This window comes from Sphingobium sp. FG125 (genome assembly GCF_057809795.1).
In genome coordinates this window covers 1-47,269 of the sequence record NZ_JBMDKQ010000027.1, presented here as the reverse complement: position 1 = coordinate 47,269, position 47,269 = coordinate 1, and the positions used below count along the sequence as shown (strand labels likewise).

General features: G+C 62.0%; 32 protein-coding genes, 1 tRNA gene and 3 pseudogenes. 15 read left to right on the top strand and 21 right to left on the bottom strand.

Annotated elements, in window-relative coordinates; all coding sequences use genetic code 11:
• On the bottom strand, window positions 1-1,411 hold a 1,411-nt coding region (locus tag ACODSR_RS19060; RefSeq protein WP_489078178.1), incomplete at its 3' end, for an AAA family ATPase.
• A 104-nt stretch (window positions 1,412-1,515) separates the two neighbouring features.
• Between ACODSR_RS19060 and ACODSR_RS19055 the strand changes: the two genes are divergently transcribed.
• The 6 genes from ACODSR_RS19055 to ACODSR_RS19030 are packed head-to-tail and all read left to right on the top strand — an operon-like array spanning window position 1,516 to window position 14,033.
• The gene (locus ACODSR_RS19055; protein WP_489078177.1) at window positions 1,516-2,508 is read left to right on the top strand and encodes a helix-turn-helix transcriptional regulator; all 993 of its coding nucleotides are present in this window, start codon (window positions 1,516-1,518) and stop codon (window positions 2,506-2,508) included.
• Window positions 2,509-2,565: 57 nt separating this feature from the next.
• Window positions 2,566-5,280: a PD-(D/E)XK nuclease family protein gene (locus ACODSR_RS19050; RefSeq protein ID WP_489078176.1), complete on the top strand. Its 2,715-nt coding sequence runs from the start codon at window positions 2,566-2,568 to the stop codon at window positions 5,278-5,280.
• Complete coding sequence (locus ACODSR_RS19045) at window positions 5,273-8,485, top strand: UvrD-helicase domain-containing protein (RefSeq protein ID WP_489078175.1); 3,213 nt, start codon at window positions 5,273-5,275, stop codon at window positions 8,483-8,485. Before ACODSR_RS19050 ends, ACODSR_RS19045 begins: the two co-directional genes overlap by 8 nt.
• Window positions 8,482-9,654 carry a hypothetical protein gene (locus tag ACODSR_RS19040; RefSeq protein WP_489078174.1) on the top strand — a complete coding sequence of 391 codons (1,173 nt, stop codon included), beginning with the start codon at window positions 8,482-8,484 and terminating at the stop codon, window positions 9,652-9,654. The genes ACODSR_RS19045 and ACODSR_RS19040 overlap by 4 nt, the downstream gene beginning before the upstream one ends.
• Window positions 9,655-11,478 carry a hypothetical protein gene (locus ACODSR_RS19035; protein ID WP_489078173.1) on the top strand — a complete coding sequence of 608 codons (1,824 nt, stop codon included), beginning with the start codon at window positions 9,655-9,657 and terminating at the stop codon, window positions 11,476-11,478. It begins immediately after the preceding gene.
• The gene (locus ACODSR_RS19030; RefSeq protein ID WP_489078172.1) at window positions 11,475-14,033 is read left to right on the top strand and encodes a DEAD/DEAH box helicase family protein; all 2,559 of its coding nucleotides are present in this window, start codon (window positions 11,475-11,477) and stop codon (window positions 14,031-14,033) included. Before ACODSR_RS19035 ends, ACODSR_RS19030 begins: the two co-directional genes overlap by 4 nt.
• Before the next feature lie 71 nt (window positions 14,034-14,104).
• On the opposite strand, the pseudogene ACODSR_RS19025 reads toward ACODSR_RS19030, so the two are convergent.
• A pseudogene (locus ACODSR_RS19025) lies at window positions 14,105-14,461 on the bottom strand (integrase core domain-containing protein); the annotation flags it as partial.
• A 153-nt stretch (window positions 14,462-14,614) separates the two neighbouring features.
• On the opposite strand from ACODSR_RS19025, the pseudogene ACODSR_RS19020 reads away from it, so the two are divergent.
• A pseudogene (locus tag ACODSR_RS19020) lies at window positions 14,615-15,911 on the top strand (IS110 family RNA-guided transposase).
• A gap of 209 nt (window positions 15,912-16,120) precedes the next feature.
• Here the strand turns inward: ACODSR_RS19020 and ACODSR_RS19015 are convergent.
• Together ACODSR_RS19015 and ACODSR_RS19010 are read right to left on the bottom strand one after the other, a co-directional pair.
• Window positions 16,121-16,929, bottom strand: a pseudogene (locus ACODSR_RS19015) (IS3 family transposase); the annotation flags it as partial.
• Between the two features lie 375 nt (window positions 16,930-17,304).
• Entirely contained in the window at window positions 17,305-17,589 is a 285-nt protein-coding gene (locus ACODSR_RS19010; protein WP_489078171.1) for a hypothetical protein, read from the bottom strand.
• A gap of 187 nt (window positions 17,590-17,776) precedes the next feature.
• Here ACODSR_RS19010 and ACODSR_RS19005 point away from each other — a divergent pair, with 187 nt between their 5' ends.
• Both ACODSR_RS19005 and ACODSR_RS19000 read left to right on the top strand, forming a co-directional pair.
• Complete coding sequence (locus ACODSR_RS19005; protein WP_489078170.1) at window positions 17,777-18,553, top strand: NYN domain-containing protein; 777 nt, start codon at window positions 17,777-17,779, stop codon at window positions 18,551-18,553.
• 93 nt (window positions 18,554-18,646) lie between these two features.
• Window positions 18,647-20,110: an ADP-ribosylglycohydrolase family protein gene (locus tag ACODSR_RS19000; RefSeq protein WP_489078169.1), complete on the top strand. Its 1,464-nt coding sequence runs from the start codon at window positions 18,647-18,649 to the stop codon at window positions 20,108-20,110.
• A 193-nt stretch (window positions 20,111-20,303) separates the two neighbouring features.
• Here ACODSR_RS19000 and ACODSR_RS18995 read toward each other — a convergent pair whose 3' ends face one another.
• On the bottom strand, window positions 20,304-21,416 hold the full coding sequence (locus ACODSR_RS18995; protein ID WP_489078168.1) for an IS110 family RNA-guided transposase: 1,113 nt from the start codon (window positions 21,414-21,416) through the stop codon (window positions 20,304-20,306).
• 120 nt (window positions 21,417-21,536) lie between these two features.
• Here ACODSR_RS18995 and ACODSR_RS18990 point away from each other — a divergent pair, with 120 nt between their 5' ends.
• A complete protein-coding gene (locus tag ACODSR_RS18990) occupies window positions 21,537-22,148 on the top strand; it encodes a S24 family peptidase (protein ID WP_489078167.1) in 612 nt (203 codons plus the stop codon).
• Between the two features lie 296 nt (window positions 22,149-22,444).
• Here ACODSR_RS18990 and ACODSR_RS18985 read toward each other — a convergent pair.
• The 6 genes from ACODSR_RS18985 to ACODSR_RS18960 form a co-directional block, all read right to left on the bottom strand.
• Window positions 22,445-22,520: transfer RNA gene (locus tag ACODSR_RS18985), tRNA-Lys, on the bottom strand.
• A 123-nt stretch (window positions 22,521-22,643) separates the two neighbouring features.
• Window positions 22,644-23,756: a rod shape-determining protein RodA gene (rodA, locus tag ACODSR_RS18980; protein ID WP_489078166.1), complete on the bottom strand. Its 1,113-nt coding sequence runs from the start codon at window positions 23,754-23,756 to the stop codon at window positions 22,644-22,646.
• On the bottom strand, window positions 23,753-25,831 hold the full coding sequence (gene mrdA / locus ACODSR_RS18975) for a penicillin-binding protein 2 (RefSeq protein ID WP_489078165.1): 2,079 nt from the start codon (window positions 25,829-25,831) through the stop codon (window positions 23,753-23,755). The genes rodA and mrdA overlap by 4 nt, the downstream gene beginning before the upstream one ends.
• Window positions 25,828-26,355 (bottom strand): rod shape-determining protein MreD, encoded by a 528-nt coding sequence (mreD, locus tag ACODSR_RS18970; RefSeq protein WP_489078164.1) that lies wholly within the window; start codon window positions 26,353-26,355, stop codon window positions 25,828-25,830. Before mreD ends, mrdA begins: the two co-directional genes overlap by 4 nt.
• The gene (mreC, locus tag ACODSR_RS18965; protein ID WP_489078163.1) at window positions 26,352-27,266 is read right to left on the bottom strand and encodes a rod shape-determining protein MreC; all 915 of its coding nucleotides are present in this window, start codon (window positions 27,264-27,266) and stop codon (window positions 26,352-26,354) included. The genes mreD and mreC overlap by 4 nt, the downstream gene beginning before the upstream one ends.
• Before the next feature lie 30 nt (window positions 27,267-27,296).
• The gene (locus tag ACODSR_RS18960; protein WP_006957952.1) at window positions 27,297-28,343 is read right to left on the bottom strand and encodes a rod shape-determining protein; all 1,047 of its coding nucleotides are present in this window, start codon (window positions 28,341-28,343) and stop codon (window positions 27,297-27,299) included.
• 173 nt (window positions 28,344-28,516) lie between these two features.
• Between ACODSR_RS18960 and mutL the strand changes: the two genes are divergently transcribed.
• Together mutL and ACODSR_RS18950 are read left to right on the top strand one after the other, a co-directional pair.
• Window positions 28,517-30,298, top strand: a complete 1,782-nt coding sequence (gene mutL / locus ACODSR_RS18955) for a DNA mismatch repair endonuclease MutL (protein ID WP_489078162.1) — start codon at window positions 28,517-28,519, stop codon at window positions 30,296-30,298.
• Window positions 30,299-30,302: 4 nt separating this feature from the next.
• On the top strand, window positions 30,303-30,791 hold the full coding sequence (locus ACODSR_RS18950; RefSeq protein ID WP_489078161.1) for a hypothetical protein: 489 nt from the start codon (window positions 30,303-30,305) through the stop codon (window positions 30,789-30,791).
• Window positions 30,792-30,847: 56 nt separating this feature from the next.
• Here the strand turns inward: ACODSR_RS18950 and ACODSR_RS18945 are convergent, their stop codons facing one another.
• The 9 genes from ACODSR_RS18945 to ACODSR_RS18905 all read right to left on the bottom strand — a co-directional run bounded on the left by ACODSR_RS18945 (window position 30,848) and on the right by ACODSR_RS18905 (window position 39,963).
• Window positions 30,848-31,315, bottom strand: a complete 468-nt coding sequence (locus tag ACODSR_RS18945) for a MaoC family dehydratase (protein WP_489078160.1) — start codon at window positions 31,313-31,315, stop codon at window positions 30,848-30,850.
• A 50-nt stretch (window positions 31,316-31,365) separates the two neighbouring features.
• Complete coding sequence (locus ACODSR_RS18940) at window positions 31,366-32,916, bottom strand: alkaline phosphatase D family protein (RefSeq protein ID WP_489078159.1); 1,551 nt, start codon at window positions 32,914-32,916, stop codon at window positions 31,366-31,368.
• Window positions 32,917-33,001: 85 nt separating this feature from the next.
• On the bottom strand, window positions 33,002-33,517 hold the full coding sequence (locus ACODSR_RS18935; RefSeq protein ID WP_489078158.1) for a DNA-deoxyinosine glycosylase: 516 nt from the start codon (window positions 33,515-33,517) through the stop codon (window positions 33,002-33,004).
• Between the two features lie 78 nt (window positions 33,518-33,595).
• On the bottom strand, window positions 33,596-34,696 hold the full coding sequence (gene ychF / locus ACODSR_RS18930; protein ID WP_489078157.1) for a redox-regulated ATPase YchF: 1,101 nt from the start codon (window positions 34,694-34,696) through the stop codon (window positions 33,596-33,598).
• A gap of 71 nt (window positions 34,697-34,767) precedes the next feature.
• The gene (locus ACODSR_RS18925; protein ID WP_489078156.1) at window positions 34,768-36,396 is read right to left on the bottom strand and encodes an alpha-D-glucose phosphate-specific phosphoglucomutase; all 1,629 of its coding nucleotides are present in this window, start codon (window positions 36,394-36,396) and stop codon (window positions 34,768-34,770) included.
• Between the two features lie 220 nt (window positions 36,397-36,616).
• The gene (gene pth, locus ACODSR_RS18920; protein ID WP_489078155.1) at window positions 36,617-37,186 is read right to left on the bottom strand and encodes an aminoacyl-tRNA hydrolase; all 570 of its coding nucleotides are present in this window, start codon (window positions 37,184-37,186) and stop codon (window positions 36,617-36,619) included.
• Between the two features lie 150 nt (window positions 37,187-37,336).
• The gene (locus ACODSR_RS18915) at window positions 37,337-37,951 is read right to left on the bottom strand and encodes a 50S ribosomal protein L25/general stress protein Ctc (RefSeq protein ID WP_489078154.1); all 615 of its coding nucleotides are present in this window, start codon (window positions 37,949-37,951) and stop codon (window positions 37,337-37,339) included.
• A 227-nt stretch (window positions 37,952-38,178) separates the two neighbouring features.
• On the bottom strand, window positions 38,179-39,063 hold the full coding sequence (locus tag ACODSR_RS18910) for a TraB/GumN family protein (RefSeq protein WP_489078153.1): 885 nt from the start codon (window positions 39,061-39,063) through the stop codon (window positions 38,179-38,181).
• Window positions 39,064-39,069: 6 nt separating this feature from the next.
• The gene (locus tag ACODSR_RS18905; RefSeq protein WP_489078152.1) at window positions 39,070-39,963 is read right to left on the bottom strand and encodes a TraB/GumN family protein; all 894 of its coding nucleotides are present in this window, start codon (window positions 39,961-39,963) and stop codon (window positions 39,070-39,072) included.
• Window positions 39,964-40,097: 134 nt separating this feature from the next.
• Between ACODSR_RS18905 and ACODSR_RS18900 the strand changes: the two genes are divergently transcribed.
• The 3 genes from ACODSR_RS18900 (at window position 40,098) to ppdK (ending at window position 46,385) form a co-directional block, all read left to right on the top strand.
• Entirely contained in the window at window positions 40,098-40,970 is an 873-nt protein-coding gene (locus ACODSR_RS18900) for a glycine--tRNA ligase subunit alpha (protein ID WP_489078151.1), read from the top strand.
• Between the two features lie 129 nt (window positions 40,971-41,099).
• On the top strand, window positions 41,100-43,544 hold the full coding sequence (gene glyS, locus ACODSR_RS18895) for a glycine--tRNA ligase subunit beta (protein ID WP_489078150.1): 2,445 nt from the start codon (window positions 41,100-41,102) through the stop codon (window positions 43,542-43,544).
• A 162-nt stretch (window positions 43,545-43,706) separates the two neighbouring features.
• Window positions 43,707-46,385 (top strand): pyruvate, phosphate dikinase, encoded by a 2,679-nt coding sequence (gene ppdK / locus ACODSR_RS18890; protein ID WP_489078149.1) that lies wholly within the window; start codon window positions 43,707-43,709, stop codon window positions 46,383-46,385.
• Window positions 46,386-46,585: 200 nt separating this feature from the next.
• Here ppdK and ACODSR_RS18885 read toward each other — a convergent pair whose 3' ends face one another.
• Window positions 46,586-47,065, bottom strand: a complete 480-nt coding sequence (locus ACODSR_RS18885; RefSeq protein ID WP_489078148.1) for a hypothetical protein — start codon at window positions 47,063-47,065, stop codon at window positions 46,586-46,588.
• Window positions 47,066-47,269: the final 204 nt, after the last annotated feature.

Here is a 47,269-nt window from a genome sequence, read left to right as displayed (position 1 = left end):
TAAAGCACTCGATTCCCCCAAGGAATCCCCCAAGCGTAATTGCGCAACAAAGCCGCTTCGGATCATAAATCGAACTGCCTGGTGCATCGGGGGCGCAGGACTGGCCGAGAGCACGCATCACGCTGTGGATGGCGGTCTTCGCAACGTCGGCCCCGCCGCTAGCGAGATGGGCGGCCTTCAGGCCAGCCGCAACGACTGCAGGCGGCGCCTTCAGACTCGCGATCTCACGCAGTTCAGCCGTGCTGAGGGAAACCGATGCTGTCTGAGCGGACCTTTGGGCAACCCGCTCTCGCACTACAAAGCGCGGCCTATCGAAGCCAATCGCGAGGGTCATGCGCCGCAAGACGGCAGGGTCCAGTCGCGAACGCTGATTGACGATCCAGATCGTGGAAACCTGGGGAGCCTCAACGAGGCGGTTGATCCACTGCTTGGAACTGCCCTTGCGCTCGCTCATCATCAGGACATCGTCGGCTTCGTCGACGACGATAACCCTGTCCCGGTGATGGCGGCACATGGCGCGCAGGATCATGAGATGATCGAGGCGCTCGGAGCGATCAGGCTCGTTGCCGAAGTCGTCGCTCAAGCCGGCAAAGATCGCGCCGCTTCCTGCCTCGCTGGCGAGCGAGCGGGCGAACTCGGTTTTTCCCGTGCCGGGCTCGCCGAACAACAGAATGCTGACGGGTTCCTTGCTCACAAAGACCTTGAGTGCGACGCTCCGCAAAGGATCGAGGTGCTCGAAATCATCCCAAAGCAGTCCCCCTTGCTCCGGTTCAGGCATGAGCCAGCGCAGCATGTCCTCCCGGGTTTCCGCATGAACCCGAATGAGGCGCCTGAGCAGCGGGCTCAGGCTGTATTCTCCGTCACGGTCGTCATGAAGGAGACGGGACGCGAAGAGCGGGGCGCCGGGCATCAATTTCTGCTCGACGGTATTGTTGGCAAGGCCAGATAGCTGAGCAACGGCACTGGGGGTGAGGTTGCTGCATGACATGGGGGCACGGCGCACGAGCTCCCGCCAGCACTCAAATTTCCCCCAGCGAGCGAAAATAGTGAGGATCGTGATTTCAGCGGGATCCAGACCGAACAGTTCACCAACCCATGCAAAGACATTGTCCAACTGGGCTTGCTTGGCACGCTTCGCTGCCAATTGCCGAGCTACCGCCCGCATTTCGACCAAGGAGGGCTTTTCCCTATTGGCGAGCTTTTGCAGCGCCGCAACCGGCACCTCCCGGTCAATGAGATCAATCAGATCCTCACCGCACCGCTTCACCTGGTTGACGCTCAACCCCTGCAATACGCGCGCAGCAGCATGCGCGAAATGCGCTGTTTCGCCCTGCTCGTTCTGGCCGAACTCCGCTTGTGCTGCCCTTTGACGTGCCATGTTGTGCGCAATCTCCCTGAGCTCCAGTTCCATGAGGAGCCTTCAAACATACGAGTGCGACAATAATGGTCGTATAATGTGGGGATTACGCGTGATCCGACTTGCGCTTGAAGAGCAGGCAGTTAGCAGTAGCTGGAATGACAAAGCGCCTCAGTAATCTCGATCGCACACTAAAACTGGTGCATGCGTTGACGCAAAGCATCGAAGGCTTGTCGCTCGATGAGATGGCTGCATTGCTCGAGGTGAACCGTAGAACTGTTGAGCGTCTGCGCAACGTCATACTCATTCATTTCGACTTGGAAGAAACGGTTGATGGCCGCATCAAACGGTTCAGGATCAAGGATAGCCCGGGTCGGGCTTATGCGAGGCCAAACGCTGCCGAAGTCGCCGCCCTCCAGGCCGTGGTTGAAGCCGGACGCATTGAAGGCACCGCCAACACCGAAGCACTTGAGAAGCTGCTGTCGAAGATCAAGATCGCCTTCGACAGCGCCGAGCGGCGCCGCCTGGACAATGATCTCGATCTGCTCACCCGGCTGCAGCGATCGCGAGTTGCCGCAGGGCCTGCGGTCATCGCTTCGCCCGAGGATCTGACAACGATCCAGTCAGCGATCCTTGCCGCCCACTGTGTCGATTTCGACTATCAGCCCGATTGGGCGGCTGAGCCTTCTTGGCGGCGCGTCATCCCGTATGGATTGATCCACGGCCCGATCACCTATCTGCTGGGCAAGATGCCGGATCGGGATGATCCGCCATTCACCTTTCGGCTCGACCGTATGAGCAACGTTCGAGACAGCGGGATCGTCGGCTGCCCACCGGATGATTGGGATCTCGACGCCTGGATGGCCCGCAGTTTCGGCATCTGGCAAGAAGAAGACCATGACATTGTGCTGAGGGTCCTCCCGCATGCGGTGGAGCGTGCGCGCGCATGGCGATTCCACCCGCATCAGCAGTTCGAAGATGATGGCGAGGAACTGCTGGTGCGGTTTCGTTCCGGCGGCCTGTTCGAACTCGCCAATCATCTGTTCGGATGGGCGGGCGACTTGGTCATCGAAGGGCCCGCTGCATTGAAGGAAACGATCGAGAAGCGTCTCTCCGCTGCTCAGGAAATGCTACGACCGAATATGTCGTAATGGTTTAGCAGGGATAGGGCAGGGCATATTGCGACGATTGTCGGGGGGATCGTTTGAATGTTTGAGAATTGCCATCTTCGGATCGGCGACGCGCCATTTGCGAGCTGCATGCCGCTCAGCTCCCAACGCCTGGCGAGCCTCTATGCCTTGCCTCACTCTACCGAGGAGCCCCTGCGCGAGGTCCTGGAAACGCTGGGCGACAATGTGCCCTGGGCGGAAAGCTTCGCGGTCGCGCCCGAACAGACTGCCTCGGCCATCGCGACCATGCTGCGCCATCTGATGATGGCCACGCGAGACCTGGAGCCAGGAGCCATAGCGACCGATGCTTTGCCGTCGGATGGGCGGGCGCGCATCCACATCGATGCGCTACGGGATCTTTGGCTGGGTAATCCAGCCATTGTGCCGGCCGACCTGGCAACGTTGAAGGCATTCCTGGCCTGTGAAGCGGCTGAGTCCTTGCAGTCGTTCCAAGTTATTTGGGATCGGAACTGCACCCAGCTGACATCTCTCGAGCGCGCTGTGCTCGAGCACCTTGAAAGCCACCACGGCAAGCTCGACGAGGACGACATTGACCATGTGCGGTTGATCTCGGATCGCAAGATTTTCCGCGCGCCTGCCTCGGTCCTCGCCGGTCATGTTCAACGGCATCTTCTGGACCCGTCAGCGCCTACCGCGCCCATGGACGACAGCCTCGCGGTTCTCTCTGTCCGGGACGCATTGACTGAATGCGAAGCAGCCGCAGCCATCGTCCAGCGCTGGCTGGCCGAAGATCAAACTCTGGCCGCCAGTGAGATCTGCATCATCTTGCCGTCCGGTCCGGAATACACTCATTACCTGTCCGAAGCTTTCGGGCAGGCCGGCCTTACGACATCGTCCTTGCCTGGTGTTCCGGACCGCAGAAATGTTGGGGGTGAGACGCTCCTGCATTTCCTGCAATGCCGGCGGCGCCCAGCGCCCGCCATGGCGCTCGCCTCGCTCTACTGCTCCCCGATCCTTTGCTGGCCCCCGGACGTGGGAACGGCCCTGGCCAGTGCAGTCATGGCCGGCGATTTTCAGCCGATGCTGGTGCAGAGCTTTAGCGGGAAACAGGCAGCGCTCTTCTCGCTCATTCGGTCAGCATCACCTGCTACGAACGGTCAGCTCAAGGAGCAGATACGCTCCTTCCAAAGGCTGCTCAGTGATGACGAACTCTTCGCGCCAGATGTAGCCGAGGCGAAGCAGCTGGCATCGCGCCTCCTGGCTGCTCTCGGCAATGCCAATGATGCCGCCGAAGCAGAACTGGAAAAGGCCATTCAAATGGCTGCTGCTTATCAGGCGCCGCCTTGCCCACGGGGGAACTACTTCCTTGGCGGCATCTCGGTGATGCTGGCCCATGAAGCGCCCAAGCGGCAGTTCCGCAAGCTTCTCGTCCTGGGCTTCAACGATGGTGCCTATCCGCCATCTCCGTCGGGCAATCCGTTCTTCCTCGATAGCGAGGTTGTGGCGATTGCCGGGGCAACTGGCTTGCAGCTACCGTCGCAGGCTAAGCAGCTCGATGCAGCGCTCGAGCTGTTCGCGCGTCAGATTGGAGCTGCCAGTGAACAGGTGATCTTCCTCCTGTCAGAACGCGATCGTGGCGGCAGCTTTCTTACCGTCTCGTCGAGCTTGCCTCTCATCGCGCGTCTCGTCGCAGGCTTGGAAGACCCAGAATCACTGGTCGTGCCGCTGACGCATAGCGAAGGGACTATCTGGGACAGGCTGGTGGCCTGGAAGCCACGTCCCGTGATGGAACCGCTCCAGCCGCTTGAGGTGCCGAGCCACTACGAGTTCGATCTCGATCTCCTTGGTCTACGCAAGAAGGATGATGGCAGCCCGAGGGCGCAGAGCCCGAGCCGTCTCGAGAAGCTGCTCATCAGTCCACTGGCCTGGGTTTTGGCTGAACTCGGCGCCGAGCATGTTTCGTGGCAGCCGGAGGCGCTTGACGTCATGCTGCGTGGCTCGCTCGCGCACGAGGTGTTCGAGCGCTTGTTCCCACCGGGCAAGGATCACCCTTCGAACGAAGTCATCGAAGAGAAGGTGCCTGATCTGCTGCTGGAACGGATTCGTGCGATTGCGCCATTTCTGCAGACGTCGGCCTGGGCTGTCGAACGCAATACGCTCGAGGCGGAGATTACCAAGGCGGCCAAGCACTGGTCGATGGTCCTCAGATCCCTCGATGCCGAGATCGTGGGCAACGAATTCTGGCTCTCAGGCACCCTGTTCGGCCATCCCGTGCACGGCAAAGCTGACTGCCTGCTTCGCCTTCCCGATGGGCAGCCGATTGTCGTCGATTACAAGAAGAGCAGCTCGGGAACACGGCGTCAGCGCCTTCAAAAAGGCTGGGACCTGCAGGTTGACCTCTATCGACGCATGACCGTGCGGATCGATGAGCGCAGCCATGAAGGCGTTGTCCGAATTGGTGAGACTCTGAGCGGTTGGTCCAAGCTCCCGGCCGTTGCCTATCATACGCTCAACGACGGGAACTTCCTCCTCAACGGGGTTGAGGTCTTCGATAGCACGGAGGTCGAACTCGTTGCCGGAGACATCGCTGCCAATGCACTTGCCTTGATTTCGGCTCGGTTCGAAGCTCTCAAGGCTGGCCGGCTGGAAACAAACACCACGGCCGATGCCAAATTCTTCCAGAAGGCAGCATCCCTTGGCACCTACGCCTTGGAGGACAGTCCGTTGATCACCGCCTTCATGCGCGACGACACCGCTCCCTCTGTAACCCTTCCGGACGATCACGATGACTGAACTTTCGATTGTACCCGCAGGGGCAGGGGCGGGCAAAACCCACCATATCCAGGAAACCCTCACCCAATGGGTCAGGGACGGCAAGGTGCGGCCCGAGAAGATCCTGGCGGTTACCTTCACCGAAGCCGCCGCCGGGGAGCTGCGGCAGCGGATAAGGGGCGCGCTGATTGCGGACAGCAATCTTGCAGCAGCGCTGGCTGTTGAGCGAGCCTATGTCTCGACCATCCACGGGCTGGGCCGCCGTTTGCTGATCGAGCATGCCTTCGCATCGGGGTCATCCCCGCAGCAGCGCCTGATCGCCGAAGACGAGCAAGACTTGCTGATCCGCCGCTCGATCGAAGAAAATCCAGGGCTGAGCGAGCTCACCCGGAACCTGGCCGCTCTTGGCTATCAAGGAAGCTTTTCGTCGGACGAAACCGCAGAGGACAGCTTCCGCAAGAGGTTGCTCGGTGTCATCGCCTTGTTGCGAACGCTAGGACCGCGGGGCAGCGATCCGGCCATGGCCGACTTTGTCGAGGCATCCATCCGAGCCGGGTACGGAGCGCCGATCGGCAAATCCGATACCCTGGCAGCAGGGCTGAAGAAGGCTGTCGATGCCTTGCTTACCGCCTGGCCGCGATCGCTCGCTGACGAGGCAGGCAGTGCCGCCGCCAAGACTGCATTCCGCGAGAATTTTCGTGCTCTGAAGCAGGCGCAGCAGCTCCTCGCCGCCAATGGTAAGGACTGGCGGCTGTGGCAAAGGCTGCGCGACCTCCGTCTGTCGAAGCGCGGCAGTGCGACCCCTGATGGCTACGATGATCTTGCAACGGCGGTCATGCTGACGGCCGACAGCCTGATTTCTCATCCCGGACCGCTTGAGGACGCGGTCTCGCATGCCCGCGCCTTGGTGGAAGGCGCACAGTCGGCGATGACGGACTACGAGACCCGCAAGCGTGAGCTGGGCGTCATCGACTTTAGCGACATGGTGACGAACGCCGCCCGTATCCTCGATGAAAAGCCAGCCGTGCTTGGCGCCATCATGGACGAGGTCGACTGCGTCATTGTCGATGAGTTCCAGGACACCAACCCGATCCAGTTCACCTTTCTGTGGGCACTCGCGCGCAGGGCCAAGCGAGCGCTGATCGTTGGGGACACCAAGCAGGCGATCATGGGCTTCCAGGGCGCGGATCCACGGCTAACCGTCGCGCTTACACAGCAATTTGAAACCAGCCCACTCGACCGGAACTGGCGCTCCGATCCGCGCATCATGGATTTCGTGAACGCGCTGGGCCCGTGCCTATTCGGGGAGGATTATACCGCGCTTGCCGCGCAGAATGCCGCCGGGCACGACACCGCCATGGAGGTCATCGAGCTGGCCAACAAACGCGGTGCCCGCTCTGGCGGAAAGCCCCAGCATTTCATCGCTGATCGCCTCCTGTCTCTGCTGACGGATGATCAGGTCACCATCGTCGACAGGCATTCCAAGGCCCTGCGCGATCTGGAACCACGGGACGTTGCAATCCTGTGTCCGACGCACAACCACTGCGCGAGCTACGCGGCTGCGCTGCGTGCACTGGGTTTGCCAGTCCGCGTCGCAGAAGGTGGCTGGTGGCAAAGCAAGATCGTCCAGGCAGCGTGCTTTGCACTCCGCTTCGCCGTCGATCCTGCAGACAATCACGCAGCTATCTGCACCGCCACGCTCGGGCCTGGGGCAACCCCTCTTACAGAGGCTCTGGACGCGCTGGCCCGCAATGGCCGGATCGAGACACCTGAGCTAGCGGCGTTGCAGGGGCTTTGGCCGGACTCCCTTGCGACGCCCGTGGACAGACTGGTTCACCAGGTGATCCAGGTCGCCGGACTGCGGGACTGGTGCGACCGGCTTGATGATCCAGCGCAGATGAGAGCGGATCTCCTTCGCTTCGAGGCTGAAGCGGCGGCTTTCATGGAGGCACACCGCGATATGCGGGAAGCCTCCGGTTTCTATGGCCAGAGTGCCAGCGTTTTCCTTGGTTGGCTCGAGAACAAGGTGGGATTGAAGGGCGAGGATTTGCGCCCCAATCCTGCCGGCGCCGAGGCCGATGGCATCGAGATCGTGACCTGGCACGCATCGAAGGGGCGCGAGTGGCCGGTCGTGGTCGTATGCGGTCTGGACCATAAGCTTGATCCTCGTGCTGGCACATTCAGCACAAAGTTTCCCGGCTTCGACGACCTCGATCATGTGATCGAAGAGGCGACACTTGCCTATGCTCCTGATTTTGCTGCTCCAGAGGCGACGGCGCGCTTTCTCCACGAGCTCTATCCCGAGAGTGAAGAAACAGCGCGCCGATTGCTTTACGTCGCTCTGACCCGTGCGCGTGATCGCTTGATTATCGAATGGCCGCAGGATGACGACAAGGTTGAGCCGCCCTTGCCGATCACGGCGCGTCGTCTTTTGAGCGACGTCTGTGGCATCAAATTGCAGGGCAATCAGATCACTGTCGGTTCGGCGAACTTCCCGTCGCGCATGACGATCTGTGACAAGGAGCTCCCGGCATCGTTCGATACGGAAGGCAGAGTCTGCTTGGCGAGCTGTAACCGCGAACCTAGGTTTGCCATTGAAAAGCGAGCGGTCGGCTCGCTGGTTTTGGTGGTCAGTCCCTCGCAGGCGGTCGCCACCGCTCGGCCTCTGCCTCGTCAAATCGAGACCCGGGCGATTGCCGCAGGTGTTCGGCTCACTGGATCAGATCTCGCCCAGGCAACGGATAAGGGAACTGCAGTCCACGAAGCCTTGCGGATTTTGCTGTGCAGGCCAGATCTGCGGGGCAGGGTAAGCCAGCATTGCCGGGTCTCCGCCGCTGAGGTCGAGCTTCTCGCGCAACAGGCGCAAGCGCTTCGTCAGACCCTCGCAGAGCTTGGCTATACGCGCCTGCATATCGAACAGCCAATCGAGCTCAAACTGGCCGACGGAGGACGTCAGAGCATCATTGTCGATCTCATCGCCGAGGGAACGGATGGCTTCATGATCGTGGACCACAAGAGTGGCCCGGTTGCTGATCACGCAGCCCGCTTCGAGAGCTATTGGCCGCAGCTAGCAGCCTACATCGATGCCGTTGAGTTTAAGGCTGGCAAGGCCGTCCGAAGCGCTGCTGTGTTCTGGACCGAGACTGGCGAGTTGACATTAGGACCAGTGTTGTGTGGCACTAACGAACGCAGCAATCTTACTACGCCTGACTGGGGGATGCGATGAGCGTCCAGTGGGGTACGTTTGCTCCCGACTCAGCTCCGTCATACCGTCGCCTGCAGACGCTCGGACTGACGGTCGCAATCCGGCACTATAACGACCGATCCGTCCCAGGGCTTGGTGGGCTGAGCTTCGGTATGCCCATCGCGTGGTCGTTACTCGGCGTCTGGTTAGCTGAGGAGATTGGCAATCAGGTTCGGCCGCTCTCGTGCGCCAATGCGATCGAAGCTGCAGTTATGGTCCAGGCGCTGAAAGAACGGCGCAAACGAGCGCGCGGCCACCGCAAGCTTGCCGGTGTTTCTGATACAAGCTTCAAAGCTTTGAGCGGACGCGGGGCTTATGTGACACAGCCCTACCGGATGGGAACAGTCGAGCCGCTGCTGCGGCTGGGGCTCGTTGTTGGCGCGAGCCAGCGATTTAATCTGTATCGCCTAGCGCCGCCAGGCGAACGCATCCTCCAAAACCTGAAGGCGGAACAGAACAAATTGAGAGCTTGGGCCACTGGCTCAAGCCTGACGCGAATCGGGCGCTTGGCTCCGGACGCCCCCTTGCCGGCAGCTTCCGCCAAGCTCCTCGAGCGTCAACTGCGTGATTATGGTGACGCCCATCGGCGTAGAGCCCTTCTTGATCTTCCAGAAGAGGTTCTGCGCGAGGCAAACATGACGAGCGCCGAGCCGCCTAAAGGCATCGAGCAGGCCCACTGGAATGACATGCGTAGCGGTGTGGCTCTGATTCAGCTTCGCAAGGCTGCACTCGATGCAATTGCCGTGATCGAGGAACAGCTTACGTCAAGCGGACGAGCTGGGCTGACCGTGCACCAAGCAGCGGAGGCGGCTGGCAGCAAGCTGGAGCAAACTGCGGTACTGGCGAGTACAATGCTCGCTCGCGACGATACCAGCCCGGGCCAGCTAGCCCACGAATTCGCCCGAGTCTGCCGATCATCGGCGGAGGTCGTCATCGCTGAGCTCGCCAGGCGCGACGGAACCGTGATCAGGCTGTTGCCGAATGGGCAGGTGGGCCTCGGCCCAGCCGGAGGACAGCTCGCTACGGGAATGGACGACGAGTCGGACCAAGAAGGTCTTGGGGAGACCGCCACGGTTATTCCTGAGCTTCCCAGGATCCATAACCTGTACGCGCTCAAGCGCGACCTGCAGCTGAGCATGGCGGATCATTGAGTGGAACGGACAACCATACTCAGTTGCTTCACGCCGCCCGAAGGGTTCGAGGGCAATTTCGGCTGGGTTTGCGGCTTCACCGCGAATGCAACAGTCTTGGAGGAAATGGCCGATCGGTTCACCTCCGGCGTGCGGCGGCCGCGTCCGTCACTCGCCGCCTTTTTGCATCCCACATCTTTCCACTATCCGGTCCTGCGCGGTGTCTCAGTTCCCTTCAGGCGCTCGAGTGCCAGCTGGTCATTCAACCTGCTTCACGCAAAGGTGGCCCTGCTCCATTTTGTGGGTCCGCATGGCTCTCGGCTGCGCCTGGTCGTTTCTACCGGGAATTGGACCTACGATCCGATGTCGACCAGCCTCGACCTGTTCTGGATCGTCGAATGGGATGAAGCTACTCCCGATCGCCAAGCTGCCTCTGACATCAGAGCCGCAGCGGCGATGTTTGTATGGCTTAGGCAGCTGTTTGATACCTCGGTCCTCGAGGCCGATTGGGGCCATGGAACTCCTGAAAACGGACTGCGACGGGCTGTCGAACTCCTTCCCGCTAAACGCCTCCCTCCCAGCCGCTTTTTAGACTCGCGCAAGGGTTCGTTGCAGGAGCAAGTTTTGCAGGGGCTCGCCCAAGCGCCACACAAGCGCAACCGCGTACTCATGGGATCGGGCTATTTCGAAACTGGAGAGCACGCCGATAGCGGAGTGCTGTCCGAGTTTGTTCGACAGCTCTCGGAGCGCGGATTTGCCACCGCTAGACCGCGCGTCGACGTCATATTGAACCACGACGCCTGTCAGGGGCTCGCCGCGCAGCGTCTGGAATTGGAGAAGCTTGAGTGGCAGTTCAGGCGCCCGTTCAGTCGCGAGCTGCCGGGAGCTAAACTCCACGCTAAGTTCATTTTTAGCGCGGGAGGGTCCCAGAACTGCTCAAATCCCTGGTGCTACATCGGATCGGGAAATCTTAGTCGCATTGGGTTCACGCGCAGCGTCCGGAACGGCGGCAATCTGGAAGCAGGTGTCCTCTTCTTTCCTGAGGAACATCTAACCTGGCACGGGGATGACAAGGCCGCATTGTCTCGCCGATTGCCGATCGATTTGAACAGCACTGTGGCGGTCACCGAGCTTTCAGACGGCGATCCCTATGAGGCGCCAGCACCTGCCATCACTCCCCCACCGGTTAGTTATCTCGTGTGGCGCGATGCCACTTTACAGCTGCCCGATGGGGCGCCGAGCGAAATCGACGTTACCGTTCGCATGGGGAGCGAATGGCTTCCCCTGCCACTCGCGATGCCTGAACCTCTCGTAACGGCAGTGCTTGGCCCTTCGGGTGCAGAGGTGCCGATCCTCACCGAAGGAGGCTTCATTCTTCCTCCGCCGGCGCCGAAACGAATTGAGGATGTCCTGCACGAACTTGCGATTTTCCCGCAAAAAACACCCCGTGAGCGCGATCGTGACCTCGCACCCGACGATGCGGGTGATGAGGATGATCCCAGTCATGAGAATGCAGCGGCCGACTACCCGCTAAGGCGCGCCATGAGGCTGGTCGTTAAGCTCACCGAATATCAAGGCGTGCGAACTCCTGCTGAGTGGGAGCGATGGGCCAACCGGCTGGATGAGCTCCTCGAAGCGGTGACCGAACCGGAAAGCGAAATGATCGCTGCCCTGCGCCTGTGCGGCATTGACCCCCTTTCCGCGCTGCTTGAGCCCATGTTCCAGCCGGCCGACCTGTCCGCAGAGCAGCGAAACCGGCTCATCCCGGTCATCGCGCGAATCCGCAAGCTCTGGGAGCTGGATCAATGCGCATCGCTCGTACCGGGCAAAGGCGGAGCTACATGAAGCTACAATGGACTGACGTTGCCGATCGCCTCGAGGAGACCGCCCTTGGTGATACCTTAGCCGATGGAACGAGACTGCAGGATGGTCAGCGCGCGGCGCTCCTGGCCATCTGCGAGCGACTGCGCGGTGGTCAACTGGCGCTATTACTCGCCGACGAAGTGGGCATGGGCAAAACTCTCATCGCTGCTGCGCTGATCAAAGCTGTGCAACGCAGCGGCGGGCGAGCCGCGATCATCATCCCGCCAGGCCTTGGAGCTCAGTGGCAGGCTGAGCTGAGACGATTTGACGCAGCCGATCACACGTTATCTCCGCTGCGGTCCTATTGGGGCTTCATTCAGGCATATGCCCGCGCAGAACACCTTTCAGATCGACAGCTTTTGCGCGAACGGCGTGAGCGAGAGTTGGCGGATCGGCGCCTGCAGCTGCAGCTGCCTTCCGGGACCTGGGCACAGGAGCCTCTGCTCTTGCTGTCGCACACCCTTGGCCGTCTCGTGCAAACGGAGGGTACTCAGACCGAGTATCAGGCGCTACTTGACGCTATCTTGAAGGTGCACGCAGGGACGCGCGCTTATCGCCGCGATCCGGCCAAAGCAGCCTATCAGAACGTTGCTCGAGCAGCCGCTGAACGTATCCTCGCCGGGCTCTCCTCTCGCGAGCAGCGGCAGCTTTGCGAAGGCCTCACGCATCGAACGCCCGACCTTCGTAAGGCTATCTGCCTTGCCATGGGACGTGCTCTGGGCAAGTTTGATCTGATTGTCATTGACGAAGCGCATAAGACTCGCGGTGCCGAGAGCTCTTTGTCACGCGTGCTGGACACACTGGTTTGGAAGTCAGAGACCGCTTTCCACCTTGGCATGACGGCCACGCCGGTTGAACTCGACCCTGATCAATGGACGCACACGCTCGCTCGGTTGAGTGTTCGAAGTGAAGATCTGACGGAAATGGCTGATGCGATCCAGCGTTACGATCGCGAGGTTCAGAACATTCAGGTTGACGAGGCCCTTACTTGGGATTTGGTCAACCGATATGCTGAAGCTTCCCGCATTTTACATTCTGTACTTGCGCCATGGGTGTTGCGGCGAGACAAGCGAGAGGATGACCTTCTCAAGCGCTTCCAAAAAGCCTGTGGCTCGCATCGCGAGATTGTTCCGATCGAAGTGCCGATCTCAAAAATGCCCCTCGCATGGCGACGGATCTTCCTAACCAGCGAAGCGCTCTCCCAACTGCACGAAGAGCGCCTGAGTCCTCAAGATCGGCGGATGCGGCTGTCGTTGCCCAGCGGTCGCTCTCTGCTGGACGGGGCTGAGGAAATGGCTCGATTGCAGGCGTGCGATGACGAGATAACGCAGGTAGATTCACCAGGCGAGCCGATTGGTCCCTGGCAACGCCTTAGCCGCGAACTGCTTGGTGAGGAGGGCATCAGTCTGTTCGATCACCCAACGGTAATCCGTACTGTTGAGGAAATCGAGCTCGCCGTACGCGCGGGGCACAAGGTTCTCGTATTTGGCAGGTTCATCAAACCGATGCGCGCGCTAACGTTCTCGCTCGATGCGCGTGAGATGGTTCGACGCCTCTGCGCCGAAGACAAAGTCGAAAACAGATGGCCTCAGGCTGGACTTGGCGAGCTCGACAGCGAACGAGAAGCTGCGCTGAAGGTGGCGCTGAGTGACCCGGCCGTGAACACGCGCGGGCTCGATCGTGATGCGGTGGATAAGGCCCTTCGCAAGCGCGCCAGCCGCTTTGAGACAGCGCGCCGAGCCAATCTTGAAGCTATGCGCCGCGAACTTGCCGATGACCCGGCAACAGCCGACCTCAGAGAATTCTGGCTAGCAGACGGCAGACGACATGATGGCAACTCAGGGCTTCTAGCTGCGCTTGAAGACCAGCGCAGCTTCTCCGAACGACATCAGCCGTGGACCAAAAAAGCCATGTTGGCGGCTTTTCGTTCTCTCGTTAACGAAGTCACGAGTGGGGACCCAGCGGACGATTCTGACCTTGACGTGAAGGCGCGTCTCGCTGAGCATCTGTTCGACTTCGCGGGCCGTGAAGGGCACTTCGCCCGTTTAATGTATGGCAATACGGCACCACAAACGCGGCGGCTCTTGCAGGCAGCATTCAATCGCGAAGGAAGCTGGCCGCAAGTTCTGGTGGCACAATCACTGGTAGGACGAGAAGGGCTAAATCTCCATAAGTCGTGCCGAATGGTTGTGCTGCTTCACCTCGAATGGAACCCGGCCCACGTCGAGCAGCAAATTGGCCGTGTCGACCGGATCGACAGTAAGTGGGCGCGCGAGGCGGAGGCATATTTGGGCACGGGGGACGTTTCAAGCTCACCCCCCAGGATTGTCGTTCGCCCGGTCATCATTTCCGGCTCCTACGACGACCACCATTGGTCCGTGCTAAAGCGAAGATGGGATAGCATGAGAGCCCAGCTTAACGGTGATATCATACCTGAGGCAGATGCTGATTCATCGGAACCAGAGCGACAGGTACTGTTTGACAAGATCAGAGCTGCAACGCCTACCTTCGCGCCACCTCCGCTGGCGAACTGCTAAAGGAGATTGTGAGAATGCTACTATCGCGATCAACCTCCTAAACCGTGGTCTGAGCCCCGACCTTCCTCCACCTATGAGTAGAGCCGTTGGCCCGATTGATGCCCATGCTGGGGCGCGATGACAACCGGGTTGGGGGTTAACCCCCAACCCGGTTTGCCGATTGATTTGGCCGCCATCTCCGCCGGGGTCATATTGCCCAGGCTCGAGTGCGGCCGGTGATAGTTGTAATCCTGCCGCCAGGCGGCGAGCACCGACCTGGCCTGGACCAAGCTGGTGAAGATGGTCTCATTCAAGCACTCGTCGCGGAGCCGGGCGTTGAAGCTCTCGATGAACCCATTCTGCTGCGGCTTGCCCGGCGCGATGTAGTGCCACTCGACCTCGCGCTCCTTGGACCAGCGTAGGATTGCCATGCTGGTAAACTCGGTGCCGTAGCACATTGGGAAGCGGTCTGTTTGAAGGCCGGATTGCCTTGATGAAGGCAAGGGCGCGTAGCGCCCGCCGGCTTCATCAAGGCGGCCATGACCGGCCAGCAGGTCTCTAAAGTGAAGTTGTCGACTCAACACTTTGGAGACTGACCGATCATGACCAAGCGCCGTTCTACTCCCGCCGACGCCGTGCTGGTAGCCATCGATATGTCCAAGCACCGGCAGGAAGTGCTCATCGAGCGCCCGGAGGGCGGGCGGCGACGGCGGATGACGGTGATGGCCACCAAGGCTGATTATGACCGCCTCGCAACAGATCTTGCTGATATTGGCAGGCGCGTGGTCGTTGGCTTTGAAGCCACCGGCAACTATCATCGTACATTGGCGCACCGGTTGCTTTCTGCAGGATTTGAGCTGCGCCTAATATCGTCGGTTGCTTTGGCCCGGACGCGCGAGGCGCTGCACAATGGCTGGGACAAGAACGACTCCAAGGATGCCCAGGTGATCCTGCATATGCTCCGGATCGGTGCGACCCAGCGTTACGTCGACCCGCTGGCTGCCGGCATCAACGATCTGCAGGAGATGTCAAAGACACACGAAGCCATTTCCAAGGCAAAGACCCAGATCTGGCATAGGATCCTCACGCATTATCTGCCGCTGTATTTTCCGGAGATCGAGCGCTTCGCGGGCAACAGCCGGTCCGATTGGTTCCTGGCGCTGATCGAGCGATTTCCGACGCCGGGCAGCATCACCTCGATCGGACGGGAGGCGTTCACCGAACAGGCCTGGCCGCTGATCGGCCGCAAAGTCTCCAAGGTCCGGGTGGTCAACGATATTTACGAGACTGCCTGCGCATCGATGGCGCTGCCGATCGATGAGGATTCCACCGCGATCACGATGTTCCGCATGGTCGTCGCTCAGGCTCGCGCCTTGATCCAGCAGCGCAACGAGATTGAACGGATCGCCCATGATGCGCTGTCCGCAAGCCGTGACTATCAGCTACTGCGTATGATCCCCGGGATCGGTCCGATCAATGCCCTGACGATCCTCGCCGAGGCCGGTGACCTGCGTCGCTTCAGCCATCATCGCCAGTTTCTGAAGTTCTGCGGCCTCGATCTCGCCACCTGCCAGTCGGGGATGTTTCGTGGTCGAACGAAGCTGTCGAAGTATGGCAATGCTCGGTTGCGGCGCACGTTCTGGATGGCGGCGCAGGTCGCGATCCGCCAGCGCGACAACAGCTTCCGCGACAAGCTAGGACGCTATGTCGCCGGGCATCCCAACGATCCTGATCGCCGCCGCAAGGCGATGACCGCGCTCACCGCCAAGATGGCGCGCGTCGCGCACGCCGTCATCAAGACGGGAACCGAGTACCGTCCGTTCCTCGAACGGGCGGACACCAGATGGAAGGACCCCTCTCTGTGCAGCCGTGAGGGCGCAGCCGCGACCCTGTAGATAATGTTCGGGCCTTCCATCTGGCATTCGTATCTCATTTTAAGGACGGTGAGGACCACGGCCTGCAAGGCCGCTGGATCCTGTGTTTGCTATGGCCGAGAGCGCATTCCTTGACGATGGAAGCCATCTGGATCACAAAGTCATCAGCGCCGATTACGCTCGGTGCAACGAGACCTGCTGGCCTATTCCCGTCGCTGCTTCCCAACATAGGACGTTGTCACTGACGATCGTCGCTGGCCGCGATCGTTCCGCCATCGCCCAGTCCAGCTCCCGCGCAACCCGCAGGCCCGAGATCGAGGTGTCGGCGATCAGTCGGACACACTCGCGGGTAAAGTCATCGACCACCGCGAAGATCCGGAAACGCCGGCCACAGGCGAACGCATCCGATACGAAGTCGAGCGACCAGCGCTGGTTGCACCCTTGCGGGATCGCCATCGGCGCCCGCGTGCCCAGCGCCCGCTTGCGGCCGCCACGGCGGCGCACCTGCAGTCGCTCCTCGCGATACAGCCGCCGGAACTTCTTGTGGTTGATCACGACGCCTTCGCGCCCCAGCAGCCAGTGCAGGCGGCGATAGCCGAACCGGCGACGCTCCGCCGCCAGGCCGCGCATCCGCTCCCGGATCGCTCCATCGTCACCTCGCCGGCTGCGATACCGAACCATCGTCCGGTCCACGCCCAGCACATCGCACGCCCGCCGCTGGCTCACCTCGAACACCTGCTCAAGGTGAGCCACCGCTTCTCGCCGAACGGCGGGCGTCACCATTTTTTTGCAGTGATCTCCTTGAGCATGGCGTTGTCCAGCATCGCCTCGGCCAGCAGCTTCTTCAGCTTCGCGTTCTCGTCCTCCAGCTGCCGCAGGCGCTTCGCCTCCGACACCTCAAGCCCGCCGAACTTGGCCTTCCACTTGTAAAAGGTCGCGCTGCTGACCCCGTGACGGCGACATACATCCGCCGTCGGCACGCCCGCCTCCTGCTCCTTCAAGATCGCGATGATCTGTTCCTCGCTGAACCTGCTCCGCTTCATTCCGTCCGACTCCTTCCATGCGCCGGACTCTACTCAAATATGGAGGAGTTTGCGGGGCTCAGACCAACCGGTCTGCTTGGGCGTCTGGTAGCGGACCTTCATCGACTTTGACAGGAGGCGGGGAATGAATGATGCGAGGATCTGGATGAAGGAGCATCCGGCGTGAGGGCTCAAGGCCAGCTAATCACCGCTGTCGATATGGCCATTGCGAGTGGAATAGATCCGAAGCGCCTACGAGCAGCGCTTCGAGCTGCAAGTCTCGATTGGCATTCGCACAACGGTCGTTGGGAGGTCGTGCGAGGGAGCGATCAGCACCGAGACATCGAACGGGTCATGGCGCAGCTAACAGGAGGGAGTGTCAGGCTCCGATCGACTTCAAAGGCCGTACAAGGCGTTTCCCCGGCCGCAATTCGCGACGAGCATTATGTGCTCGATCTCTGCGACGCAGTTCTCGGGCTGAAGGCCGTCCGACAGCATTGCTTCCCGTTTCTGACCGGAGATCCAGATCGGCGCGGTCACCGGAAGCCATTGCCTGTCGATGGCTTTTATCCTGCTCTTGGCCTTGTAGTGGAATATCATGAGCGCCAACACCGCGAACGTGTCGGATTCTTCGACGATAAGCCAACGGTTTCCGGGGTGCCTCGGGGCGAACAGCGCCAACGATATGATGAGCGCCGCGCCGATTTGCTGCCTAGACATGGCTACAGTTTAGTCGTTCTCGAGGTGGATGAATTCGCACATGATAGAGCCAAGCGCCTGCTCAGGATCCCTGAAGACCAGGCCGTTGTAAGCCGCCGCCTTGCAAGCTTTATCGGCTGATTAATGGATATCAGGGCAATGGTGCAAAATGGCCAATGAACATCGCACCCCACGTCTTGCTGTCTTGATTGACGCAGACAATGCATCTTCCCGGATCGCACCGCGCCTCTTCGAAGAGATTGCAAAGATCGGTGAGGCAAGTGTCCGCCGTATTTATGGCGATTTCTCCGGGACCAGGCTTAAATCCTGGGCCGACGTTCTCGCAACTCATGCGATCAAGGCGCACCAGAACTTTGCTTACGCCAGCGGCAAGAATGCCTCGGATATTGCTTTGGTCATCGACGCGATGGATCTTTTGCACACCGGTCGTTTTGACGGGTTTTGCCTTGTCTCCTCCGACAGTGATTTTACCGGTTTGGCGTCGCGTATCCGTGAGCAGGGCATAGATGTCTACGGCTTCGGAGAGCAGAAAACTCCAGAGAGCTTCCGGCAAGCGTGTCGCCGCTTCATCTACACTGAGAACTTGCTGCCGGAGGCCCCAACGTCTGATGAGCCAGGCCGGCAGGATGCCCGTCCGGCTAATGTTAAGAAGTCGCCTACCGCTGCGGCACCTTTGATCCGAACTGCCATCTCACAGCTCGACGATGAAGGGGGCTGGGTGCCTTTAGGGCGGGTGGGCCAACGCCTTGCAGCACTCGCCTCAGACTTTGACCCCCGAACCTATGGTGAAAGCAAGCTGAGCGACCTGGTCGAGAAGGCCGGCGGCTTTGACTCACGCAGAACGGAGACCGGGCATTTGCAAATCCGGGTCTCTCCGTCAGGGAAGACGGGCCAACCTAAACCCAAAAAGGCAACAGCCGGATGAAAGCCCGGCTGCCCCTTGCGCTAACCAATACCTTTTCTGACGCCTTTGGGGCATGCGACCAATAATGTCGTACATGGGTCATATCAAAGCGCGATGAGCAGAAATCTTCGAACAAGCACCACTGATCCGATCCAGATCCCTACACTTTCGGCCGCATCAGGACGCATCGGCATCTCCTTCTGTCCAGGAAAACAAGGGCCTGCGCTCGCTGGCTTTACCTGGAAGCGTGATCTTGCGACCGATCTAGACGCGGTGCGTGGGTGGGGGGCTGTTGCCGTCGTCTCTTTGATTGAAAAGCACGAGATGGGTCTGCTGGGAGTCGCGGATCTGGAAGCTGCGGTTGTTGCGCGAGGGATGGAATGGCTTCATCTGCCGATCCCAGACATTACGGCTCCGGGCGAAGATTTCGAGCAAAGATGGCGGACGGCCGGAGCTCGGCTGCGCGGCTTGCTCATCAACGGGAACGGCATTTTCATCCACTGCCGCGGCGGGCTCGGCCGGGCCGGTACTGTGGCAGCGAGGCTGCTAATCGAACTTGGCCTTGCTGACGCTAGCAGTGCAATCGATCAAGTCCGCCGCGTCAGGCCTGGCGCAATTGAGACGACGGCTCAGGAAGATCATCTGCGAGAGATCGAGCGTATCTATGATCGGTCCTATGGCTGTTTGGTTGGGCTGGCGGTCGGAGATGCTGTGGGGACGACGCTCGAGTTCAAGCCGCGCGACAGCTATGCCCACATCACGGACATGGTCGGGGGAGGGCCATTCGGCTTGGATGCGGGGACCTGGACCGATGACACTTCCATGGCCCTGGCGCTGGGAGAAGCTCTGCTCGCCAGCGCAGCCATGGGCTCGGCTTTTGAGCCCGGAGAAGCACAACGGCGCTTTGTGGATTGGTGGAGGAACGGCGCCTTCAGTCCCACCGGGAGTTGCTTCGATATCGGGATCGCAACCCGGCAGGCCCTTTCTCGGTTCGAGCAAACGGGCGACCCGCTTGCCGGCTCGACCGATCCGTACTCAGCAGGCAACGGCTCACTAATGAGGCTCGCGCCAGTCGCGATCTGGGGGATACAGCAAGCTCCTGCAGTAGTGACGCGAGTAGCCCGCCGACAGAGCATGACGACGCACGCTGCAGATGCGTGCATCGAGGCCTGTGAAGCGTATGCACTGGTCTTGCGCGCGGCTATCCTAGGTGCCGGCCTTGAGCAGGCCCTGACGGTTCCCTCGGGCGAATATGGACCTGAGGTAGGTCCAATCATGGCCGGTAGCTGGCGCGGGAAAGCACGCGATCAGATTGCAAGCAGCGGATTCGTAGCGCACAGCCTCGAAGCAGCGATCTGGTCCGTGGCAAACACGACGAGCTTTGACGACGCAGTGCTGTTGGCAGCCAACCTCGGTGACGATGCCGATACCACTGCTGCCATTGCCGGGCAGTTGGCCGGCGCAATTTACGGCGCATCGTCGATCCGCCGATCATGGCTAGAAAAGCTGGCATGGCGCGACAAAATTGAGAATCTTGCGCGTAATCTGGCGTTCCCAGCAGTCGCGCCATCAAGCTAGCGTCGCGGCTGAGACACGGCATCGATCGGAAGGGTTGCTGCCCGGTCCGCATTGAATCCCGTGGGCGCATAAGGTGTCATTCTTGATGCCCTAAAGCTGAATTGGCGGATAATGGGTCAGCCTTGACGCTTTACACAACGCCGCCGGCAGCGGGATCAGACGGCAGGCTTGGCCCAATTACCTACAACGGGATCTAGGTCCCAGAAATACGTACGGGGTCCAAGCCTGCCTCCTCCGTCTGGAGGAACCGCGGTTTCGATTTGTCCGGATCAAACGAGGCGCCCGTCTTCCACATTGCCATCATGATCACAGCGAGCTTCCTTGCGACGGCAACGCGAGCTTTAAGAAATCCGATTTTGGTTGCCAGTTGCAGGCCCCAAGTGCGCAACGTACTTTCGGTTTTGATTGTGCGAAGCAGTACGGTGGCTGCTGTGATTAGGTGCGATCTGGTCAGCTTGTTTCCGTATCGGCTGATCCGGCCACGGCGCGCAGTGACGCCGGATTGATATAGATTCGGCGTGAGGCCGAGATAAGGTCCGACATCTCGATTGTTCTTAAATCGGTATGGGTCCCCTACGGCGCTGTAAAATGACAGCGCCGTGATTGTCCCAACGCCAGGAATTGTCTGAAATCTGGCGCAAACCGGGATGCTGGCGGCCATTGTGCGCATCTTTCGATCCATATCCAAGATATGAGAGCGCAGATCTTCTCCCATCCTGACCAGAGGATCCAAATCGACGCGGATCGTCACGCCGTTGGTGCTCAAAAGCCTGAGTTGGTTCGCGACTTCAGCCGCGAGCGATCCTCGCCCATTCAGGAGCTTGATGCTGGCACCGTGCAATCTGAAAATGGACTGGAGCAGCGCATCCGTCCTGGCTCGATGCTTTAGCAGGGTTCGACGGATGCTGATCATTATCCGGATGTCCTGGTGCTCCACCGGTTTGATGAAAACATGGGGACCGAAGGACTGCGCCAGTCGGCCAAGCTCAGCGAGACCTTTGGCATCGTTCGCATCAGTCTTTTGACGTCGGATCGCCAGGAATTTGCTTGATTTGCGAACGTCGACGACTTGAACGGGAAACCCGAACGAACGGAGATCCCGAACCATTTGAGTGCCGACACCGGCCTCGATCGTAACGGACTGGACTGGCTCAACGCCGAACCGTCGAAGGATATCTCTTATCGGAGCAGCGCGGGTCTCAGTTATAGCCTCGAAGAATACGTGTCCTTCGGCATCGACGAGGCAGACCGCAGTCTCCAGGTGGCCGGCGTCGAGGCCGACCCAGTAGCGCAGGTGCCGTGGCATTTTTGCTCCCGTGCGGCGTTTGCTTCCTTCGCTTGCCCTACTGACCTTGTCGGGGCTGTTCGACTAGGGTTCGTCCTCCGGCATGTGATATAGAGGTAGGAAATTGAAGGAGATGATAGGATGGAGCCGCGGGAGGCGTTGGATGGCCTAATCAGCGAGCGAGGAGAGACCTACGCTTCGATCTCACGCCTCCTCGGGAGAAACTCGGCGTACATCCAGCAGTTCATCAAACGAGGTTCTCCAGCCCGCCTTGACCAAAGCGACATAGCACTGCTGGCATTGCATTTTGACGTTCCCGTAGAGGTGCTGGGTGGAAAGGAGGGGCCAACAGTCGGGCAGCGCTCGATAGTCAAAGTCCCCTTGCTGAACGGGATAGGTAACGATTCACGCTCACAATGGCGGCTGGTTGATGCGGCTTGGCTAGGGCGGCTGTGTGATCAGCCAGCCAGTGCCGCAATCTTGCCAATTGTTGGTGAGGCGATGGAGCCGACCCTCTGCAATGGCGACGAGGTGATGATTAGACGAGTTCGCATCCAGGAGAGCGTGCGTGAAGGCCTTTATGCCATCCGTGGGTCTTCTGAAATCTTCGTGAGGCGGATAGCGATCGACCCAACGAAGAACCGTCTGACCGTTCTTACTGACCACCCCGCATATCCGAGCTGGCAGGGCATCCAGCGCAAGGGCGTCGATATTGTCGGCCGGGTGATCTGGATCGGAGCTCGGGTGGCCTAGCTGTCATTATGACACCGCGCTGCCTGAGGCTCTAAGCGGCCATCCCAGCGTGCGATGCTGGTGCGGAGCAAGATGGGTAGCAGTCGCGCTGGCTGGGAGGTGAAACGACGACTCGCTCAAGCGCAGTCGGACAAAGCGCAGGCCATGAATCTTTCACCGTGAACGCTGATGTGCGGAGGCTGAGCAGCCGCAGCGCCGAATTAGCGCGCTGCTACCTAGAGAGCTACCTAGCGCAAAAATGCTCTCAACCGCCCGATCCGGCGAGCTTCGTATCTGATTGAAAAGTAAGGGGAAGGTGGTGGACGCACTAGGGCTCGAACCTAGGACCCGCTGATTAAGAGTCAGCTGCTCTACCAACTGAGCTATGCGTCCACACCGGCAATCGGGCGGTCTGGATGACCAGTACCCGTTGGCGTGGGCGGGCAATTAGCAGCGTCATCGGGATTCGCAAACCCTAAATTGCGTTGCGGCGCAGAAATATTGCGTGGGGCGGCTTCAGCCCCAGTTGCCGGGGTTGCTGGCGCGGCTGTTGGAACGGTCGATCGCCATGATGATGCCCACGCACAGCATGACCGTCAGCATGGATGATCCGCCATAGGACATGAAGGGCAGGGGGATGCCCACAACCGGGGCCAGCCCCATCACCATCATCAGGTTGATCGCGACATAGAAGAAGATCGTCGTGGTCAGCCCCGCCGCGACCAGCCGGGCGAAGCGGTCGCTCGTGCGCATCGCCACGCGCAGGCCCCAGCGGAACAGCAGCATGAACGCGCCGATCAGCAACAGACCGCCAGCCATGCCCCATTCCTCCGCCATGGTGGCGAACACGAAATCGGTATGGCCTTCAGGCAGATAGTCGAGATGGCTTTGCGACCCCTGTAGAAAGCCCTTGCCCCAGATGCCGCCGGAGCCGATCGCGATCTTCGACTGGCTGATATGATAGCCCGCGCCCAGCGGATCGCTTTCCGGGTCCATGAAGATGAGGACGCGTTTTTGCTGATAGTCGTGGAGGAAGCTGAAGGCGATCGGCACGATCGCGGCCACAGTCAGCCCCGATCCGATGAACAGGCGCAGCGGCAGCCCGGCCAGGAACATCACGGTCACACCGCCCGCCAGGATCATCGTCGCAGTGCCCAGATCCGGCTGCACCAACACCAGCGCCCATGGCACGCCGATCAGCACCAGCGCGGGCCAGATCGCGTTCCAGCTGCGGATTTCCCCTACCGGCAGCCGCGCATAGAAGCGGGCGACCGCCAGCACGATGATCGGCTTCATAAATTCGGACGGCTGAAGCTGCATGAAGCCCAGATTGATCCAGCGCTGGCTGCCTCCCCTGACGCCACCGATCAGCTCGACAAGGACCAGTGAAATCAGCACCACAGAATAGGCAGGGAAGGCGAAGCGGGCGAAGATTTCCAATGGAATGCGGCTGAGCACCAGCGCCATGGCGGAAAAGATGCAGAAGCGCACCGACTGGTTGACCGCCCAGGGAAAGATATTGCCATTGGCGGCGCTGTACAGAACCAGGGTGCCAAAGCCTGCAATGGCAAGCAGCAGCGCCATGACGCGCCAGGGAAATTGGGTGATGGGTTTGGGGATGATACTCATTGCGCGTCTGCCACATTGCTGCCGGGCGGTGGCGGGACGTCATCTGCTTCATCGCGCGCTGCGGGCGCAGGCGGTTGCGCGGCGCTGTTGGATGCCTCCGCCGCATTGCTGGCATTGTCGGCGACCGGCGGCGGCACTTCGCCTTTCTCGATCGCGCGGGCCAGGCGGAATGCGCCCATCTGCCGCGCCTGCCGTTCGGTCGGTGTGCCGCCCCAGCCTTTTTCAAGCGTCTCCAGCTTCTCCATCGCCTTCTTGGGATCGAACAGATAGGATAGCGTATCGCTCGCGATCATCGGCGCATCCTCATTGCGGATCATATGCCCGCCATGTTCGATGATGCAGCCGACCGCATAGCGCGGATTGTCGAACGGCGCGAACCCCTGGAACAGCGCATGGTCGCGCAGCTTGAACGCCAGGGAGGCGTCGCGCCGCACCCCGCCTGCGCGCTCGGCCATGGTGATGCGCCGCACCTGCGCCGTGCCGGTCTTGCCAGCGATCAGCACATCGGGAATGGCCATGCGCGCGGCCCCGCCCGTGCCGCCACCATTCACCACCGCGCTCATCGCGTCACGAATGATCGCCAGATGCTCTTCCGACGCACCGACGGACGACGGCGCAGGCCGTTTCGCGCCATGCAGGAAATTGGGCATCAACTGCTTGCCGGTCGCCAGCCGCGCCGCCATCACCGCCATCTGCAACGGGTTGATCAGCATATAGCCCTGACCGATGGTGGCGTTCACCGTGTCGTAAACCTGCCATTTCTGGTCATATTTCTTCAGCTTCCAGGCCGGGTCCGGCACCGTGCCATAGCTCTGGCTAGGGAAGGGCAGGTCGAAGCGTTGCCCCATGCCGCACCGCCGCGCCATCGCCGCGATCCGGTCCATGCCGATGCGCTGGGCCATCTGGTAGAAATAAATGTCGCAGCTCTGGGCGATCGCCGTGCGCATATTGACCGCGCCATGGCCGCGCCGCTTGTGACAGTGGAACAGCGTATTGCCCACCCGCAGCGCGCCAGCGCACCCGACCGTCTCCTGCGGCCCGATGCCAGCCTCAAGCAGCGCCAGCGCCACCATCGGCTTCACCGTCGATCCCGGCGGATACAGCCCCTGCAACGTCTTGTTGCGCAGCGGCACATGGTCGTCCTGCGACAGCATCGCCCATTCCAGCTGGCTGATGCCGTCGGAAAAGCTGTTGGGGTCGAAACTGGGCATCGACGCCATGGCCAGCACATCGCCATTGGCGCAGTCCACCACGACCACCGATCCGCTCTGGGTCGCCAGCCGCCGCCCAGCATATTCCTGGAGCCCCGCGTCGATCGTCAGCTTGATCGAATGGCCCGGCGTGTCGGGCCGGGTCGTCAGTTCACGCACGATCTTGCCGCGCGCGGTCACTTCCACCCGCTTGGCACCGGGCTGACCGGTCAGATGCTCGTCGAACGCGCGCTCCAGCCCGTCCTTGCCAACCTTGAAGCCCGGCGTGATCAGCAGCGGGTTCTTGCGTTCCTTATATTCCTCCGCCGTTGCCGCGCCGACATAGCCCAGCAGATGGCCGACTGTGGACCCGGCGGGATAATGGCGCGAAAAGCCCTGGCTGGGCGCAACGCCGGGCAGGTCGGGCAGGCGCACGCTGACGGCGGCATATTGGTCGTAGGTTAGCTTGTCGGCGACCTGCACCGGGCGGAATCCGGCAGATTTGTCCAGTTCTTCGCGGATGCGATCGACCTCGTCCGATTCCAGGCTCAGCAATTGCGCCAGATGCTTCACCGTCGCATCGGCATCCACCACCCGTTGCGGGATCAGGTCGACGCGAAAGTCGGTGCGATTATTCGCCAGCGGCCGCCCGTTGCGGTCGATGATCCAGCCGCGGCGTGGCGGAATCAGCGTCAGGTTGACGCGGTTGCTCTCCGACAGCAGCGTATATTTCTCATTCTCCGCAATGCTGATCCACGCCATCCGCGCGGCCAGCATCGCACCGATCCCTCCCTGTATCGCCCCCAGCACCATGGTGCGGCGGGTGAAGGTAAAGGATTGGGCGGCTTCGGTAATGATCCTGTGCTTGGGGCCGGGAAATTTCATGCCATCACGCGCCAGCGGTCGATCCGCGCGCATTGCCGGACGACGAAGGGAAACAATAATATCGTCCAGAGCATCTGTGGCGCGACCAACAGGAACCTCACATCGCCTCCGCCGGTGATGCGGGCAAAGAACAACCCACCGGCCATGCAGAACATAATGGCGAAACCGGCGATCAACCAGTCCTGCCGGTAACTGCGCCATATCATGCGATGTTCGATCACGTCGATGCCCATCAGCATGACTGTCCACAGGAACATGGCGGACCCGATCGGCTGGCCGCTCATCACATCGTCGAACAAGCCGAGCGGCAGCCCGATCCACGCCCGCCACAATTCCGGGCGCAGCAATCGCCAGGACAGCAGCACCAGCAGGCCAAAGGGCGGCATCACCGGCGATTGCGCGATCAGCGGCAGCGCCGTGACCGTCGATCCCAGCATGACGGTGATCACCGGGATGCCCGCCAGCCGGAAGCGGGACGGGTTCCGCCCCAGGCGTGGCACATGGTAGAGATGCCGGTCGATCATGGCGTCGCGGCGTTACCCGGCTCAGCGCCCTGCGTCGGGGTGGGTACGGCAGGATCGGGCCGGATCACGACCTGCTCATAGGCGCGCTCGACCACGACCGCATCGACGCGCGAGGGGTTGGCGAGCGGGAAGCCCCAGGCGATCTCACCCTGCACCCGCACGATCACCGCGACCGGGATATTGGGTTGATAAATGCCGCCAATGCCCGATGTGACCAGCAGGTCGCCCGGCTTGAACGGATTGCGCCCCGCCGACAGCGCCCGGATTTCCAAGGATCCATCGCCAGCACCGGTCGAAATGGCGGGGATATTGTCGCTGGCTCGCCGCACCGGCACGATGCTGCCGGTGTCGGTCAGCAACAGGACGTCGGACGTGTTGGGCGTGGTGCTGTGGACGCGCCCGATCAGCCCCTCGGTCGCGCGCACCGGCATCCCCGGCTTGACCCCCTGCCAGCGGCCCGCGTTGAGGCGCGCGAAACGCCGCGCACTGCTGGACGATGAACTGATCAGCCGCGCCGTCAGCAATTGGCTGGCATCTTCGTCCACCAGCTTCAGCAACTTTTTGAGCCGCGCATTTTCCTGCGCCACCGCCTTGGCTTCGATGATCCGGTTGCGGTCCGCCTCGACCTGACGGCGCAGCGCCACATTCTGCGATCCAGCACGCCAATAAGCGGCCAGAACCTCATCGACGGAGCTGACCCCGCTCACCATATTTTTCAGGCCCGCCGACACAGGGCGCGTCACTTCGGCCGTGACCGCGCGAATCCCTGCAAAACCTGTGGGATCGAAAATCGCGACGATAACCAGCAACAGCCCGATGGCTGCGCCGGTGATCGCCACCACATAGCTGGCGAACAGGCTATATTGCGCCTTCCGGTTGTGTCCGGGGCGGCGGCTGGGTGGCCGCGCCATCACCGCGTCCCTTTCGCTCTGGCCTACCGATCAGGCGGTTTGCAATACACCCCGGAAGATCGGATCTTCCATCGCGCGGCCAGTGCCGATCGCAACGCAGGTCAGCGGATCTTCGGCGATGGTGACGGGCAGGCCGGTCTCGTCGCGCAGTTCGTCGTCCAGCCCCTTCAACAGCGCGCCGCCGCCTGTCAGGACGATGCCCTGATCGACAATGTCGGCGGCCAGTTCAGGCGCGGTATTTTCGAGCGCAATCCGCACGCCTTCCACGATGGTGCTGATCGGCTCGGCCAGCGCATCGGCAATCTGGCCCTGATTGATGCTGATTTCCTTGGGCACGCCGTTCACCAGGTCGCGGCCCTTGATATGGATCGTCTCGCCCACGCCATCGGCGGGCGACTGGGCGATGCCATATTGCTTCTTGATCCGTTCCGCCGTCGCTTCACCAATTAGCAGGTTATGATGGCGACGTACGAAGGATACGATCGCCTCGTCCATCTTGTCGCCGCCCACGCGGACGCTGGTGGTATAGGCCAGGCCGCGCAGTGACAGCACAGCCACTTCGGTCGTGCCACCGCCAATATCGACCACCATCGAACCGATCGGCTCGGTCACGGGCATGTCGGCACCGATCGCGGCGGCCATCGGTTCCTCGATCAGGAACACCTGCCGCGCGCCGGCGTTGCTGGCTGCATCGCGAATGGCGCGGCGCTCTACGCTGGTGGAGCCTGACGGCACGCAGATCACGATTTCAGGTGCGCGCCAGGGGCTGTGCTTGCCGCCATGCACCTTGGTGATGAAATGCTTGATCATCTGTTCGGCGACATCGATGTCGGCGATCACGCCGTCCCGCAAGGGCCGGATCGCCTCGATCGAATCCGGGGTCTTGCCCATCATCAGCTTGGCATCGACGCCGACCGCCTTCACCCGCTTCACACCGTTCAGCGTTTCGACCGCCACCACTGACGGTTCGTTCAATACGATGCCGCGACCGCGCACATAGACCACCGTGTTGGCGGTGCCCAGGTCAATGGCCATATCCTGCGAAGTGAATTTGAAGAGACGCGAGAAGATCGACATGCCTTATCCTGTATCGCCCGCCGTCCCCGCGACGCGACTGGGGACCGGTCGGAAAGCTGTTCCGTTCGTCCGCTGCGCCGCATGGCTTCTGCCCTGTTCAGTTATCCTGTGCAGTGCAAAATATTTGGCGTCGCGGGTCGCGGAAAGCGACCGATTGGGCTAGTCCCTAATCAATGTCAATACGCCGCCTGCCCGAACATCTGGTCAATCGTATCGCTGCCGGTGAAGTGGTCGAAAGACCCGCCAGCGCGCTCAAGGAAATCGTCGAAAACGCTTTGGACGCTGGCGCGACTCGCATCGCCATTCGCCTGTCCAACGGAGGCCTCGACCGGATCGAGGTGAGCGACGATGGCAGTGGCATGGATTCGGCGGATATGGCGCTGGCGCTGGAGCGGCACGCCACGTCCAAAATGCCCGACGACCATGCCATTGAAAATGTGGCCACTCTGGGTTTTCGTGGCGAAGCGCTCCCGTCCATCGCCAGCGTCGCCCGCCTGTCGATCGACAGCCGGCGGCAGGGGGGCGACGGCTGGAACCGCACGGTCGATAATGGCCAACTGGTGGCGGAGGGACCAGCCGCGCTCCCCCCCGGCACCCGCGTCACCATCGAACAGCTCTTCGCCAAAGTCCCGGCCCGCCGCAAATTCCTGCGCTCGGCCAAGGCCGAATATGCCGCCTGTCTCGACATCGTCCGCCGTCTCGCAATGGCACATCCCGCCGTCGCTTTCGCACTGGAACATGACGGTCGCCGCACGCTGGGCGTGCAGGCGGGCGACGCGCGGGAGGAACGGGTGGCCGCGCTTACCGACCGGGCGCTGGCGGAAAACCATGTCATCGTCAGCCTGGAACGCGAAGGCGTCCGCCTCTCTGGCGTCGCGTCCATCCCCACCTACAATCGGGGCGTTGGCGATCATCAATATCTGTTCGTCAATGGCCGCCCGGTGCGCGACCGGCTGCTGATCGGCGCGCTGCGCGGTGCCTATGCCGACATGCTGGCACGCGACCGGCATCCCGTCGTCGCCCTGTTCCTCGACGTGCCGCCGCTCGACGTGGACGTCAACGTCCACCCCGCCAAGACCGAGGTGCGCTTCCGCGATCCCACGATGATCCGGGGCATGATCGTCTCCGGCCTGCGCCGCGCGCTCGACGAACAGGGCTTTCGTTCGGTCCAGAACGCCGATCCCGCCTCACTTTCCGCCTGGCGCGCCGAACCCGTCTCGCCAACGCCCATCGGCGCGATGCCTATCTTCGACGCCGCATCGGTCAGCTACAACCCGTCGGCCTCCTCCTTCGGCGATCGCCGGTCGAACTTCATGACCCCGCCGCCCCAGGCCCGTGCCGAACCCGCCATGGCCCCCGCACCCGAAGGCCAGAGCTTCCCGCTCGGCGTCGCCCGCGGCCAGGTCGCACGCACCTATATCGTCGCGGAAGCGGAGGATGGCCTCGTCATCGTCGACCAGCACGCCGCCCATGAACGGTTGACGCTGGAACGGATGCGCCGGGCGATGGAGGGGCAGGGGGTTGCATCGCAAGCGCTGTTGCTCCCGGAAGTCGTCGAACTGGAAGAACCCGCCTGCGACCGGCTGGAAGCCCGCGCCGCAGAATTGCGCGACTTCGGGTTGGAGTTGGAACGCTTCGGCCCATCAGCGATGCTGGTCCGCGCGGTCCCGGCGATGCTCGGCCAGTCCGACGTACAGGGGCTGGTCGCAGACCTTGCCGACGATCTCGCCGCCTATGACAGCGCCCTGTCGCTCAAAGAGCGCCTCGACCTCGTCGCCGCGACCATGGCCTGCCACGGATCAGTCCGCGCAGGCCGCGTCCTGAGCGTCGCGGAAATGAACGCCTTGCTCCGCGAAATGGAAGTGACGCCGCGCTCCGGCCAATGCAACCATGGCCGCCCGACCTGGGTGAAGCTGGGCCATGGCGACATAGAAAAATTGTTCGGAAGGAAGTGATCCGATGACCATCCTCGCTGCCTTGTTACTGGTCGCTGCCACGGAATGCACCACCCCGGCACCACTGGCCGAACCTTGGACCAGTTGGACCCAGAGCGGTCAGACCAGGGCTGGCGCACAAGCCCATGGCGCACCCACGCTGATTCTGGGCAAGCCGGTCGTCGCAACCCTCACGCCCGCCGCCCATGTCCAGTTCGCTACGCCGCCGGGCAATGGCGCAAAGGAGGGGCATGGCGGCCTCTTCACCCTGTCGCTCAAACAAGCCGCGCGGGTCGGGATTGCGCTCGATAGCCCAGCCTGGGTCGATGTCGTGACCGGCACCACCACCGTCGCCTCGACCGAACATGGCCATGGCCCGGCCTGCTCCGGCATCCGCAAGATCGTCTGGTTCGACCTGCCAGCCGGGCGGCATCTGGTGCAGATCGCCGGATCGAAGCCCGCAACCGTCCGGGTAATGGCGGCGGACGCGAAGGCGAACCAGCCGGTCGAATAGCCTTACAAAATCCCCCCCCCAGGGGAGGATAAAAGAGCGCGCCCCCTATCCCAAATTCAAACCGGCCGCGTCCGCCACATCGCGATCGGGATCATCGACAGCACCGGCTTGTCGTCCTGATTGAAGATCGTCACCTTGCTGCGCACAATCCCCATTTCCGGGCGGCTTTGCGACGCTTTCTTGTCGATCACCTCGCTGGTGCCGCGCAGCGTATCCCCAGGGCGCACCGGGCGCAGCCAGCGCAGTTCGTCCACGCCCATCGCGCCCAGGCTCGCCGCCTGCCGCCCCGGATTGCGCTGTATTTCGGCTACAAACATTTTCATCATCAAGGCTGTGCTGTGCCACCCGCTGGCCGACAATGTGCCGAAATGCGTAGCCGCCGCCGCCTCGTCGGACAAATGGAACGGCTGCGGGTCGAACTCCGCGGCAAAGGCGATCGTCTCCTCCCGGCTCACCGTCAGCGGGCCGAAGGCGAAGCTGTCGCCCACCTCTACATCCTCGAAATAGACCGTCGCGTCCGTCATGGCATTTCCTTTCGCAACGGACCTACTGCCAGCTTACGTTTACGTCAATGTCAGCCGATCTGGAGCGAGGGCTGGCCACGCGGCACTGTCATCGTCGCCCGCGTGCTGATCGCGCCGCCGGGCGCGGACACCTGATCCATCACCCGCGCCTTGGTCGTCCAGGCGTCGGGCGTCACTTCGCAAACCAGATAGCCGCGCTGGTCGTTGATGAATTTCAGCTCCGGGTTGTTTTTGAGCATAACATCGCTGCCAGTCCGCCGGTCCGATCCGTTGCCGCCCGACGAGATCGAGGTGGACACAAATTCCACCGCCACCGTCTTGTCGCCATTGTCCAGCAGCCCGGCGAAATTTTGATGCTCGTCGCCTGTCAGCACCACGACATTGTCCAGCCCGCGCATCTTGCCCAGCAACCGGTTGCGCGGCGCGCTATAGCCGGCCCAGCTGTCGATATTATAGATTTTCGCCTTCTCGTCCGCATAGCGTCGCCGGTCGAGCGACATCATCATCACCTGCTGCGCCAGGCAATTCCACTTCGTCCGCCCGCGCGTCATGTTGCGCATCAGCCAGCTTTCCTCCTCGGCGGAAATCACCTGCGCCTTGCTGTCGTCAATGCCGGGGCAATAGGGTTTGAACCCGTCATCGCATGGCTGGTCGCTGCGGAAGGATCGTGTGTCGAGAAAGTCGATCGACAGCAGATCGCCAAAGCGCGCTTCCCGATACATATTGGTGATAATGCCATCGCGCGGCAGCATCGCCGCCCGCACCGGCATATATTCATACCAGACCTGCAATCCCGCCTGACGACGCAGGCGGAATATCTCCGGCGGGACATCCTTCCAGTTGCGGTCGCCGGTCCAGTTATTCTCGACCTCATGATCATCGAAGGTCGAAAACCATGTGTGCTTGGCGCGCGCCGCCTGCAAATCATAATCGCTCAGATATTGGGCATAGCGCAGCCGATAGTCCGCCACGTCGAAACAATCCTGGCCGATATGATGGCGAATCTGGTCCTCCGGCAGCCCGTCCTTGTCATAGTCCGGCCCGCGCTGCTTATATTCATAGATGAAATCGCCATAATGATAGACGAAATTCAGGTCATCCTCGCGCGCCAGATGGCGGAAGGCGGTGAACAGCCCATCCTCATAATTTTGGCAGCCCGCCACGCCGAATTTGAGGGCAGAGGGGCTGGCCGACGCCAGCGGCAAGGTGCGCGCGCGCCCGCGCGACGACTGGTCGCTGCCCAGCGAAAAACGATACCAATAGGGGCGATCAGGCTGCAATCCCGCCACATCGACATGGACGCTATGGCCCAGTTCCGGCCGCGCGGTTGCCTCGCCCGATGCCACGATCGTTTTGAACCGGTCGTCGCTCGCCACCTCCCATTTCACCGGCAGCGGCACCATCGGCATTCCGCCATGCGGATCGAACGGCTTGGGAGCGAGCTTCGTCCAGATGACGAAGCCGTCCGCCGCCGGATCACCCGACGTCACCCCCAAGGCGAAGGGATAGCCCGCAAACCAGCTCTGCGCCTTCAACAATGCAGGCGCGCCGATCAGCGGCGCAGTGGTGGCAACGGTCAGTAACTGGCGACGGGAAAACATGGCGGCGACCTTCTGTGAAGCTGTTTTACAACTGTCTCTTAGCCTGCTGATCTAGCCGCGCAATATGACAGAGATATGCAGCCCCTCAGACGATCCAGCCGCAGAGCACCCGCCACGCCTGCGCCTTTTGCGCGCGTGACAATGTCGCATGAGCGCCGCTGGAGGAGGGCAGGTCGATCAGCGTCAGGTCATCCCGCGCGCCCAATTGCCGCCGCCCGTGCAGCGCCGCCATCTTGCCGTTGAACGCCACCGCCTGCAACGCAGGCAGAGCGGCGACGAAAGTGCTTAGATCGCGCATGTCCGCATCGCTGATCGCGCTGTCCAGACTGCCGGGCCGGGTGGCACTGGCCATCACATCCCAAAGCCCCACACCCCGCGCCCGCAACCGCGCGAGCCGCAGCGCATAGGGCTGTCCAACCAATTCCTCACCCAGCACATCACCAATCAACGCCCAGAAAGCATTGCCCCGATGGGCATAATATTCCTGCCGTGCGATCGACACATCGCCCGGCAGGCTGCCCAGGATCAGCAACCGGGTGTCAGCATCGACGCTGGGTGGAAAGGCTGCCTTGCGCTGGATCGCACCCTCCCAAACCGTCACCCCAGCGCAGGCTGGGGTCTCAGGCGTTCGCGCGCTGCCTCACGAGGCCCCAGCCTGCGCTGGGGCGACGGACGAAGTTTACACGTTAAACCGGAACAGCATGATGTCGCCATCCTGCGTGACATAGTCCTTGCCTTCCGACCGCCACTTGCCCGCTTCCTTGGCCCCGGCCTCGCCATTGAACTGGACATAGTCGGCATAGGCCATGGTTTCGGCGCGGATGAAGCCTTTTTCGAAATCGGTGTGGATCGCGCCCGCCGCCTGCGGCGCCTTGGACCCCTTATGCACGGTCCAGGCGCGCGCTTCCTTCGGCCCCACGGTGAAGAAGGTGATCAGGCCCAGCAATTCATACCCCGCCCGGATGATCCGCGCCAGGCCCGCTTCGGTCAGGCCCAGGGCTTCGAGATATTCGCCCCGTTCCTCGACCGGCATGGTCACCAGTTCCGCCTCGATCGCCGCCGACACGATGACGGCGCTGGCATTTTCCGCCGCCGCCTTCTCGAACACCCGCTTGGAAAAGGCATTGCCTTCGGACGCCGCAGCTTCCTCGACATTACAGACATACAGCACCGGCTTGGCCGTCAGCAGTTGCGCCTGCGCGAACAGCCGTTCCTCTTCCTCGTCACGCGGCTTGGTCAGCCGAGCAGGCTTGCCATCGCGCAGCAATTCCAGCGCCTGGCCCAGCACAGCGGCGGCAGCCTTGGCTTCCTTGTCACCCTGCGCGCCCTTCTTGAGCAGGTTCGGCACCCGCTTTTCCAGGCTCTCCAGATCCGCCAGCATCAATTCGGTCTCGACCGTCTCGGCGTCGGCGATCGGATCGACCTTGCCCTCGACATGGGTGATGTCGTCATCCTCGAAACAGCGCAGCACATGGACGATGGCGTCGGTCTCGCGGATATTGGCCAGAAACTGGTTGCCCAGCCCTTCGCCCTTGGACGCGCCCCGCACCAGACCCGCAATGTCCACGAAGGCAAGCTGCGTCTCGATAATCTTCTGCGACCCGCCAATCTTGGCGATCGTCTCCAGCCGGGGGTCCGGCACGGCCACGCGGCCCTCGTTCGGCTCGATCGTGCAGAAGGGATAGTTCGCCGCCTGCGCCGCCTGCGTCTCGGTCAGCGCATTGAACAGGGTGGACTTGCCCACATTGGGAAGCCCGACGATACCGCAACGAAAACCCATTTGACTGCCTTCACTTCATATCCGATGGCGCGCCCGATAGCGGTTTCAGTCCCTATTGGCCAGCATCTCCATCAGGTAATGACGCTGGGCGCATCCATGCCGGTATAGCCGCTAATGTCCGCCAGTTCCTGCGCAGCCGCCACCAGCGGTGCCAGCGCATCGCCCGTCGCCAGCGCCAGATCGCCGTCAGGGGCCATGTAGCGCTCGATATAGACGCGCAGGGTGGCCCCTTGCGTGCCGGTGCCCGACAGGCGGAACACGACCCGCGATCCGTCATCGAACAGGATGCGTACGCCCTGATGGCTGCTGACCGATCCGTCGGTCGGGTCGGTATAGGCAAAATCATCGGCGGCGCTGATCGTGCCGCCGCTGTTGCTGGTTCCTGCCAGACTGTCGAGCTTGCCGCGCAGCGCCGCCATCAGCGCATCGGCCCGGTCGGTGGCGATCGCTTCATAATCATGCCGGGCATAATAGTTGCGGCCATAGGTCGCCCAATGATCGGCCATGATCGCCGCGACGCTCTGCTGGCGCACCGCCACGATGTTCAGCCACAGCAGCACCGCCCATATGCCGTCCTTCTCGCGCACATGGTCGGACCCGGTGCCAGCGCTTTCCTCGCCGCAGATCGTCGCCATGCCCGCGTCGAGCAGATTGCCAAAAAATTTCCAGCCGGTCGGCGTCTCATAAAGCGGAACGCCCAGTCTCTCCGCCACCCGGTCGGCCGCGCCGCTGGTCGGCATCGACCGCGCAATACCTTTCAGGCCCGCCTTATAGCCCGGCGCGAGATGGGCGTTCGCCGCCAGCACCGCCAGCGAATCCGACGGCGTCACATAGCAATGCTGTCCGATGATCAGGTTGCGGTCGCCATCGCCATCCGACGCCGCACCGAAATCGGGCGCGTCGGGGGCCATCATCCGGTCATACAATTCCTTGGCGTGGACCAGATTGGGGTCGGGATGATGGTGGCCGAAATCGGGCAGGGGGGTGCCGTTCATCACCGTGCCGGACGGCGCACCCAGCCGCCGCTCGAATATCTCGACCGCATAGGGACCGGTCACCGCGCTCATCGAATCGAAGGCGAGGGTAAAGCCGCCTGCGATCATCGCCCGGATCGCGCCGAAATCGAACAATTGCTGCATCAGATCGGCATAGAGGGTGACCGGATCGACCACCTCGACCAGCATGTCGCCCATTTGACTGGTGCCGATACTGTCCAGGTCGGTGTCGGCGGCCTCAAGGATGCGATACTGGTCGATGGTCAGCGTCCGCGCGTGGATCGCGTCGGTCACCTTCTCCGGCGCGGGGCCGCCATTGCCGACATTATATTTGATCCCGAAATCCTCGTCCGGCCCGCCCGGATTGTGACTGGCCGACAGCACCAGCCCGCCAAACGCACCCGATGACCGGATCAGGTGCGACGCGGCTGGCGTGGACAAAATCCCGCCTTGGCCCACCAGCACCCGGCCAAAGCCATTGGCCGCCGCCATTTTCAGGACGATCTGGATAACCTCACGATTGAGATACCGCCCGTCGCCGCCCACCACCAGCGTCTGCCCGGCAAAGCCATCCAGGCTGTCGAACACCGACTGGACGAAATTTTCGGCATAATGGGGCTGGGCAAAGATCTTCACCTTCTTGCGCAGGCCCGACGTGCCCGGCTTCTGGTCGGTAAACGGCGTGGTCGAAACTGTCTGAATCACCCGGTAATCCCCTGCATAACGCAATACCCCGCACCCTTATGGCCTTGGATGGCCATTGGGTGCAATGTTGGGATGTTCATAAAATCCTCCCCTGCAAGGGGAGGGGGACCGCGCCCGAAGGGCGTGGTGGAGGGGTGTCGCGCTATCGATAGGGCAACACCCCTCCGTCTGGCCTCCGGCCATCCACCTCCCCTACAAGGGGAGGATGGGCGTCAGCCATTCAATCCGCCAGCCGCAGCGCGACCTCGTTCATGAACCGGGCATCGTCATTCTTGGCGAGCCATTCCGCTTCCGCGCCGATCGCGCCCAGCATGTCGGCCAGCGCGTCGCTCTCGCTCTTGTGATAATTGCCCAGCACATAGTCATGCACCCGGTCCTTATGCCCCGGATGACCGATGCCGATCCGCACCCGGCGGAAATCCGCGCCGATATGGGCGTCGGTGGATCGCAGGCCATTATGCCCGGCATTGCCGCCGCCGCGCTTCACCTTCACCTTCATCGGCGCCAGGTCCAACTCGTCGTGAAAGACGGTGACGTCCTGCGGCTCCAGCTTGTAGAAGCGCATCGCCTCACCGACGGCGCGCCCGCTTTCGTTCATGAAGGTCGCCGGTTTAAGCAGCAATATCTTCTCCGGCCCGATCCGCCCTTCCTGGGTCCAGCCCTGGAACTGCTTGCGGGGCGGGGAAAAGCGATACAGGTCCGCGATCAGGTCTGTGACCATGAAGCCGACATTGTGCCGGTGCATCGCATATTGCGCGCCCGGATTGCCCAGACCCACCCAGATTTGCATGATCCCTGCTTCCTTCACGACAAAACCCCGTTCGCCCTGAGCGAAGTCGAAGGGGCCGCCTGAACGAAGTGAAGGCACTTCGCTTCGCTCAGGGACAGGCTTCGACTTCGCGCAGCCCGAACGGGGCTTAGGTCAGTCCGAGAAAAAGGCTTATTCGCCTTCCGCTTCCGCTTCCGCCTCAGGGCCGGCGCTCTTGAGAGCCGACGGCGCAACGATGGTCGCCAGGGTGAAGTCGCGATCGTCGATCGCGGTCTTGGCACCCTTGGGCAGCGTCACCGCGCTGATGTGGATCGAATCGCCGACTTCAAAGCCGGTGAGGTCGACCACGACATCTTCGGGGATTTCGGCGGCATCGACGATCAGCTCGACATCATGACGAACGACGTTCAGCACGCCGCCCTTCTTGAGGCCGGGCGACGCATCTTCATTCTCGAAGCGCACGGGAACGTTGACATGCACGGTGGCATGTTCCGAAACGCGCAGGAAGTCGGCGTGCAGCGGACGGTCCGAAACGGGGTGGAAAGCCACATCCTTGGGCAGGGTGCGGACGGTCTTGCCGTTCACTTCGACCATGATGACCGAATTGAAGAAGTGGCCGGTGCCGAGCAACTTGTTGAGGAGCTTTTCCTCGACATGGATCGACAGGGGTTCTTCGTTCATTCCATAGATGACGGCGGGTACGCGGCCCTCACGGCGGAGGGCGCGGGAGGCTCCCTTGCCTGCCCGATCGCGTGCCTCGGCCGACAGCGTAAGCTGCTCGCTCATTGCGTGTCTCCAAAAGCTGGTTTGAGTTACTTTTCCCGCCACGCCTCCAGGGATGACCATAGCGGGAGCGCGGCCTTTAGCAGAAAAGTGCGCGATTGCAAGGTGGGGCGGTAACGACCCCATCCGTTCGCCCTGAGCGAAGTCGAAGGGGCTGCTGAGCGTAGCGAAGCACTTCGCTGCGCTCAGCGGAAGGCTTCGACTTCGCTCAGCCCGAACGGACTGATGTCTCACTGCACCCGCGTCACCGCAAACCCGCGCGCCTTCAGCAACTCGATCAGATTCTCCCGCCCCGTCAGATGCCCGGCCCCCACCGCAATGAACGGCGTGCCCTTCATCGGTTCGATCGCCTTCACCCAGTCGCGGTTGCGCGCCACCAGCACCGCTTCCTCGACCATCGGGTCGGGCTGCTCGCCATTCTCATCTTCCTTGGCGATCGCGTCCATGTCGCCAGTGGTCCATGCTTTGAGGATACGATCATATAGCCCCTTCATATCCTTGGCCTCATGCACGGTCTGCACCAGCAGGCGCGATTGCGCGGCTTGCGGCAGCGTATCGAACGCACCAAATTGCCGCTCGATCGTTTCCAGCCCGCCAATCGGCTTGCCAGCCTTCTTGAAGGCCGCGATCAGCACTGGCTCCACCCCGTCATCCTGACTGACGCCCAGCCCCTGTTGCGTCGCTGCCGACAGCAGCATCGCCGCCGCCCAGCTTTCGTATCCCGACAAGAGTTGCGTACTGGTCCCGCCTTCGCTGATCGCCTTGTTCAGCGCCGCCTGTTCCTCTTCTGGCACCCGACGGTCGAGCGGCGGCAGGCCGGGGCTACGGCCCATGGACTCGAACAGGGCCAGCGTTTTCTCCTCATCCTGCAAGTCCGCCGCCTCCAGCACCAGCCGGTCGGCCTTCGCCATCGCCTCGCTGATCGTCGGCGTTTCCCACTTTACGCCCTTGGGCAGTACATGGATGGTGCCGAACAGCCACCCCTTCATCTCGCCGCGCTGCACCTGCCACAGCGCCGGGCCGCCCTTGGCGACGGGGGCGGGGGCAGGATCGCTGCCACATGCGGCAACCAGCGTCAGCGCACAGAGCGCCAGAAATTGGGTGAACAGACGCATCGGCACTTACTCCTTCACCCGCCGGGTCGCGATGCCCAGCGCCTTCAACTGATCCTGCACGCTGCCCTTGCCCGCCAGATGCCCCGCACCGACCGCCACGAACACCGTGCCGGGCCGGTCCATCCGCGCCTTGATCCACTTTGCCCAATTGGCATTACGCCCGATCAGCAGCACCTGCGCCAGTTGCGGCGTGGCCTCCAGCGACTCGTTCATCGACTTCGCCAGCTTCTTGGGGTCGCCCGCCTGCCAGTAGCGCAGCAGGCTTGCAAACTCGCCCTCCATCTCCGGCAGGCCATCGACCGTCGCGTTCAGAAACTCGACCTGTTGCGCCATCGGCAGCGTGGCGAAGAAATCGAGTTGCTGCTCGACCGTCTCCAGCGCCTCGACCCGCTTGCCCGCCTTCACCGCCGCCGCGCGCAAGACCTTCTCCGCGCCCAGATCGGCCTGATAGCCCAGCTTCTGGAGCGGCGCGACCGAAAGGGCCATGCCCGCCATCCACGGGGCAAAGCGCTCGAACGCCTGCCACGGCATCGCATTGGCCGCCATCGCCGCGCGATATTTGTCCCGCGCCGCACCGTCCAGCCGGTCGGACAAGGCAATGCTGTCCTGCGCCATCGCCTTGCTCGCCATGACAGCGCCCATGACATTGGGGTCGTCCGGCTCGACAATCTCCAGCACCAGATCGTCCGCCCGGTCGAACGCCGCCTTCACCCCGCCGCGGAACCAGTCGATCCCCGGCTTCATCACATGAACGGTGCCGAACAGATAGATGGTCGTGTCGGCATCGCGCACCCGCCACACCGCGGGCGTGGCCATGGCGGTGGCGGGCGGGGCAGGGCGCGCCTGCGCCACGCCACTCATCATCAACAGCGCAGCGGCGCATAAACGGAGCATCTTCATGCCCCACCCATGCGGGCAGGGCAGCCCAAGGGCAAGCCGGTTAACGCTGATTTACGCGCCTTTCCCTTGACCGTTTCAGCCCCATACGCCAATGCGCGACGCCAAGCTAAACCGTCATATCGCAAGGATCCCCCGTGGCCGAAGGCAAAGCGCTTTCCTTCCAGGACCTCATCCTGACCCTCCATGCCTATTGGGGGAAACAAGGTTGCGTCATCCTCCAGCCGCTGGACATGGAAGTCGGCGCGGGCACCTTCCACCCCGCAACAACGTTGCGCGCCCTCGGCCCAAAGCCGTGGAACGCCGCCTATGTCCAGCCCAGCCGCCGCCCGACCGATGGCCGCTATGGCGAAAACCCCAACCGGCTCCAGCATTATTACCAATATCAGGTGATCATGAAGCCGTCGCCTGCGAACCTGCAAGACCTTTATCTGGGGTCGCTGGTGGAGATCGGCATCGACCCCCTCGTCCACGACATCCGCTTTGTCGAGGATGACTGGGAAAGCCCGACGCTGGGCGCCTGGGGCTTGGGCTGGGAAGTCTGGTGCGACGGCATGGAAGTCAGCCAGTTCACTTACTTCCAGCAAATGGGCGGCTATGACTGCAAGCCGGTCGCGGGCGAACTCACCTACGGCCTTGAACGGCTGGCCATGTATATTCAGGGCGTCGACAGCGTCTATGACCTGAAATTCAATGACGCTGGCGTTACCTATGGCGACGTGTTTCTCGAAAATGAGAAGCAGATGTCGAAATGGAATTTCGAGGTCGCCGACACCGAAAAACTGTTCCGCTGGTTCAAGGATTGCCAGTCCGAATGGCGCCAGTGCATCGACAATGGCGTCCCGCTGGCCGCGTTCGAGCAGGCGATCAAGGCCTCCCACACCTTCAACCTGCTCCAGGCCCGCGGCGTCATCTCGGTCCAGGAACGCGCCAGTTACATGGGCCAGGTCCGCGACATGGCCAAAGGCAGCTGCGAAGCATGGATGCAGAGCAACGGGTGGGCTGCGTGATGGGCACAAGTTTTAACCCGTTCGCCCTGAGCCTGTCGAAGGGCTCCACTGAGCCGAAGGCGAAGTGCCTTCACTGCGTTCAGGGGAGGGCTTCGACAAGCTCAGCCCGAACGGTTTGGGATGCAACACATGACTGACTTCCTCCTCGAACTGCGCTGCGAGGAAATTCCCGCGCGTATGCAATTGAAGGCCAGCGACGATCTCGCCCGCCTGTTTACCGAGGAACTGGCCAAATCCGGCCTCACCCCCGGCGCGATCGACAGCTTCGTCACGCCCCGCCGCTTGGCGCTCATCGCCCGCGACCTGCCGCTGCAAACCGCTGCCGTCAGTGAAGAGCATAAAGGCCCGCGCACCAGCGCGCCGCCGCAAGCGCTCGAAGGCTTCCTCCGCAAGACCGGCCTGACCCAGGACCAGCTGGAGGATCGCGACGGCATCTGGTTCGCCGTGGTGAACAAACCCGGCCGCGCCACCGCCGACGTGCTGGCACAGGCCATCCCCGCCATCATCCGCGCCTTCCCCTGGCCCAAATCCATGCGCTGGGGCAGCGCCAGCCAGACCACCGAAAGCCTGCGCTGGGTCCGCCCGTTGCAGGGCATCGTCGCGATCTTGGGCGAAGATTTGATCCCTTGCGAAGTGGACGGCATCCAGTCCGGCTACGCGACCATCGGCCACCGCTTCCACCATCATGGCGCGATCACCATTGGCAGCGCGCATGACTATGCCGAAAAACTGCGCGCCTGCCACGTCATCGTGTCGCATCAGGAACGCCACTCGATCATCGCGGAAAAGTCGGCACAGGCCGCCGCCGCCCACGGCTACACCGTGGTCGAGGACAAGGGACTGATCGCGGAAAATGCAGGGCTAACCGAATGGCCGGTCCCGCTGCTCGGCGATTTCGACCCCGCCTTCCTGGAAGTCCCGCCCGAAGTCATCCAACTGACCCTGCGCATCAACCAGAAATATTTTGTCCTGCGCGACGGGCAGGGCAAACTCGCCCCCGCCTTCATCTGCACCGCCAATATCGAGGCGAAGGATGGCGGCGCCGCGATCATCGCGGGCAACCGCAAGGTGCTTGCCGCGCGGCTCAGCGACGCGCGCTTCTTCTGGGAACAGGACCGCAAGACGGCGCTGGCGGACCATGCGCAGAAACTGGAACGCATCACCTTCCACGAAAAACTCGGCACAGTCGCCGACAAGGTCGAGCGGGTGGCAAAGCTGGCCCGATGGCTGGTGGAAGAGGGCATCGTCACGGAAAAGCCCCTCCCCTTCAGGGGAGGGGTTGGGGTGGGGCTTCTCGCCGAAACGCAGCGCGTGGGGCAAGGCCCCACCCCCAACCCCTCCCCTGAAGGGGAGGGGCTAGAAAAAGCGCAACTCGCCACCCTCGCCGAACAGGCCGCCCGCCTCTGCAAAGCCGACCTCGTCACCGAAATGGTCGGCGAATTCCCCGAACTGCAAGGCATAATGGGCGGCTACTACGCCCGCGCCGAAGGCCTGCCGGACGCCGTAGCCGACGCCATCCGCGACCATTACAAGCCGGTCGGCCAAGGGGATGACGTGCCGACCGCGCCGGTCACGGTGGCGGTGAGTTTGGCGGATAAGCTGGATACGATTTCCTCATTTTTCGAGATTGGGGAAAAGCCCACAGGTTCGAAGGATCCATTCGCGCTGCGCCGTGCCGCACTCGGTATCATTGCAATCGTTCGCGAAAGTTCGCTGCGCCTTGATATCGTGCTTGCTGCTTTCGTGTCGCTGATTCCGGCGCTAATCGCAGCGCAGCAGGAACGAGATCGTGCTCCACTGCTCAAAGCACTTCCTTTTGTCACAGGCCTTATCGACAAATATAATGCTGAGCATTTCGGGCGAGCCATTGTTGCGACGGTCATGGCAATGCCCGACCCACGTAAACCAAATGCTGAATCATTTGAGCGGGGAATAACGGTTGCCGCTGAAATCCGAGATTTTCTCATTGATCGACTAGAAGTAGCGCTGAAAGAACGGGAGCGGATTGATCTAATTCGCGCGGCCCAAACCATCTATATCGGTGGATCGGGGAAGGAATCTGACCTCGTCCGCCTGCTCGCCCGCGTCCATGCGCTGCAATCCTTCGTCGCGACCGACGATGGCGCGAACCTGCTGGCCGGCTACAAGCGCGCCGCGAACATCCTCAAGAAGGACGCGCCACAAACTCCCTCTCCCCAGCGGGGAGAGGGCCGGGGAGAGGGGGAGCGAGGCGAAGCCGAGCGTCCCGCTATCGACGTGGCACACCCCCACCCAACCCTCCCCCTGGAGGGGGAGGGCAATTCAGGCCTGTCCTACACGCCCGAAATAGCTGAAGCTGCGCTCATCGCCGCGCTCGACGTGGCGGAACCGCGCACGGCACAGGCGGTGGCGGCGGAGGATTTCGAGGGCGCGATGGCCGCCCTTGCAACGCTCCGCGCGCCCATCGACGCCTTCTTTGAAAGCGTGACGGTCAATGATCCCGATCCCGCCAAACGCTTGGCCCGCCTCGCCCTTCTGGCGCGGGTCCGCGATGCGGTCCACAGCGTGGCGGACTTTTCCAAAATTACGGGCTAACGTAATATAATGTCGAATTCACCGGGAAAAGTGCGAAGTTAAGACGTAATAATCCTATTCTGCCGCGCACGATCTGGCTATGACTGTCGGATTGTTGCAATGCAATATAATCGGCAATCAGTGCAGGGAGTGCCGGGAATGAATGATACACAAGAGGCCATCATGACCACGACCGCAACACGTTATGTCTATCGTTTTGGCGGCGGCGTGGATGATGGCGGGCAGGGTGACCGCAACCTTCTGGGCGGCAAGGGCGCGAACCTCGACGGCATGGCCGCGATCGGCCTGCCGGTCCCCCCCGGCTTCACCATCACGACGGCCATGTGTACCCGCTATTATGAAGATGGCGGCGTCTATCCCGACAGCGTGAAGGCGGAAGTCGCCACTGGCCTTGCCCATATTGAGGGGATCACCGGCAAAAAGTTCGGCGACGCCGCCGATCCGCTGCTCGTCTCGGTCCGCTCCGGCGCCCGCGCGTCGATGCCCGGCATGATGGACACGGTCCTCAACCTGGGCCTCAACGACGAAACCGTCATCGGCCTTGCCAACACATCGGGCGACGAGCGTTTCGCCTGGGACAGCTATCGCCGCTTCATCCAGATGTATTCGGACGTTGTGCTGGAACTGGACCATGGCGCGTTTGAAGAAGCGCTGGAGATCGCCAAGGAAGATCAGGGCTACAGCCTCGACACCGAAATGACGGCGGACGACTGGAAGGCACTGGTCGCCGAATATAAGGCGCTGGTGGAGAAGCTCTGGAACAAGCCCTTCCCGCAGGATGTCCATGACCAGCTTTGGGGCGCGATCAGCGCCGTGTTCGGTTCGTGGCAGTCGGAGCGCGCGAAAGTCTATCGCCGCCTCAACAATATCCCCGGCGAATGGGGCACCGCCGTCAATGTGCAGGCGATGGTGTTCGGCAATATGGGCGAAACCTCCGCCACCGGCGTCGCTTTCACCCGCGACCCGTCGACCGGCGAAAATGTCTATTATGGCGAATTTCTGATCAACGCCCAAGGCGAGGATGTCGTCGCGGGCATCCGCACCCCGCAATATCTGACGCTGGCCGCGCGGGAGCGGGCAGGGGCCAAGCCGCTGTCGATGGAAGAGGCGATGCCGGAAACCTATGCCGAACTGGCCAAGGTGTTCCAGATTCTCGAAACCCATTATCGCGACATGCAGGACATTGAATTCACCGTCCAGCAGGGCAAGCTCTGGATGCTCCAGACCCGCTCCGGCAAGCGCACGGCCAAGGCAGCGCTCAAAATGGCGGTGGACATGGCGCATGAAGGCCTGATCACCGAAGAAGAAGCCGTCGCCCGCGTCGATCCCGCCGCACTCGACCAGCTGCTCCATCCCACGCTCGATCCCAGCGCCCCGCGCGATGTGCTGACCAAGGGGCTGCCCGCCAGTCCCGGTGCCGCTTCGGGGGCGATCGTGTTCGACGCCGACACCGCCGAGCGCCGCAACGAAATGGGCGACGCCGTCATCCTGGTCCGCACCGAAACCTCGCCAGAGGATATTCACGGGATGCACGCGGCCAAGGGCATCCTGACCGCGCGTGGCGGCATGACCAGCCACGCCGCCGTGGTGGCGCGCGGCATGGGCCGTCCCTGCGTGTCCGGCGCAGGCGGCATCTCGATCGACAACAACGCGAAAATCCTGCGCGTCGGCGGTCGGGAACTGAAGGAAGGCGACATCCTCACCATCGACGGCTCGACCGGTGAAGTCATGGCGGGCGAAGTCCCGACCGTGCAGCCCGAACTGGCTGGCGACTTTGGCACGCTGATGGTGTGGGCCGACAAGGTCCGTCGTCTGAAAGTGCGCGCCAACGCCGAAACCCCGCAGGACTGCAAGGTCGCACGCGAATTCGGCGCGGAAGGCGTGGGCCTGTGCCGCACCGAACATATGTTCTTCGACGCGGCCCGGATCACTGCCGTGCGCGAAATGATCCTGGCCGACAGCGAAAAGGGCCGCCGCGTCGCGCTCGAACGGCTGCTGCCCGAACAGCGGGACGATTTCGCGCAGATTTTCATGGTGATGGCGGGCCTGCCCGTCACCATCCGCCTGCTCGATCCGCCGCTGCACGAATTCCTGCCCCATGCCGAAGCCGAATTTGAGGAAGTGGCCAAGGCCGCTGGCGTCGGCATCGAAGTGCTCAAGCGCCGCGCCAACGAACTGCATGAATTCAACCCCATGCTGGGCCATCGCGGCTGCCGTCTGGGCGTCACCTATCCCGAAATCTACGAAATGCAGGCCCGCGCGATCTTCGAAGCGGCCTTGATCGTCAAGCAGCGTGGCGGTGAAGCGCCGATCCCCGAAGTCATGATCCCGCTGGTCGCGACCCGCAAGGAACTGGAACTGATGAAGGCGATCGTCGATCGCGTCGCCACCGAAGTGTTCGCCGAACAGGGCGACAGCGTCGAATATCTCGTCGGCACGATGATCGAACTGCCGCGCGCCGCGCTCAAGGCTGGCGAGATCGCGGAAGTTGGCGAATTCTTCTCCTTCGGCACCAACGACCTGACCCAGACCACGATCGGCATCAGCCGCGACGATGCGGGCCGCTTCCTGACCCAATATGTCGACAAGGGCATTTTCGCGCGCGATCCCTTCGTCAGCATCGACGTGGAGGGCGTTGGCGAACTGATCCAACTCGCCGCCGAACGCGGTCGCAAGACCCGCCCCGGCATCAAGCTTGGCATTTGCGGCGAACATGGCGGCGATCCGGCGTCGATCGCCTTCTGCGAAGCCACCGGCCTCGATTATGTCTCAGCCTCGCCTTACCGCGTACCGATCGCCCGCTTGGCTGCGGCGCAGGCCGCGCTGGCGAAGAAGGGGTAGGGCGTAAACCCGACACCAAAATCCTCCCCTGCAAGGGGAGGTGGCAACGCGAAGCGTTGACGGAGGGGTGTTGCCCTAACGATAGGGTGACACCCCTCCGTCTGGCCTGCGGCCATCCACCTCCCCTGCAAGGGGAGGATTGTCTTTTTTCAACACGCTAGCTTCGGTGTGCAAAGGGTCATCGCCCTTTTCTTAAGCGCTCAAACTGGCGTAGTGGCCCGCCCGAACAGCCCCTTGCGCTGCCCGCCACCTTCCAGCGCGCGCGCCTGCTCGCGCCAATTCTCTCGCGCGATCGTGCCGGGAGTCAGCCCCAGCCGCGCCTCCAGCGCCGCCTCCTGCTCACCATTCAGCGCCGCGATCTGGCCATAGCGCTGATAACCCGCCTCATTCAGCGACACTTGCTGCGCCTGGCTCAAACCCTTGATCCGGCTCAGATCGTCACGCTCAACGCCAGCGACAGGCGCTGCGCCAACCGGCACTGTCCGCTTCTCCAGTTCGACGATCCGCGCATTGGCGGCCTCCAGCTGCGCGTCACGATCCTTGACCATGGCCCTGTGCGCGGCCTGCTCGTCCCGCCACGCCCGGCGATATTTGCCGCGCCCGCTCATCATCAGGCCCAGGATCAGGCCGATGGCCAGCGCGACCAGCAGCAAGGCGATGTCATTCAGGGTAAAGCTCATAAGGACATCCTTTCATTACCGTCTCGAACGGCGGGCGCGGCCAAAAGTTGCCGCGCGGGCCCAGAAAGGCGGGATGGTCGGCCAAAAGTGAAAAAAGGGGCTTGCCCAATCCGGCGCGCCCTACTATCCGCGCCACTCCAGTGCACCCGTAGCTCAGCTGGATAGAGCATCAGACTACGAATCTGAGGGTCGGGCGTTCGAATC

Bases quoted from the DNA above. Each gene is read 5' to 3' on its own strand.
- ACODSR_RS19000 (WP_489078169.1), top strand. From the start codon at position 18,647: ATGAGCAGAAATCTTCGAACAAGCACCACTGATCCGATCCAGATCCCT.
- ACODSR_RS18950 (WP_489078161.1), top strand. From the start codon at position 30,303: ATGACCATCCTCGCTGCCTTGTTACTGGTCGCTGCCACGGAATGCACC.
- ACODSR_RS18905 (WP_489078152.1), bottom strand. From the start codon at position 39,963: ATGAAGATGCTCCGTTTATGCGCCGCTGCGCTGTTGATGATGAGTGGC.
- ACODSR_RS19055 (WP_489078177.1), top strand. From the start codon at position 1,516: ATGACAAAGCGCCTCAGTAATCTCGATCGCACACTAAAACTGGTGCAT.
- ACODSR_RS18945 (WP_489078160.1), bottom strand. From the start codon at position 31,315: ATGACGGACGCGACGGTCTATTTCGAGGATGTAGAGGTGGGCGACAGC.
- ACODSR_RS19050 (WP_489078176.1), top strand. From the start codon at position 2,566: ATGTTTGAGAATTGCCATCTTCGGATCGGCGACGCGCCATTTGCGAGC.
- ACODSR_RS18885 (WP_489078148.1), bottom strand. From the start codon at position 47,065: ATGAGCTTTACCCTGAATGACATCGCCTTGCTGCTGGTCGCGCTGGCC.
- ACODSR_RS19005 (WP_489078170.1), top strand. From the start codon at position 17,777: ATGGCCAATGAACATCGCACCCCACGTCTTGCTGTCTTGATTGACGCA.
- pth (WP_489078155.1), bottom strand. From the start codon at position 37,186: ATGCAAATCTGGGTGGGTCTGGGCAATCCGGGCGCGCAATATGCGATG.
- mrdA (WP_489078165.1), bottom strand. From the start codon at position 25,831: ATGAAATTTCCCGGCCCCAAGCACAGGATCATTACCGAAGCCGCCCAA.
- ACODSR_RS18990 (WP_489078167.1), top strand. From the start codon at position 21,537: ATGGAGCCGCGGGAGGCGTTGGATGGCCTAATCAGCGAGCGAGGAGAG.
- ACODSR_RS18915 (WP_489078154.1), bottom strand. From the start codon at position 37,951: ATGAGCGAGCAGCTTACGCTGTCGGCCGAGGCACGCGATCGGGCAGGC.
- ppdK (WP_489078149.1), top strand. From the start codon at position 43,707: ATGACCACGACCGCAACACGTTATGTCTATCGTTTTGGCGGCGGCGTG.
- ACODSR_RS18960 (WP_006957952.1), bottom strand. From the start codon at position 28,343: ATGTCGATCTTCTCGCGTCTCTTCAAATTCACTTCGCAGGATATGGCC.
- ychF (WP_489078157.1), bottom strand. From the start codon at position 34,696: ATGGGTTTTCGTTGCGGTATCGTCGGGCTTCCCAATGTGGGCAAGTCC.
- ACODSR_RS18940 (WP_489078159.1), bottom strand. From the start codon at position 32,916: ATGTTTTCCCGTCGCCAGTTACTGACCGTTGCCACCACTGCGCCGCTG.
- ACODSR_RS19030 (WP_489078172.1), top strand. From the start codon at position 11,475: ATGAAGCTACAATGGACTGACGTTGCCGATCGCCTCGAGGAGACCGCC.
- ACODSR_RS18910 (WP_489078153.1), bottom strand. From the start codon at position 39,063: ATGCGTCTGTTCACCCAATTTCTGGCGCTCTGTGCGCTGACGCTGGTT.
- mreC (WP_489078163.1), bottom strand. From the start codon at position 27,266: ATGGCGCGGCCACCCAGCCGCCGCCCCGGACACAACCGGAAGGCGCAA.
- mutL (WP_489078162.1), top strand. From the start codon at position 28,517: ATGTCAATACGCCGCCTGCCCGAACATCTGGTCAATCGTATCGCTGCC.
- ACODSR_RS18995 (WP_489078168.1), bottom strand. From the start codon at position 21,416: ATGCCACGGCACCTGCGCTACTGGGTCGGCCTCGACGCCGGCCACCTG.
- mreD (WP_489078164.1), bottom strand. From the start codon at position 26,355: ATGATCGACCGGCATCTCTACCATGTGCCACGCCTGGGGCGGAACCCG.
- glyS (WP_489078150.1), top strand. From the start codon at position 41,100: ATGACTGACTTCCTCCTCGAACTGCGCTGCGAGGAAATTCCCGCGCGT.
- ACODSR_RS19045 (WP_489078175.1), top strand. From the start codon at position 5,273: ATGACTGAACTTTCGATTGTACCCGCAGGGGCAGGGGCGGGCAAAACC.
- rodA (WP_489078166.1), bottom strand. From the start codon at position 23,756: ATGAGTATCATCCCCAAACCCATCACCCAATTTCCCTGGCGCGTCATG.
- ACODSR_RS19040 (WP_489078174.1), top strand. From the start codon at position 8,482: ATGAGCGTCCAGTGGGGTACGTTTGCTCCCGACTCAGCTCCGTCATAC.